Genomic DNA, 46,814 nt, shown 5'->3' on the forward strand with positions numbered 1-46,814 from the left:
CACCATCCACGCCTTCCATACCGAAGGCGCCGGCGGTGGTCATGCGCCAGACATCATCAAGATCGCCGGCTTGAAGAACGTGCTGCCGTCGTCGACCAATCCGACCCGGCCGTTCACCCGCAACACCATCGACGAGCATCTCGACATGCTGATGGTGTGCCATCACCTCGATCCGTCGATCGCCGAAGACCTCGCCTTCGCCGAGAGCCGGATCCGCAAGGAGACCATCGCCGCCGAAGACATCCTGCACGATCTCGGCGCGCTCTCGATGATGTCGTCGGACTCGCAAGCGATGGGCCGGCTCGGCGAAGTCATCATCCGCACCTGGCAGACCGCCGACAAGATGAAGAAGCAGCGTGGGGCTTTGCCGCAGGACAAGGGCAGCGACAACGACAATTTCCGCGTCAAGCGCTACATCGCCAAATACACCATCAACCCCGCGATCGCGCACGGCGTCTCGAAGCTGATCGGCTCGGTCGAGAAGGGCAAGATGGCCGACCTCGTGTTGTGGTCGCCGGCATTCTTCGGCGTCAAGCCGGACTGCATCATCAAGGCCGGCTCGATCGTGGCGGCCCCGATGGGCGATCCGAACGCCTCGATCCCGACGCCGCAGCCGGTGCATTACCAGCCGATGTTCGCCGCGTTCGGCAAGTCGCTCGCCGCCTCCTCGGTGGTGTTCACCTCGAAGGCCGCAGTGACCGGCGGCCTCGCCCGCAAGCTCGGCATCAGCAAGAAGCTCTACGCGGTGCAGAACACCCGCGGCAAGATCTCCAAGAAGAGCATGATCCACAACGACGCGACGCCCGAGATCGAGGTCGATCCCGAGACCTATGAGGTACGCGCAGACGGCGAGCTCCTGACCTGCGCGCCGGCCGAGGTGCTACCCATGGCACAGCGCTACTTTATGTTCTAAAACCACCCCCGGTAACTTACCTAGAAAAGAAAACCGGGAGGAATTTCCGTGATTTACGTCGTTGCTACGCTGACCATCAAGCCCGAGACCCGCGCCGAATTCATCGCCGCGGCGACGGCCTGCATCAAGGAAACCCGCAAGGAGCCCGGCAACATCGCCTACGATCTGCATGAGAGCGTCACCGACCACAGCAAGATGGTGTTCGTCGAGCAGTGGGAGAACGCCGACGCGCTGGTGCCGCACCGTACCGCCGAGCACATGAAGACGTTCGGCCGGGTCGCGGTGAAGTGCATGGCCGCGCCGCCGAAGATCGAGGTGATCACGCCCGAGAAGGTCGACGTCCGCTAAAACAAGAACAAGAACGGAGCAACATCATGATCTATGTCATCGCGACCACCCCGATGAAGCCGGAAAATAAGGACGACTTCATCAGGGGGCACAAGGCGTGCATCGCCGAGACCCACAAGGAGAAGGGCTGCCTCTCCTATGAGGGCCATGTCAGCGTCAACGATCCCAATCTGTATGTGGTGGTGGAGCGCTGGGAAACCCGCGACGACCTGACCGCGCACAGCAAGGCGCCGCACATGAAGGTGTGGCGCGAATATTCCGCCGACATGAAGACCGGCCCGACGGTGATCGAGATCATCAGCGACGGCAAGGTTCAGAAGCTCTGAGGCATCGATGATCCGCGCAACCAAGGTCCTGGGACAGCATCGCTTCAAGGAAGCGGCGGCCGACACCGTCGTGCTCGATTTCGACGACCGGCACCGGCGGCGGATGGCGATGACCGGGACGCGCGGGCTCGAATTCCTGCTCGACCTCGAAAACGCTATCGCGTTGCGCGGTGGCGATGCGCTGGTGCTGGAGGACGGCCGCTTGGTCGAGGTGGTCGCAGCTCCCGAGCCGCTCGCTGAAATCCGCGGCAGCGATCCGCACCACCTGATCCGGGTCGCCTGGCATCTCGGCAACCGTCATCTGCCGACGCAGATCATGCCGAAGGGCCTGCGCATCCGCAGGGATCACGTGATCGAGGCGATGGTGAAGGGGCTAGGGGCCCGCGTCATCGAGATCGAGGCGCCGTTCGATCCCGAGGGGGGCGCCTATGCCGAGCATGCGCACGCCGACGCGCGCGCGCATGGTCACACCGGGCACGATCATGCCCACAGCCATGCGCATGACCATGGTCATCACCACGGCCATGATCATGATCGCGGGCATGAGCACGATCACCATCATGATGAGCATTGCGAGCACGCTCATCATCACCACGACCACTCCCATGCTCATGACCACAAATGAGCCCGATCCCGCCGCGATGCGCGGCGGGATGGCGGAGGACGAGGCGGCGGCGCTGTACCGGCTGTTGACGTGGCTGTCGCCGTCCTTTCCGGTCGGTGCGTTCGCCTACTCCAGCGGCATCGAATGGGCGGTCGAGGCCGGCGACATCACCGATGCCGCCTCGCTGCGCGACTGGCTCGCCGCGATGCTCAGCGACGGCAGCGGATTTTGCGACGCCGTGTTTCTCGCGCAAAGTTTTCGCGCGGCGACGGAGCGAGACTACGCCGGGCTGAAGGAGATCGCCGAGCTCGCCGCGGCCTTCGTGCCCTCGCGCGAGCGGCAGCTCGAGACCACGACGCAGGGGCGCGCCTTCATCGAGATCGCCCGTGCCGCCTGGAATTCGCCCGGGCTCGACGCCATGATTGCGGCCTGCGACGGGCCGATCGTCTATCCCATCGCGGTCGGAATCGTCAGCGCTGCACATGGCATCCGGCTGGCGCCGTCGCTGCATGCCTTCCTGCATGGCCTGGTCTCGAACTGGATCTCGGCAGGCAGCCGGCTGATCCCGCTCGGGCAGACCGACAGCCAGCGCGTGCTGGCCGATCTCGAGCCGGTCGTCGCCGCGACTGCGGCGCGGGCCGATGCGGCCTCGTTCGACGATCTCGGCAGCGCGACCTTTCGGGCCGATCTCGCCAGCCTGCGTCACGAGACCCAGTACACGAGGCTGTTCCGGTCATGATCTGCTACACCATCCACGCGTCGTCCCCGCGAAAGCGGGGACCCATAACCACAGGCCTTTGTGGTTATGCATGGCTGTGGCCCCAGCGTGTCGCAACAGTTGAATTCGGTGGTTATGGGTCCCTGCTTCCGCAGGGACGACGATAGCGGAGGCACTGACATGCCCACTTCTCACGGCCCACTCCGCGTCGGCGTCGGCGGTCCGGTCGGCTCCGGCAAGACCGCGCTGATGGACCTGCTCTGCAAATCGATGCGCGAACGCTACGACATCGCTGCGATCACCAACGACATCTACACCAAATGGGATGCCGAGTTTCTGGTGCGCTCCGGCTCGCTGACGCCGGATCGCATCGCCGGCGTCGAGACCGGCGGTTGCCCGCACACCGCGATCCGCGAGGACGCCTCGATGAACCTCGCCGCGGTCGCCGACATGCGCGCAAAATTCCCCGACCTCGATCTGGTCCTGATCGAATCCGGCGGTGACAATCTGGCGGCGACCTTCTCGCCGGAATTGGCCGATCTCACGATCTACGTCATCGACGTCGCCGCCGGCGACAAGATCCCCTCCAAGGGCGGTCCCGGCATCACGCGATCCGACCTCCTCGTGATCAACAAGATCGACCTCGCGCCCCATGTCGGTGCGTCGCTCGAGAAGATGGACACCGACGCCCGACGGATGCGCGGCGAGCGGCCCTTCGTGATGACCAACCTGAAGAAGAGCGACGGCCTCGATCGCATCATCAGCTTCATCGAGACCAAGGGCGGCCTTCGGTCGCAGGGCACCGGCAAGGCGGCCAAGAAGAGGTAGCGCGTTAATCATTGTGGCGCCCCCCAAGTGCCGGTCCCGTCATCCTGAGGTGTGAGCCTCTTTGGCGAGCCTCGAAGGATGAATCGGCCGCCAGCCGGGCCGTTCTTCCTTCGAGACGCCGCTTCGCGGCTCCTCAGGATGACGGGATAGCCGCTTGCAGGATCGCGGCCGCCGCAAAAAAGCTGCGCAATCGCCGGAACAAATTCCAACTTTGACGATTAGCAACCTTTGGCGCCGCCAAAGACCGCCGGGTGGCGTCGTCGTTAATGTTGCCGACCGGCTCCTGTTGCGTACCGATGATCGCCATTCCATATTGCTTTGCGGCTGGCGTTCATCGCTCCCTGATTTGTCGCCGCCCCCGCAGAAGCCAGATGCCTACCGTCCCCTTTCGCCACCCCCTGATTGCCGAGTAAGCGTGTGGTTCGACTGGGCTTCATCGTTGCGCTGATTGCACTGATCGGAGTTCTGCTCTCCGGTCTTGCCGCCTATCGGGTGCACGATCAGGAGCTTGCGATCGACGGCATCGCGCTGGCGCGGGCGATCGACGTCCATGCCAGCCTGGTGCAGGACCGCCTGACCGAGCGCGAGCTGCTGGCCCGGGTGGCCTCGGGGTTGTTCCGGACGCCGTCGATGGTCAAAGCCAACATGCTGCAGCCGCTGCGCTCGGCGATCTATGCCTTCAAGACCGATTTCGTCGTCGCCGCCTGGATCGCGCGGCTCAAGCCGAGTGAGCTCGCCGCAGCGGAGGCCGAGCTGAAGGCCAACGGCTTCACCAATCCGACGATCCGGGATTTCGACGACCAGGCGCTCGACCTCAAGGCGCTCGACAAGCCGATCAACGTGCTGATGGACGTCGAGCCGCGCAATCCGGAGACCCTGAGCATCCCGGGCCGGGCCTTCGACCGTCACTCGGTGGTTGGTCCGATGCTGGCGCGGGCGATGGCGAGCGGCAAGCCGGTGGCCTCGGACCCGGTGCCGCTGCTGCGCCAGAACGGCCCGGTCGGCGTCGTGCTCGCCGCGCCGGTGTTCCAGGAGGGCGCATCAGAGCCGGCCGGCTTCATCACCTTCTCGTATGAATTGTCGGCGCTGATGCTGACCAACGACGATTCCTCTCTGTTCGCGGTGGCGTTGAAGGACCCGCGCGATTCCAACGACGAGTTCACCGCCAACGAGCAGGGCATCGTCACTTCGCGCGCGGTGCGCCAGGATGGCCCGATGCCGTCGATGGTTCGCACGGTGACGTTCGGCGGCCGTGACTGGTCGCTCGACTATTACGCCAAGAGCAATGCGACGGTGCGTGCACAGCAGACCGCGACCATCGTCGCGGCGATCGGGCTCGCGCTGACCGGCATCGTCTGCGGCCTGTTCGGCTATGTCGCGTACAACAATCTGCGGCTCAGCCGCGAGATCGAGGTCCGGATCGGCTTCGAGCGCCGGCTGACTGCGGTCATCGACGAGCTCAATCACCGGGTCAAGAACATCCTCGCGGTGATCCAGTCGATTGTCACCCGCACGCTGCGGCACGGCGCCGACATCGACGTCGCGCGCGAACTCCTGATCGGGCGCATCCACGCGATGTCGAATGTCGTCACGCTGCTCAGCGAGAGTCAGTGGCAGGGCGTCAAGCTGAAAGGCCTGTTCGAAGCCCGCGCGATTCCGCATGCCGACCGGATCGCGGTGAACGGTCCCGACATCACCGTCAGCGCCCGCGCCGCGCAATCGCTGTCGCTGCTGTTCTTCGAACTCGCCTCGCACTCCGACGAGGGGCTGTCGCTGGTCGGCAAGCATCCGCACATCGTCGCCAATTGGGAGGTGGTCGGCGAGGATGCCGACGCGGTCTTCCATTTCCGCTGGGAAGAGTTCAACACCAGCCAGGCGACGCGGCGCGCCGACAGCGATTTCGGCCTGATCCTGCTCGACCGTGTCGCACCCGAGGCGCTCGGTGGCACCGCAAAGCGCTACTTCACCGACGTCTCCTATGTCTACGAACTCACCGCGCCGATGGACACTGTGGTCGACATGACCGAGCGCGACCGCACCGAGCAATTCTCCGCGCCGGTCCGTCCGGCGAAAAAATAGCGCCGCCGCAGCCGCCACAGGTTGTGCCGATCGATCGCTGCGCGGATAGATCGACATCAGGCGTGCGGCACGACGCCAGCCTCATCTGTGACAACGTCGCACATCCGTAGTTGCCCGCAACCGAGCGTTAAAACTTCGTTGAACATGCTTGGGCATATACCGAGCAGGATACCGTCTGAGGACCCCGATGAGGCTTTGGGTCAGCCTGACCTTGCTCGCGGCAGTTTTGCCGGTGGGGCTGTCGCTTGCGTTGACCCCGGCGACGGCGCCGCGCGACCCTGCCGTTGTCCGGGCCAGCTATCGTCGGCCGGACGTCGTGCCGTTCCCGAGCAGCAATCCCTATTCCGAGGCGAAGTCCGCGCTCGGCCAGATGCTGTTCTTCGATCCGCTGCTGTCGCGGTCCAAGACGCATGCCTGCGCGAGTTGTCACAAGCCGAGCCTGTCATGGGCCGACGGCCTTCCGCGCGCCATCGGCGAGGATCCGAAGGGCCTGCCGATCCGCTCGCCGACGCTGATCGACGTGGCCTTCTTCGAGCCGCTCGGATGGGACGGCAAGTTCAAGGATCTCGAATCCGTTGCGTTCGGGCCGATCCTCAGTCCGATGAACCTGAACATGACCGAGGCGGAGTTGATCGCGCGGCTTTCGGCAATACCGGGCTATGTCGATGCATTCGCCCACGCGTTCGGCGACGGCGCGATCACGCGGCCGCGGATCGAGCAGTCGCTGGCGACCTTCGAGCGCTCCATCGTTGCCGGCGAGGCGCCGTTCGACCGCTGGATCAAGGGTGACGAGAGCGCGATCAGCGCATCGGCCAAGCAGGGCTTCGCGCTCTTCAACGGCAAGGGACGCTGCTCGTCCTGCCACAGCGGCCCGTCCTTCTCCGACGGATCGTTTCAGGATATCGGCACCGCCAAGGGCCATGACATCGGGCGCGGCCGCTTCTTTCCGACCTCGGCGAAGCTGAAATACGCGTTCAAGACCCCGACGCTGCGCGACGTCGCGCGCCGTGCGCCCTACATGCACGACGGGTCGGTCGCGACGCTGGAAGATGTCATCGAGCTGTACAACAAGGGCGGGATCGAGCGGCCGAGCCGGTCGCCCGACATCAAGCCGTTGTCTCTGACGGCAGGCGAGAAGAAGGACCTGATCGCCTTCCTGCAAACCTTGACCGCCACCGCCCCGCCGGTAGCCGGGGTTCCCAAGCTGCCGCGCTGACCGCCGCAGAGGGTTTGGAACCGGCTGGTCAGGCCAGGTGCGGCAGTGCGGCCCCGAGAAGGCCGAGCCCGACGATCAGGAGCGCGCCCGCGCAGGTCTCCAGCGTCGCCGCGCGCGCGGCGGATGGCTTTGTCAGGTAGGCGAGGGCCGACCCCACCCCGATACTCACGACACTCAACGCTCCGAACATGTAACCGGCCTCCCGATCCGATCTGTCCGGGTTTCACTACGACAGTTGAATTGAGCCCCCGTGCCGGAATTAGCTAAAATTCGATGGAACCGGCCGGAAAACCCGGCACTGAGGGACGGGCTGGGGCCTGCCTGCCGCAATTAACCACAATGCAACCAGCGGCTGTCATGGGCAGGCGCAAAGCCTAAAATTTGATATAAGTTAAACAAGTCCTTAAGTGTGTGGGCGGTTGATTCAATGTTTAGTGGGCAGGAGCGAAATGCCGGCTCGGCTGTGCGCTCCTATTTCGCCACGTGCTTTGCAGCGGTTGTATTTTGCGTCACAGCCGCGCGCAGTGCCGAGGCACATGTCAAATGGTTCTGTGCCTACGATGTTGCCGGTCAGCCCCGGGGACTCGAGAATGTTCTTTGCCTCGACTTTGAACTGCTGCTCGGCATCGCCGTCTTCTGGCTGTTCGCGGGCTGCGTGATCGAGCCCACCTCGCTGGGTGATGCGACGATCCGGGTGCTGGACCGCGTCACCGAGCAACTGCGGCTGCGCACCGAGTTGATGATGCGCGCGGTTGCCGGGTTCTTCTTCATCTCGATCTGGGCGGTCGGCGGCATCCTGCTGACGCCCGAGTTGAAGACGACGTCACCCTATGTGGCGCGTTGCAGCTCGGCATCGCCGCCGGCATGCTGTCGCGGCGCACGCTGCCATTGTCGGCCGCGGGGATGGCGATCCTGTTCGGGATCGGTGTCCGCGACTACGGCATTTTCCATCTCGCCGACTACCCGATTTTTCTCGGCGTTGCCGCCTATTTTGCGCTGATCGGGTTGAACAAGGACCTGTTCGGCATCCGGCCGATCGACGTGATGCGGTACGCCGCGGCCATCACGTTGATGTGGGCCTCGATCGAGAAATGGGCCTATCCGGAGTGGAGCTTCCCGCTCCTGATCGAGCATGCCTCGATGACCCTCGGCTTCGACAATGAGTTCTACATGCGCGCCGCCGGCATGGTGGAATTCACGCTCGCCTTCGCCCTGATCTGGACGCCGCTGATCCGGCGCTGTGCTGCGGCCGTGCTGACGGGGATGTTCATCAGCGCCTGCTTCGAGTTCGGCAAGATCGACACGATCGGACACTCGGCGATCATCGCCGTGCTGATTGCGATCCTCGCCGACAACAAGGTGCTGCCGCGCGATCATCGCGCGGCATGGTTGGCCCCGGTCGCGTTGTGCGCCGCGCTGTCGCTGACCTTGTTCGTCTATTATTTCGGCCACGCCGCGCTGTTCAAGACTTCGGTCCTGTAGAGCGTCGTTGGGCTATTTGGCGACGTGGACGGCGAGCTTCATCTTCGGGTGAATGCCGCACAGCACGGTGTAGTCGCCGGGCACGGAAAAAGTGACGTCGAACTTGCTGCCCGGCTGCTGGTCGCCGGAGTCGAAACTGAACGCGTCGGTGCTCAAATAAGCGTGATGCAGCAGCTCGCCATCATCGTTAATGAACCGTAAAATCTCGCCGCGCTTGATCGAGATCTCGGCAGGCTTGAATTCACGATCTTTCTGCGAAATGACATAAGGACTTGCGCCCAAAGCTGCTCCGGCCAGCGCTCCGGTGACGATCGCAGCCGCAAATGGCACGCGGCCGAACCGGCCCAGGCGCACAGCGCGCAACAAGCCTGACTGCATGAGACCCCCGCTTGAACCTCGAATGCCCGACATCGGCACCCCCAGCGTGCAAGTGATGCCCCAGGAATACCTGTAACGGTGATTATCGCCGGCTGATCTTAACGATTTCAGCATCAGTTCCAGTCACTACTAAGGCAATTTTGAGCAGACAGTCATTTTTCCGCAGCGCTGCGCGTTTCTGCGTAGCTTGAACATCGAGCACTACGGCGAAACGCGGGTATGGATAGCCTATTAGGCAACCTCAGGACGAAGACCGGTGCAGCCATTCGGTTCGCGACCGGCCGCCTGTCGCGTCTTGCCCTGACCAAGGGTTCGATCCGCACCCAGATCCTGATCTTCTGTCTGGCGATGAGCGCCGTTGCCGTCGCGCTCGGCGGATATTCCATCCTCGGCATCCGCCACGCCGGCGATCTCGTGGCCAAGACGTTCGACGAATCCCTGATGTCGATCAATTACGCCCGCGCCGCCGGTGCGGACTTCGCCTCGATGCGGGTCGCGTCGTCGCAGCGCCTCTTGACCACCGATCCGGAGATCCGCGCCAGCCTCGACAGCCAGATCGAGAAGCTCGCGAAGACGCTCTCGGAGGATCTGACGATCGCAGCCGACCGCTCGCAGTCCACGCGGGCTGCGCAAGCCGCGGCAAAGGTTCAGGAAGCCGCCGACGCCTGGATGGCGCTGCATCGCCGCGCGATCGGAACGTCGCCCGATGGACAGCCCGCGGCCGATCCGCAGGCATCGGGGACGACGGTCGGTGATGTCGATCGCTATTCCAAGATCGTCAGCCAGCAGGTCGAACTGCTGGTCAACTACACGGCGGGCGACGGCTTTCTGTTCCGGCAAAAGGCGCTGTCGACGATCAAGCGCGACCTGCAGCTCAATGTCGCCGGGCTCACGGTTGCGCTGTTCCTGTCGGCGCTGTTTTCGTGGCTCCTGGCGCGCCGCATCATCGGCCCGGTCGCGATTGCCTCGCGGGCCGCGCGCAGCATCGCCGGCGGCGACCTCGACGCGACCGTTCCCAAGGGCGGCACCGACGAACTGGGCACGCTGCTGACCGCCATGGAAACCATGCGCGACAACATCAGGCGGATGGTCGATCAGGAGGTGTCGCAACGCCGCTCCGCGCAGGCGCGGCTGTCCGATGCGCTCGAGACGTCGCGCGAGGGCGTCGTGCTGCTCGATGCGGACGGCGAGATCGCGCTGGCCAATTCGCGCGCCAGCGAATTCATCCGTCTCTCGCCGCAGCTTCTGCAGTCGGATCGGATCGATGCTCCGAGCCTTGCGCCGGCCGACGGCGGCATCGATGGTTTTGCCAGCGAAGCGCAGCTATCGGACGGACGCTGGCTGCGCGTCAGCCGCAGCGAGACCCAGGAGGGCGGTGTCGTCCTGGTCTACAGCGACATCTCCGCGCTGAAGCAGCAGAAGGCGGAGCTGCATGAGACCAATCTGCGGCTCGATGCGGCGCTCACCCACATGTCGCAGGGGCTGTGCCTCTACAACAGCGAGGCGCGGCTGCAGGTCGCCAACCGCCGGTTCTGCGAGATCTTCGATATTTCGCCGGAGCTGGTCGTTCCCGGAATGACCATGGAGGACGTGCTCGGCCTCAGCGTCGCCGCCGGCAATCATGGCGAGCGGACCGTCGCCGACCTGCTGACCGAACGCGAGCGATCGATGGCCCAGCACGAGGGCAACTATCTGCAGCATCTCAGCGATGGGCGGATCATCGCCATCGCGCAGCGGCCGACGTCCGACGGCGGCTGGCTGGTCACCTGCGAGGATGTCACCGAACAGCAGCGGGCCGAGTCGCAGATCGCGTTCATGGCGCGGCACGATGCCCTGACCAAGTTGCCGAACCGGACCTTGCTGGCGGAGCGGATCGAGCTCGCGGTCGCGCAGGTCGGCCGCGGATCCGGCTTTGCGGTGTTCTGCCTCGACCTCGACAATTTCAAGCAGGTCAACGATACGCTCGGACATCCGGTCGGCGATGAACTGCTGTGCGCAGTCGCGGACCGGCTCAACGCCTGCGTCCGCGAGGTCGACACCGTTGCCCGTTTGGGCGGCGACGAGTTCGCGGTCATCCAGTGCGGTGTCCAGGGTGGCGAGGAGGCCGAGCGTCTGGCCCGCCGCATCGTGGAATGCGTCGGCGCGCCCTATGAACTGAACGGGCATCGCGTCGTGGTCGGTTGCAGCGTCGGCATCTCGATGTCGCCGGGCGACGGCACCACCGGCGAGAAGCTGCTGAAGAACGCCGACGTCGCCCTGTATCGCGCCAAGATGGAAGGCCGCGGCACCTGGCGCTTCTTCGAGCCTGCGATGGACGCCAGCCTGCAACGGCGCCGGGCGATCGAGCTCGACCTTCGCGAGGCGATGGTCAAGGACGAGTTCTCGTTGTTCTACCAGCCGCTCTACGATCTCCATCTCGACCGCATCTGCGGCTTCGAGGCGCTGCTGCGCTGGCATCATCCGAAGCGCGGATTGGTGCCGCCCGACCAGTTCATCCCGATCGCGGAAGAGATCGGCCTGATCGGTCCGCTGGGCGAATGGGTGCTCGACCGCGCCTGCGAGCAGGCCGTCACCTGGCCGAGCGAGATGAAGCTCGCGGTCAACGTCTCCGCGGTGCAGTTCCGTGATCCCGACTTTACCGACGTCGTCGTCGACGCGCTCGCGGCGTCGAAATTGTCGCCGCGCCGGCTGGAGCTCGAGATCACCGAATCCGTCTTCCTCGCGAACAGCAGCGAGACGCTCGCAACGTTGCACAAGCTGAAGGCGCAGGGCGTGCGCATCGCGCTCGACGATTTCGGCACCGGCTACTCGTCGCTGAGCTATCTGCGCAGTTTCCCGTTCGACAAGCTCAAGATCGACAAATCCTTCGTGCGCGACGCGACCGCGACGCATGGATCGAAATCGATCGTGCGCGCGGTCATTAGCCTGGGCAGGAGCCTCGGCATGACCACGATCGCCGAAGGCATCGAGACCGTCGAGCAGCTGGACCACATGCGGGCCGAAGGCTGCAACGAGGCCCAGGGCTTCCTGTTCAGTCATCCGGTCCCGGTGACCGAGATCGCCGCCAAGATCCTCGAATTGAGGAACGGCTTCAAGCCGACCGCCGTCAAGAAGGCGATGGCGGGCTAGACCCAAGCATCAAAGCGGTGCGGGCGTAGATCGGTCGCTTCGGGCGCGACCTGCTTTTCCATGCAAAAAGGGCGGCCATCCGAGGGCCGCCCTTTCGCGTTCAGTGATGGCTTCGCCTATCCGCCATTGCCGCCGATCACGGCGCGCACGGTGTTGTCGGGGCCGAAATCCTCGGCGCTGTCGACATAGAGCAGCGCGGAGAGCTTCGACCGCGCGCGGTTGACGCGGCTCTTGATGGTGCCGACCGCGCAGCCGCAGATCGCCGCGGCATCCTCGTAGGAGAAGCCGGAGGCACCCACCAGGATCAGCGCCTCGCGCTGGTCCTGCGGCAGCTTTTCGAGCGCCGTGCGGAATTCCTCGAACTCCAGATGCGCGGCCTGCGACGGCTGGCTCTTCAGCGTCTTGGCATAGTTGCCCTCGGCGTCCTCGACCTCGCGCCGCCGCTTCCGGTAGTCGGAGCGAAACAGGTTGCGCAGGATGGTGAACAGCCACGCGGGAAGGTTGGAGCCGGGCTGGAACGAGTCGATGTTGGCGATCGCCCGCAGCAGGGTCTCCTGCACCAGATCGTCGGCGCGGTCACCATTACCGGACAGCGAGATCGCGAACGCGCGCAGGCTCGGGACCGACGCAAGGATGTCGTCGCGAAGTTCATTCGTGAGAGGCATTAGTCCCCTCCATTGTTCTTGTCGGTATCGCCCCCGGCCACGGCCGCCGCGGCAGCCTCGGGCCCGTCGAGTTTGCGGATCAGCTCCGCAAAGCGGTCGGGCACCCCCTGCCGCACCACATCGTCGTACATGGCGCGCAGCTGGTGGCCGATTCTCGATTGAATCTCGGCGTTGAGACCGCCCTGCTTCTTTACTTCCTTCATGATCTGATCCACGCTTCCCCGGGAGTTAAGTCTCTGATTTCCAAGATGTTTCCTCGAAAAAAGAGGCTGGCCGCGTTGCCTCGTCGGTCAGGAGCTAATGCAAAGTTGCGCAGAAAGTTCCGGAAGGCTGGAACTATTTCGTGGAACTTTTTCGGCTTTCGCGCGTAATCGGGCATGCAGGGGAACCGGGGTCGCCCCAGAAACTGGACTCTCGGAGCCGGATTCTGTCGTCCCCAGAGACGGGTTTCAGGCCGCAGGGCCAACAACCCAGGCCTAAGAACAAGGATGGAGTGGGAATGTCCCGATCGCAGATCGTTGCCGAACATCTTCCGTTGCTGCGCCGCTACGCTCGCGCACTGACCGGAAACCAGGCGTCGGGGGACGCCTATGTCGGGGCCATGCTCGAGGCCCTGTTGCAGGACGGATCATTGCTGGACCAGACGCACGGCCCGCGCGCCGGCCTGTTCCGGCTATTCACCCAGATCTGGAATTCGGTGTCGGTGAACAACAACGACAATGCCGACGTGGCGACGCTGTCGCTGCCGCCGGAGCGCCGACTCTCCAACATCACGCCGCTGCCGCGGCAGGCCTTCCTGCTGCTGTCGCTGGAAGGCTTCTCGGAGGAGGAGGTCGGCTACATTCTCGGCACCGATATCGCCGAGACGCGCAAGCTGACCGATGCCGCCGGCCGCGAGATGGCTGCCGAGATCGCCACCGACGTCCTGATCATCGAGGACGAAACCTTCATCGCCATGGATCTCGAGAGCCTGGTGAAGAATCTCGGCCATAACGTCATCGGTGTCGCGCGCACGCATTCCGACGCGGTGGCGCTCGCCAAGAACAAGAAGCCCGGCCTGATCCTCGCCGACATCCAGCTCGCCGACGGCTCGTCGGGCCTCGATGCGGTGAACGAGCTGCTGCGGACCTTCGAGGTGCCGGTGGTGTTCATCACCGCCTATCCCGAGCGCTTCCTGACCGGCGAGCGGCCGGAGCCGGCGTTCCTGATCTCGAAGCCGTTCCAGCCGGCGATGGTATCGGCGGTGGCGAGCCAGGCGTTGTTCTTCCAGCGCAACTCGCGCAACCGCACGCCGCGCGCGGCGTCGGCATGACCTGAGTTTACGCAAGCGGGCAAAATGCAGACCGGCGTACCGAAAGGTACGCCGGTTTTTTTGGCGAGCCGATGCTCGGGACGAACAGCGCGTCCGCCTAGGAACCGGCATTGTCAGACCGAGTTTATTTTTCATTGTTCGGGCTTGGCGGGAGCCGTTGTGTCGAGATTGCAAACTCAGGCGACATTGCGTGGCGAGGCCACCGAACGTCTTTTCATCGGCAGCAGCGAGCTTGCCGGACTCAGCAAGGACCTTGACTGGACTGCGACCTCGATCGGTCCACCCGAGGCGTGGCCGGACAGCCTGAAGACCGCGGTTCGCATCATGCTGACCTCGCAACAGCCGATCTGGATCGGCTGGGGTGACGATCTGACCTTCCTCTACAACGATCCCTACAAGTCGATCATCGGCGGCAAGCATCCGCATGCGCTCGGGCAGCCGACCCGCGTGGTCTGGCGCGAGATCTGGAATGACATCGCGCCGCTGCTCACCAAGGCGATGAGCGGCAGCGAGGGCACCTATGTCGAGGCCCAGCTCCTGATCATGGAGCGCAACGGCTTTCCCGAGGAGACCTACTACACATTCTCCTACAGCCCGATCCCGGACGCCGATGGTTTGCCTGCGGGGATCTTCTGTGCCAATACCGATGACACACAGCGCGTGATCAGCGAGCGGCAGTTGTCGCTGCTGCGGGAGCTTGCCAGTCGCGCGGCTGATGCGCGAAGCGTGAGCGAGGCTTGCGAACGCAGCGCTGCGGCGCTGGCGACCGACCCACAGGACCTGCCATTTGCGATGATCTATCTGATCGAGCCGCAAGAGCAGGCGGCGCGATTGGCCGCGGTGAGCGGCATCGATCGGCACCATGTCGGGGTGAAGCCATCGCTCACGCTCGATGGCGGCGAGGTATGGCCGATTGCCGAAGCGCAGGCGAGCCGCGACGGCGTTCTGATCAAAGACCTGAAGAGCCTGTTTGGCCTCGATTTTCCGTCCGGCGGCTGGCGCCAGGCGCCGGAGCAGGGGGTTGTGCTCCCGATTCTCGCTGCCGGCGACACGCTCGCGGGTTTCCTGATCGCAGGCCTCAATCCTTTCCGCCTTTACGACGAGCGCTATGCAAGTTTTCTCGGTCTTGCGTCGGCGCAGATCGCGGCCGCGATCGGCAATGCTCAGGCCTACGAGGAGGAACGCCGGCGGGCCGAAGCGCTGGCCGAGATCGATCGCGCCAAGACCACCTTCTTCTCCAATGTCAGCCACGAATTTCGCACGCCGCTCACCTTGATGCTGAGCCCGCTCGAGGAGGTCCTGTCCCAGGCAGACGACCATCTTCCGCCGCAGCAGCGCTCGCTGCTCGATATCGCGCATCGGAACGGTCAACGCCTGTTGAAGCTGGTCAACACGCTGCTCGATTTCGCGCGGATCGAGGCGGGCCGGGTAACAGCCACCTACGAACCGCTCGACCTCGTCGCGCTGACGTCCGACCTCGCGTCGAGTTTCCGTTCAACCGTCGAGAAAGCCGGCTTGGGTTTGACGATCGAGACCGAGCCGCTGCCACAGCAGGTCCATGTCGATCGCGACATGTGGGAGAAGATCGTCCTCAACCTGCTCTCCAACGCATTCAAGTTCACGTTCGACGGTGGGATTGCTGTCTCCATCAAGGCCTCGTGCGACGGCGCTGCGGCCGAGATTGCGGTGCGTGACACGGGGACCGGCATTCCGCCGTCCGCGCTGTCGCACATCTTCGACCGGTTTCAGCGGGTCGAGGGCGCGCGGGGCCGCTCGTTCGAGGGAAGCGGTATCGGCCTCGCGCTGGTGCGCGAGCTCGTGAAGCAGCATGGCGGGCAGATTCGGGTCGACAGCGAGGTCGATCGCGGGACCACCTTCACGATCACCCTGCCGTTTGGAACGGAGCATCTCCCCGCCGACCAGATCAGCGCGGGCAGCTTGGCCGCACAGAGCAGTGTTCGCGCACAAGCCTATCTCGACGAGGCGATGGGATGGCTGGAGGGCGGCGACGCCGACGACCGGCCGGATCCCTCGTCGTCGGAGGACCTCGGCTTCGCGGCGCAGGAGATCGCGGGACGGCGGCAACGCATCCTGCTTGCCGACGACAATGCAGACATGCGCGAATATGTGCGTCGCCTGCTTGCGCCGCTGTACGACGTCGAGGCGGTTGAAGACGGCCAGGCCGCGCTGGAGGCGGCGTGGCGGCGTCGGCCCGATCTGGTGTTGAGCGACATCATGATGCCGCGCCTCGATGGCATCAGCCTTCTCAATGCACTCCGTTCCGACGAGGCCCTGAAAGGCCTGCCCGTGATCTTCCTGTCGCGCGCGCCGGCGAAGAGGCGAAGGTCGAAGGCTTGCAGATCGGCGCCGACGATTATCTCGTCAAGCCGTTCAGCGCGCGGGAGCTGCTCGCGCGCGTCGCGGCCAACCTTGAACTGTCGGCCACCCGCTCGGAGCGCGCCGTGCGGCTCGAGGAAGAGGCCCACGTCCTCGAACTGCTCAACAAGGTCGGCAGCGCAGTCGCGGGCGAGCTCAATCTTGATCGCGCCGTTCAGATCGTTACCGATGCCGCGACCGAACTGACCGGCGCTGCGTTCGGTTCGTTCTTCTACAACGTGATCAACGACAAGGGCGAGAGCTACATGCTCTACACCCTGTCCGGCGCGCCGCGCGAGGCGTTCTCGCGATTCCCGATGCCGCGCAATACCGCGGTGTTCGCGCCGACCTTCAACGGCGACGGGATCGTGCGGTCCGACGATATCCTGAAGGATCCGCGCTACGGCAAGAGCGATCCGCATTACGGGATGCCGAAAGGACATCTGCCGGTGCGCAGCTATCTGGCGGCGCCCGTGGTGTCGCGCTCCGGCGAAGTGCTGGGTGGTCTGTTCTTCGGTCACCCGGATCCCGGCATATTCGGCGACCGCGCAGAGCGGCTGATCGCCGGCATCGCCGCGCAGGCGGCGACCGCGATCGATACCGCGCGGCTGTTCCAGGCCGCGGAGCGTGAGGTCGCCGAGCGGCGCCGCGCCGAAGCCGCCTTGCAGGTCCTCAACACGACGCTGGAGCAGCGCGTCGTGGAAGAGGTCCAGGAGCGTACCAAGGCGGAGGAGCAACTGCGGCAGATCCAGAAGATGGAGGCCGTTGGCCAGCTGACCGGCGGCATCGCTCACGACTTCAACAACATGCTGGCGGTAATCATCGCCGGCCTCAATCTGATCCAGCGCAAGCTCGCCAAGGGAGAAAGCGACGTAGAGCGCTTTGTCGAGGCCGCGGTCGACGGCGCGCAGCGTGCCGCGGGCCTCACCCAGCGTCTGCTCGCCTTCTCCCGCCAGCAGCCGCTCGCGCCGGTCACGCTCGACGGCAACAAGATGATATCAGGTATGGCCGAGCTGCTCGCGCGCACGCTTGGCGAGACCATCAGCCTCGAAACCGTGCTGGCCGCGGGACTGTGGCGGGTGCGTGCCGATTCCGGACAGCTCGAGAATGCCATTCTCAACCTCTGCGTCAACGGCCGCGACGCGATGCCGGGCGGCGGCAAGCTTACGCTGGAGACCGCCAACAGCTATGTCGATGAGGCCGCGGCGAGGGTATACTCAATTCCGTCAGGTCAATACGTGATGATCGCGGTGGCCGATAACGGCTCCGGCATGAGCGAAGACGTCATCGCCAAGGCGTTCGATCCCTTCTTCACCACCAAGGGCGTCGGCAAGGGCACCGGCCTTGGCCTCAGCCAGGTCTATGGCTTCGTACGCCAGTCGGGCGGCCATGTGAAAATCTATTCGGAGGTTGGCGTCGGCACGACCGTCAAGATCTATCTGCCGCGGCACCTTGGCGAGGCCGGTCCGGACGTGGTCAGGCGTGTGCCGATCGCCTCTTATCGCGGGCGGAAGAACGAGGTCATCCTGGTGGTCGAGGATGAGGATCGCGTGCGCGGCGTTTCGGTCGAGGCGCTGCGAGAGCTCGGCTACACCGTGGTCAGTGCCGCCAGTCCCCGCGAAGCGCTGCAACTGCTCGATGGCGGGGTCTCGGTGGCGTTGCTGTTCACCGACGTGGTGATGCCCAGCATGTCCGGTCGCGAGCTCGCCGTGCAGGCTCGCGAGCGCATCCCGGGGCTCAAAGTGCTCTACACCACCGGTTACACCCGCAACGCCATCGTCCACAACGGCATCCTCGACCCCGGCACCAACCTGCTGCCGAAGCCGTTTTCGATCGACGAGCTGGCGACCAAGGTCCGCGAGGTGCTGGACGGGATCTAGCGATTGATCCCGTTCCTCCGCAATTACTTCGGCGTGACGTGGATCTGCATGGTGCTGAGTGCCCGCAGCCCCGAGCTGTCGCGGAAGGTGACCGGGCCTGCAATCTCGAACTGCTTCACGCGGCCAGCGAGCGCTGCGATCACGGCCTCGGCCTCCAGCCGCGCCACCATCTGTCCGACGCAGCCGTGGATGCCGACGCCGAAGCCCATATGCCCGGACAGCCGCCGCCTGATGTCGAACTGGTCGGCATGCTCCCAGCGCGTCTCGTCGCGGTTGGCGGAGGCGAGCAGCAGCAGCACCTTCTCATGCTTGCCGATCGCAACGCCCGCGATCTCGGTCTCATGCGGCGTGGTGCGGAAGACGAACGGCGCCGGCGAATCGAACCGCAACGTCTCGTCGAACGCCGCGCGCGACAGCGACGGATCGGCGGCGAGCAACCCCCATTGCTCGGGGTGCCGCGCCAGCGTGTACAGTGCCATGCCGATGGCGCTGATCGTGGTGTCGAGCCCGGCCGAGAGCAGCGAGCGCACCAAGAGCTGCGCTTCCTCGGCGCTGATCTCGCCGGTCTCGGCCGCCTCGAAGACCTCTGCGCCAAAGCTGCCCGGGCGCAGCGCCTCGCGCTGACAACGTGCCGCGACCCAGGGCAGCACCCGCGGTGCCTCCTGCATCAGGTTGCGGAAATAATCGTTCTCGGGTCCGAACCCGGCGAACACCATCGCGCCATAGGTCAGGAAGTTCTCGCGGCCCTCCTGGTCGATGCCGAGCGCGTCGGGGAATACGCTGACCGGAAACACCTCGGCGATGTCCTTGATGGCGTCGAATGATCCGCGTTCGATTAGGCCGTCAATCAGCGTTGCAGCCTTTGCCTTGAAGTCATCGGCGAGCCGCCGCATCGCGCCGGGCGACAGGATCCGCGCCAGCACCGCACGGGTCCGGGTGTGCAGCGGCGGATCGGCTTCCAGCACGATGCTCGGCGGCCGCCACGGCTTTTCCTTGAAGTGGTTCGCAAGCCCGGCGCCGCCGGCGTTGCTGAAATTGAAATGGTCTCCGAAGATCGTCTTGACCTCGGCAAAGCGCGGCACGGCCCAGATATCGTAGCGCGTCAGGCGAACGACCGGCGCGGCGGCACGCAGCTCCGCGTAGGCGCCATACGGATCGGCCCGCGTCGCCGGGCTGAATGGATCGAAGTCACTGCGGACAATGTCGCCGGCAAGGGGGCTCGCATGCGCGCTCATCGCATCCTCCCGTCTTATGATCATTTAATTGACCATAGTCAATTAACTGGAGTATGGCAAGGGGCAGGTTGCCATCCAGGCAGGCACACGGCATGGAGGCACCAAGGGAGACGGCCATGTCGATCGAGGAGCGGCCCGGCAAGGGTGCGCGGCGCTTTCAGCGCAGGGCGCGCCAGGAGGCGGACAAGGAGGCGCTGAAGGCGCTGATCCTGGAGACCGCGCGCAAGGAGTTCGCCGCCGGCACGCTCGAGACCGTCTCGATCCAGAAGATCGCCGACGCGATCGGCTATTCGAAGGGCACCGTCCTCAAATATTATCCGACCAAGCTGCTGCTGCTGCTTGCGGTGAAGCAGCAGAATCTCGAGGCGGTTGCCGCAGCGCTCGAACGGGTTCGCGCGCAGACCGCCGACAGCGATCTGCGGCTGCGGCGGGTGATGGAAACCTATCTCGACTACTGGGCCGACAATCCCGATCACTTCCGGTCGCTGTTCTCGATGTCCGGCTCGGTCGAGGACCGCCGGTTTCCGGACGGCGTCTATTTCGGCGAGACCGAGATCGCGCGCCGTAGCTACGAGCTGTTCGTGGTCTCGGTGCGGGAATTTCTCGCCGCACATGGCGCCGAGCCGGGGCCGGGCCTGCCGCAGCGGCTGGCGACCGCGCTGCTCGCGGCAACCCATGGCGTGGTCGCGCTGACGCTGGGCACGCCGACCATGAAACTGCCCGACATGCGCGGCACCGGCCGTCTCCTGATCGCAAGCCTGATCGATGCCTGGACCAGCAAGCTTGCCGCGGCGCGGAAAAGCGAGGGCTGGCCGCGGATTTCGACCGGCACCTTTGCCTGACAGGGCGATACGGCATGCGCGATGCGATGTGGAATCGTGGGTGTCCGCCTGCTAAGCGCGGCCGATGGACACGACGCAACGCGATCGAACAATCGGTTTCCTCTGCCTGGTGGTGACGGCGTTCGGCTGGGCGCTGAACTGGCCGCTGATGAAGCTGCTGCTGCAGCAATGGCCGCCGTTGTTCGCGCGCGGGCTCGCCGGCACCTGCGCGGCGGTGATCCTGGGCACGCTGGCGCTGGCCCGCGGCCAGTCGCTCGCGGTGCCGCGCGAGGCGATCCCGCGGCTGTTGTTCGCCTCCTTCACCAACGTCTTTGCCTGGATGGGCTTCGGCACCATCGCGATGAAGTTCGTCACGGTCGGCGAGGGCGCGCTGCTCGCCTACAGCATGCCGATCTGGGCGATGCTGTTCGCCTGGCCGGTGCTGCACAGCCGCCCGACCTTGCGGGATCTGGCCGCGCTGGTGCTCGGCGTCGCCGGCGTTGCCCTCTTGCTCGGCGGAGGCGGCCTTGCGTTCAGCGCCGGCAAGCTCACCGGCATCGCGCTGGCGCTCGCCTGCGCCATCCTGTTCGCGCTGGGCAATGTGCTGAACCGCAAGCCACTGCCGATGCCGCCGCTCGCCGTGGTCGCTTGGCAGGTCGGCATCGGCTGCCTCGTCATGCTGCTGCTCGGCGTTTGCTTCGAGCATCCGAATTACACGGCGATCACCCCGCTCGGCCTCGGCTGCTTCGCCTACATGACGCTGATGCCGATGGGCATCTGCTATCTCACCTGGTTCGAGACGCTGCGCCGCCTGCCGCCGACCTCGGCGTCGACGGGGATGCTGCTGGTGCCTGTCATCGGCGTGGTGTCGGCCGCGATCATCCTCGGCGAGCCGCTGGGCCTGCGCGAGATCGGCGCCATGGCGCTGACGCTCGGCGGCGTGACGCTGGCGCTGCAACGAGCCTGAGGCCTTGGATGCCGTCCTGGTTATGACACTCGCTTCGGGGGATCAGGATACTCACCCCAATCAGGAAGAAGCGGCAATTCGTGATCGGCGTGTTTGCGATTGAACACATCGGGTCACGCCTGGCAGCATAGGAAGCAATTGACCCCGGCGCTTTCCAGCTCGGGGTCTTTTCTTTGGTGCTCTCGGGAAATCCCTGCAAAAATTCGAGCGCGATTCACACATGTGATTTCTGGAACAGGCGCCCATCGCGAATCATCCCGGTCACTGGGCAGGGCTATTTCATTAAGATCAAAATACGAGCCCAGAAAGGGCCGTCAATTTTCGGCAAGCGGCGGTTCGGCGTGAGAATGGGACTACAGAACGGCCTCAGCTAGCGCCTGCTAGCTGGGGCCGTTTTTCATTTAGGAACGGGCGCGGCGCGCGCCGAGTTGTTCTTGCGTCCGGGTGCTGCACCTGCCGGGCAGTGTCAGGACGATCAAAGTGCAACTGCGCGGCCTCAGCTTGTGCCCCCTCGCTGGGGCCGTCTCTTTGCGGGGCTCGGAGCTATTGCTTCGTCTCTTGCAAGGGGCCGACCCTGCCGAAGCTTTGATGAAATCAAAGTGGCTGTCGAGCACGCCGACTAGCAAGGGCACGCGCGGGTTTTCGGGAAGCCGGCGTCCGGTCGGGTACGGAGGCCGAAGGAACGGACATCGGCACATCGCGTTCTTCTGAAAAGGGAGCTTGGCCATGCGCAAGGCGATCGCGCGGCTTGATGCGGAGCAGAAGGCGCAGCTGCTCTATCTCGCGGATCTCGGTACGGCGATGTTCACCGCGGCGCTCGTGGTTTGCACGCTGAAGGCCGTCGTGGACCTCCTCGCCGGCGGTTGAACCGCCCCGTGACTGCGCGCCGTCACTTGTCGTTTGGCGCGTCCTCTCCCTGCGTGTGGCCTTCGGGCCCTCGATCGAACACCCCGTAATCGCTGGACTTCACCCCCGCCGCGGCATCGGTGCCGACGCTGGCCAGACCGAGCTTGAGCAGCTCGCGAACCGCCGCGGCACGGGTCGGCATGCGGTGCTTGAAGCGGAAATCATCGAGGGCAGCCAATTCCTCAGGCGACAACATCACTTGCAATCGTTCGGCACGCAGCTCGTTCATCGCAAAACACCCAAACTTAGCTGAATGAGTAATTTGCTAAACGAACCAATTTGTGTCCGGTTCCACCGGTTGAGACAAAAACGTCGATTGAGTAATTTTATCAAGCAAAATCAATAGCTTATTTAAAAATATGGGAACGATCCGGCGGCCTGTTTCGTTATGTTGCGGGAGTGATGCCATGACCAACAACGTCAAGCTTCCCCGCAAGCTATCCGAGGAGCCGAGCGCGCCGGAACCGCGGCGTCCGAGCCACGCTCGGGTCATCGATCAACTCGACCGCTGGGCCAATAGTCCCGGTCTGCAACCGCCAAGGATGGACGATGGAGAGGACGATTCGACGACGGAAGCGATCTGAGCCCCACACGTTCGAGCAGCGCCTCGAGGAACACCGCGTACGGCTTGAAAACCTGCTCGCTCAGTTGCCGCGCGGCGCCGAGCGCGAGCAGATCGCCGCGCGGATCGAGCAGCTGAAGACGGCGGTGGAGCTCAATGCGATGCTCTCGACGACCGCATAGACGGATAGCGGCCACGCCGTCCGGCGGGCCGCTTAGCATCCTCGGCAGATCGAATTCAGCTTTGCCTTGAGGGCGGGACTGTCCCAGGGTGCGAGGGAATCGAAGGTAATCGGCAAGATAAACTGGAAGTCCTCGCCCGCCGTGTCCGCAGGGAATGGCGGGAACGGTTGGGCGCGCTCAACGATTGCCAATGCCTCTGCGTCTATCGCCGGGATGCCGGTGGCCTCGACCAGCCAACTCGACATGAGATGACCTGCGCGATCGATCCTGAAGCCGACTTTGGCGGTGCCTCGCTGCCCGGACGCCAGCGGAGGGGAACGCCGGGCCTGGAGCACACGGTTCGAAAAATCCTGTCTCCATGCGGCGGCTGAAGGGGAGAGTTTTGGGGCTGCGCTGTTCTTGGCGAGGGCGGGAGCTGTGGCAGCAAAGAGCAGCGCAATACAGACAACGAGCCATGGCAACATCGGGGAAGTCAGTCCACTTCGACAATCTGCAATCATTGTATTCGCGTATCGGTTGATTGCAAAGCGCGTCGCTCGTCATGCGGCGAAGCTCCGTCGGGCAGTTGCCCGCGAAAACGGCTTGCCCGTATTTGCCGCGCACCGTACCATCGCGCACGTTGATGGGGATGGAGTCCCCCGATAACCGCCGCAAGGCTGATGACTCCTACCGGGCGCGACAGCGTCGGTAGGAGCATGCGCAACTGCCGACCCGCCGCGCCCCCCGCGAATGAGATGGGGGCAAGAGCATGACGGGTCTTCCTGGTTCACTCTCAATCGCATTGTCGCTGGTCGGGGCCATCTGGCTCGTCGGTGTCGTCGCCCTGCTGGTCGGCGCGCCGGGCGGGCTGGTCGCCGCGACTTTCGCTGTTGGGCTTGTGACAGGCATCGTCGAGTGGCGGGCCGGAAGGGTGAGAAATTGAACGCACAATTGTTGGCGGCGGTCGCGATCGGCGGTTCGCTGGGATCGGTCGCGCGCTATCTGGTGGCGATCGGCGCCGGGCGCCTGGTCGGCACGGAATTTCCCTGGGGCACGCTGGTGATCAATATCGCGGGCTCGTTCCTGATCGGCGCGTTCGCGGAGTCCTTCGCGCTGAGCTGGAATGTCAGCCAGGCGGTGCGGGTGTTTCTCACCGTCGGCATCTGCGGCGGCTTCACCACCTTCTCGACCTTCTCGCTCGACGCGATCGTGCTGATGCAGCGGGGCGAGCTGTGGGTGGCCGGGGCCTATATCGCAGCCTCGGTCGCGCTCTCGATCCTGGCGCTGTTCGGCGGCCTGCTGCTGGTGCGGACCTTCGCGGCTTGATGGCCGACCATCATCCCCGCGCCCCGGCTGCTTTGCATGGGGTTGTTTTCGATATTTTGGCAGCACGCCCCTGCGCCGGCCCCCATGACTTCATCTCGCTCTCGCTAGTCGGTGGGATGCCGGCCGGTGCGCGGATTGATCGGCGACGTCGGCCGCCGACGCAGCGCTTCGGGCAGGAACGGCTCGCCGCTCCTGGGCGAGGCGTCGGCGCGGACGTCGGCGGCCCATTGCGCGCGTTCGTGGGGCGTCTGGTTGTCGTCGAAAGTCCGCTTCACGTCGACCCCGCTGACCGGGTCATTGACGCCGTTCCGGCTCGCGGGATGGTCGACGCCGTTGTGGATGTCACTGGAGTTACCCATCGCGGCCTCCGGGTTCGGTTTGTCGGGACCAACATTGCCCGCGCGGGCGCCGTTCCAAAAAAGTGAAGGGCCGGAGGTATCCTCTGCCGCGGGAATCCTTGGCGCATGCAGGGCCAGCCGGTAGGATGGAACCTGGGACGACCAAGAGAAAGACCGAGGGAATGAAGCATGTCGACGTCGCGGTGATTGCTGCCACGCTGTGGCTGCTGGCGTCGATGGTGCTGGACATCCTGACGCCGAAGTCGATCACCGCGCTGATGATTGCCGCAGCCCTTGCCCCGCCGTTCCTGATCGGGATCGGCATCCATTTCGCGCGCGAATATTTCAAGGCCAAGCGGCGCAGCTACCGGCCGCCGCAACTGGACGAACACTTCAAGAACTAGAACGGGGCGGCGAGCTGGTCAGGGCTGCGTCAGCTGCATTGAACCGCGCCCATGGCTTGCTAAGCTTGGGGCATGACCGAACATCTCCCCGACACGATCAGCCGCCTCTACACCGACCCCGGCGAATATGTCGACAGCGACCATCCCGCAGTCGAGGCGTTCGCCCGCGCCGCCGTCACGCCCGGCGCCAGCACCCGCGAGATCGCGAGCCGGCTCTACACCGCGGTGCGCGACGGCATCCGCTACAACCCCTATGTCAGCATGCGCTCGGCGGAGAGCTACCGGGCTTCCAGCGTGCTCGCCGCCGGCAACGGATATTGCGTCGGCAAGGCGGCGCTCTATGCGGCGGCCTGCCGGGTCCACGGCATCCCGGCCCGGGTCGGCTTCGCCGATGTCCGCAACCATCTCACCACCGAGAAGCTGCGCCAGAGCATGGGCTCGGACCTGTTCACCTGGCACGGCTTCACCGAAGTGTTCGTCGACGGCGCCTGGCGCAAGGCGACCCCGACCTTCAACGACACGCTGTGTGCCAAGCTCGGCGTTGCGCCGCTCGATTTCGACGGCCATTCCGATGCGCTGCTGCATCCGTTCGACGGCGCCGGGCGCGCCTACATGCAATACGTCAACGACCACGGCAGCTATCACGACGTCCCCGCCAAGTTCCTGATGCGCGAGATGGCGCGCGAATACGCCAACATGCAGGGCGAGGACATGACCGGCCGCGACATGGAGCGCGAGGCGGCCGAGCAGTAGCGGGCAGCGACGGCACAAGCCGTCCTCGTCAATTGCGCACCGACTGAGGGGGCGGTGTCATGGATGCGGAGTTGCCGAAAGCGCCAATCGGCCGCCCGGCGATGGGCTGGGAGGATGCGGTCGCGCTGACCGGCTTCATCCTGGTCGCGGTCGGGCAGGCCTCCAACCAGGTTCTGGCGCGCGGCCTTGCCGGCTCGGTGCCGCCGTTTTCGCTGGCGTTCTTCCGCTGGAGCATCATCGCCGTCGGCCTGGCGCCGTTTGCGATCACGGCGATCCGCGACGGCAAGATCCCGCTGGCGCAGAACCTCTGGCCGATCCTCGCCGCGGGCTTCCTCGGCATGTTCCTCTGCGGCGGCCCGGTCTACATCGCCGGCATCACCACCACGGCGATCCATATCGCGCTGATCTTCGCGCTGTCGCCGATCATGGTGCTGCTGATCTCGGCCGCGCTCGGCATCGAGCATATCGGCCCGCTGCAATGGCTCGGCACGGCGCTGGCGCTTGCCGGCGCGCTCCTGATCGTCTCCGGGGGCCATCTGGAAACGCTGACCCAGTCGAGCGCGGCCTGGGGCGATCTGCTGGTGGTGGGTGCGATGCTCGGCTGGTCGGGCTACACTCTGGTGCAGTCGCGGGTCGCGCCGCGCGCCTCGCTGCTGGCGCGGGTCAGCCTGTTCTCTGCGGCCGGCGCGCTGTGCTCGCTGCCGCCGGCGCTGCAGGAAATGTGGGCGACGCCGGCCGCGGTGTTCACGCGCGGGCGTTCGAGGCCTATGTCTTCGCCGGCCTCGTGCCCGGTCTGATCGCCTATGCCGGCTTCGCCTGGCTCGGCGCGCGGTTCGGCTCGGTGCGGACGTCGCTCGTGCTCTATGTCGCGCCGATCGCGAGCGCGCTGTTGTCCTGGATCATCCTCGGCGAGCCGCCGAAGCTGATCCATCTGGTCGGCGGCTTGCTGATCCTCGGCGGCGTCTGGGCCAGCCTGCGCAAATAGGCCGGCTCCCCTCCAGTGCAACTTTTCCCGGCCTCGTGCGTTGAATCCAGCGTTGATTCAAGAACTTAGTTGGAGGCCGCATGAATCTGACTCCCCAGCAACGGAAAGAGCGTGATGCGCAGCGTCAGCAAGAGGCGTCGCAGGCGATGAAGGAGCACCGCGCCAACGAGAAGGCCTTCTACGACAATTTCCAGCGCCTCAAGGCCGAGCGCCAGGCGCGCGAAGCCGCGGAGTCAGGAGTGGGGGCGCAATCCGCTTCAAAGTAACAGCCGGGAGCACACCCACCATCCGGATTGCCCGGGTCTGACAGATCGAGAAGGAGCAGGACAAGGGGGCGAGCTCGACGCAAGCGGGCTCGCCCCGATGACGAGATGAAATCTCCAGGCTTATGGAGGACGTCAGATGTATTTTGCCGATAAGAAAACGGTCACCTGCAAATGCGGTGAACCCCTCAGCGAGTTGATGCTCGTCGACGACCAGACGACCGGGATCAAGTTTCATGTTGGTCGTTGCCCGTCGTGCCGTGAAGTGACGGTTGTTCGATCCCAGGACACGCCATCGAGCGACGATGCCTGAAGCCAGATTCCTCTTGCCGGCGGCAGGACGGTGCTTCGCGACGGACTTCGAATGCGACGCCTGCGTGACAGGTCGGCTGACATATCGTTCGCCGGCATGGCGCGAAAGACGAAGCTCCAAAAGAGCAGGGCGCGACCGGCATCACCACGGTCGCGCCCTACGTCGCCGGTCAATGGGGCAGGGGGAATAACCGGCTCTTGCAATGACTCGCAAACCCCCGGACTCGTTCCGAGAGAATCGAAATTTTTTCGTACACGGTTAAGTGATGGCCGGGCGCGAGAACCGCACAGGTTTCGTTCGCGTTGTGTCCGTGATCGCCAACGGGAATTTCCATGGGGCGAGGGACATCACCATGTCAAAGATTCAAAAGGGAATTTTCGCTGCGTTGGCGGTCGGACTGACGCTTGGCGCGGTCCAGCTGGCATCCGGCCACGATCTGATCGGCGGCCAGCAGGTCACCACCGCACTGGCTCCGGAGAGCGCGGTCAATCGCGCCGCGAAGACCGACCGCGCCGCGGTTCCGATGAGCGGCCTGCCGAGCCGGACCGTGGCGCTGAAGGTCGACCGGCTGCCCGATACGTCGGTCCTGGTCCGCGTTCCCGTGGCGCGGGAAGAGGCCCGCAATCACCCCGCAGCGCCCGCCCGCGCGCGGCCCGGCGACACCCGCAAGGTGGCCTGTGAACCGGTGGTCAGCGTCCTGACCGAAGTGGCCAAGCTGCTGCAGCCCGGCCGCTGCGTGACCTGAGAACCAACTATCTCACCGTCATTCCCTGGTGTGCAATTGCACACCTGAGGGCGCGCCACGTGGTGCGAGCATCCATTGCACCACGAGATGTGCGGCACGATTCCGGGCTCTCGCTTCGCGAGCCCCGGAATGACGGCGATGAAGAGGTTACTCCTCCTCCGGCTCGCTGCTGTTGCTCGCAGCGCCGCGGCTGGCCATCAGGCCGAGCGCCAAGCCGCCGACCAGCAGGATCGGGACCAGCCGCTTGACGCCGACGGCGCGGACGATCTGCAGTCCGGTGGCGATCAAGGCCGGATCGGCGAACATGGTTGCGGCAGCCGATTTCGCGGCCTTGGCCGCCTTCTCTGCGCGCCGCTGCATCTCGCGCTTGTGCGCCATGTACACGGCGACGACGATCAAGGTGACGACCAGGAACAGCGCGGCGCCGGCGAGGCACGCCTCCACCGGCCCGTAATGCTGCAGCACATAGACGAAGGCGGCCGCACACAGGAAGGCGAGGGTGATGAACAGCAGGATCGCGGCGGCCGCGGCCAGCGACGTCAGCCGCAGCGCGCTGCCGGTGGATTGCTTGACGTCATCGATCAGCCGCTGAAGCATTGACCAGCCTTGTTTTCGACCTTGCCGTGAAAAGCGCATCGACAAACGAGGCGGCGGCGCGCCAGCGCTGCCATCTCGTCCAGAACGGTGGTTTGCGCATGACCGCCATCGCAGGCTTCATCCGCCGGGGTTGAGCAGCGCCTAGCGCCGCCAGGTGACGCCGATCAAAAAGCCGAGGCCGAGCGCCAGGCCGACGGTCGCCAGCGGCCGTTGCGTGATCACCTCTTCCAGCGACTCCTCGATCGAGGATGCGGCCTCCTGCGCCGCGCCCATCATCGCGCTGCCGCGCTCCGACATGTCGTCGAGCGCATCTTCCGCGTTGGCGCGCGCATCCTTGTAGCGGCGGCGAGCCTGCTTGCCGGCGTTGTTGGCAAACGAGTTGAGCGCGTCGGTGATCTGTTCGGTGAGGGCTGCAATGTCATTCTTCACGGCGGTGACATCCTTTTCCAGGCGTTCGTAGGTCGCTTTGTCGGTCATGTTCTTGATCCCAAATACGCTGTCCGTGTTCGACATCGGAGCTCCCGCATCATTCGCGTGTCGCGTGTTGCATGAAAAACGCCTCGCATCTCGCAAGGTTCCAGATGCGAAACTGTAGCTTTTTGTTCGACGCGTTTTATCCACGCGAACCGGTGTCCACTTCGCTTGAAAACGCTTTGCTACCCTTCGGGCAGCTGCGGCGAATTGACCGGCATCAAATGTTCCTTCACGATCAATGCCACGATCAGCAGCGGCGACGACAGGAAGGCGCCCATCGGGCCCCACAACCAGGTCCAGAACGCGAGCGCGAGAAAGACCGCGAGCGCGTTCAGCGACAGCCTGCGGCCGACGATCGTCGGCGTCACGAAATGCCCTTCCACGAAGGTCACGACGGCAAAGCAGGCCGGCGCGATCAGCCCGGCGCCGATGGTCGGCGCAGAGATGATGCCGACCACGACCAGCGTCACAAACATCGCGACCGGGCCGATGATCGGAACGAAGTTCAGCGTCGCGGCGAGCGCACCGAGCCCGGCCGGATTGGGCATGTTCGTCGCGGCGCAGATCACACCGGTGACGATGCCGACGCCGACATTGATCATCGTCACCGTCAGCAGATAATTGCCGAGATGGATCTCGATCTCGTTGAGCATACGAAGCGTGCGCAGCCGCGCCGCACGTTCGCTGAAGGTCATGACCAGCGCGCGGCGCAGATCCTTCCAGCTCGCGATGAACAGGATCAGGGTGGCGACGAACAGCAGGAATTCGGCGAAAGTCGGCGACAGGAATTCCAGCGTCGGCTGCACCCACTCGAATTTCGGCATCTGGAAGCTGGCGAGGGTGTCGGAGCCGCCGACCATGCTCTGCAGCTCCTGCCACAGTGCGAGCGGCCGGTCGAACACGTGCAGCTTCTGCCTCAGGATCGCGCCGAGCTCGGGCAGCCGCGAACTCCATTCCATGACAGGCGAGGCGATCAGCCCGACCATGAAGGCGACGGCGGCGCCGACCGCGATCACGATCAGCACGGCGCCGAGCGCGCGGGGAATCCGGTAGCGCTCGAGCTGGCCCGCCGCCGGCGACAGCATGGTCCCGACAATGAAAGCCATGGTGATCGGCAGGAAGAAGGCGCGCGCCAGATAGAGCACCCCGACGATGACAATGATCAGCAGGGCGACCAGCGTGAAGGCGACGACCTCGGCGCGGCTGATCAGCGGCGCAGTTCAGCCTTGCTGTCGGGGAGGGGCGTGCCTTCGGGGGCGTTGCCAAGCAGACGTTCACCCGGAAAGGCGCGCACCAGTTTCCTCCCGCACGAGGACAAATGAATTTCGTGTCAAATTGCGCGTGACAACGGCGCGTCGCGGCAAAGGTTCCATCGCGGGTTCGTGAGACCTGGCGGGTTGACAATCGCGACTTCGAGACGATTCGCTCCGGAACTCTCTGGCCGCCACGCGCGTTGGCTTGGCATCGCATCACCACGATGCGCATCCCGTCCAGGGGCAGCACATGACACATCCGTCTCTCTCCAGCCGCCGGCTTGCGTCGCGCGTTGCGCGCACCCATGCCCGCACTCTCGCCTTCGCCAGCGTCCTGTTTGTGACGCCATTCATTGTCACCACTTCGGCAAACGCGCAGGCGCTCGGCTATGCGTCGACGCAGCCGGGCGCATTCCCGTCCGACGAGGCGATGACCGATCCCTCGACCGAGGCCACCGAGGACGGCGCGCTGCCGGAGCGGCTGCGCCGCACCACCGTCGCGCTCAACACGTCCGAGGCACCCGGCACCATCATCATCGATACGGGCAATACCGCGCTCTATTACGTGCTCGGCGGCGGGCGGGCGATCCGCTACGGCGTCGGCGTCGGCCGCGAGGGCTTCACCTGGGCCGGTACCCAGACCATCAGCCGCAAGGCGGAGTGGCCGGATTGGCATCCGCCGGCCGAGATGATCAAGCGCCAGCCCTATCTGCCGCGCTTCATGGCCGGCGGCCCGGGCAACCCGCTCGGTGCGCGCGCCATGTATCTCGGCTCCAGCGAGTACCGCATCCACGGCACCAACGATCCGTCGACGATCGGCAAGTTCGTCTCGTCGGGCTGCATCCGGCTGACCAATGAAGACGTCTCCGACCTGTTCAGCCGGGTCGATGTCGGCACCAAGGTCGTGGTGCTGCCGAAGAACGCGCCCCATCTCGCCGCGCGTGAGCTCGGTCCGAGCACGACGCAGATCTCGGTCCGGCCGGCGCCGCTGCAGCCGCGCCCCGCGGTGATGACGCTGCCTTCCGGCCGGCAGGCGATGAACATCCCGGCGGGTTCTTCGTTGTACTGAGCATCGGCGTTGGACCGGGGATCGGTATGATGAAGTTCAATTCCAGGCGGTGGGTGTACGGGACGGCGGCATTGCTCGGCCTGTCCCTTGCGCCCGCGGCGCAAGCCCAGGATTTCTTCTCGCAATTGTTCGGCGGCTTCATGCAGGGCCGTCCGCCGGTGATCCGGGTGCCGTTCGACGACGGTCCGGCGCCTGTGCCGCGGGCCGAGCGACGTGCGCGCTATGACGGCGGGCAGGCCTATTGCGTGCGCACCTGCGACGGCCGCTATTTCCCGCTGGCTGCGACCGGCAACCAGAGCAAGGCGGAGAGCTGCAACAGCTTCTGCCCGGCGAGCGCGACCGAAGTGGTCTATGGCGGCAACATCGACAACGCCGCGACGGAAGACGGCAAGCCGTACTCCGAGCTGCCGAACGCATTCCGCTATCGCGACGAGATCGTCTCCGGCTGCACCTGCAACGGCAAGGATCCCGTCGGGCTCGCTGCAGTGAAGATCGAGGACGATCCGACCTTGCGCAAGGGCGACATTGTCGCCGGCAAGGACGGGCTGATGTCGGTCAGCCGCCCCGACCGTCGCGGAGCCTCTCTCAACTTCACGCCAGCGCCGGAGCGCATCCGCGCCAAATATGAGCGCACGCCGGTGCTGGCGCGCGAATAGCGTCGCCCGGATGAGTCCAGCCAGATCCGGTTCCGGCGTCAGGAACCGGCCTCCCTCTCGCACGTTAGTTCAATGCGAACAGCACATTCACCGATGCCATCAGGGGGCCCCGCATGCTCGTCGGCGTACTCGTCACTTTCCTTGTCATTATTCTCGTTCTTTATCTGATCAACATGCTGCCGCTCGACGGCCGCGCCAAGCAGATCGCGCGCGTCGTCGTCATCATCATCGGCATCGTCTCGCTGCTGAAATATCTCGCGGTGTTCTAGCCTCGTCATTGCGAGGAGCGAAGCGACGAAGCAATCCATCCGTCCGCTATGCTGAAGCATGGATTGCTTAGCTCCGCTCGCAATGACGGCGCGTCTAGATCTGACCTCAACAAAAAAGCCCCGGCTCATCGCCGGGGCTTTTACTTGTCGTCGCGATCCCGAGATCAGCCGGCGGCCTTGGCCTCGCGGCGACGCGCGGTGAGGATGTATTCGGTGTAGCCGTTCGGCTGGGTGCGGCCCTCGAAGATCAGGTCGCAGGCCGCCTTGAAGGCGACACCGTCGAACGACGGCGCCATCGGCTTGTAGAGGCTGTCGCCGGCGTTTTGCTTGTCGACCACGACGGCCATGCGCTTCAGCGATTCCATCACCTGATCCCGGGTGATGACGCCCTGATGCAGCCAGTTGGCCAGATGCTGGCTCGAGATGCGCAGCGTGGCGCGGTCTTCCATCAGGCCGACATCGTGGATGTCGGGCACCTTGGAGCAGCCGACGCCCTGGTCGATCCAGCGCACGACGTAGCCGAGGATGCCCTGGCAGTTGTTGTCGATCTCCTGCTTCACATCGTCGGGCGCCCAGTTCGACTGCGACACCGGAATGGTGAGGATGTCGGAGAGCTTTGCGCGCGGTCCGCCCTTGGCGAGTTCCTGCTGGCGGGCGGTCACGTTGACCTGGTGATAGTGCAGCGCGTGCAGCGTCGCGGCGGTCGGCGACGGCACCCAGGCGGTGGTGGCGCCGGCCTGCGGATGGCCGATCTTCTGCGCCAGCATGTCGGCCATCTTGTCGGGCGCGGCCCACATGCCCTTGCCGATCTGGGCATGGCCGGGCAGGCCGTCGATCAGGCCGTTGTCGACGTTCCAGTCCTCATAGGCCTTGATCCACGGCTGGGCCTTCATGTCGTTCTTGCGGATCATCGGACCCGCTTCCATCGAGGTGTGGATCTCGTCGCCGGTGCGGTCGAGGAAGCCGGTGTTGATGAACATGATGCGCTTGGAGGCGCGCTGGATGCAGGCCTTGAGGTTGACCGTGGTGCGGCGTTCCTCGTCCATGATGCCGACCTTCAGCGTGTTCTCCGGCAGCGAGAGCATCTTCTCGACCTCGGCGAACAGGTCGCAGGTCAGCGTCACCTCGTCGGGGCCGTGCATCTTCGGCTTGACGATGTAGGCCGAGCCGGTGCGGCTGTTCTTGACCTTCGAATTTCCCTTGAGGTCGTGGATCGCGAGCAGGCCGGCGACCGCGGCATCGAGCAGACCTTCGGGGATTTCCTCGCCCTTGGCGTCGAGCACCGCGTCGGTGAACATGTGGTGACCGACATTGCGCATCAGCAGCAGGCTGCGGCCGTGCAGCTTCAGCTCGCTGCCGTCGGGCTTCTTGTAGACGCGGTCGGCATTGAGCGAGCGGGTCAGCGTCTTGCCGCCCTTGTCGAAATCGGCCGACAGCGTGCCGTTCATCAGGCCGAGCGTGTTGCGATAGACCAGCACCTTGTCTTCGGCGTCGACGGCGGCGACCGAGTCTTCCATGTCGAGAATGGTGGAGACCGCCGATTCCAGGATCATGTCGGCGACGCCGGCCGGATCGTCCTTGCCGATGACGTTGCTGCGGTCGATCTTGACCTCGACATGCATGCCGTTGTTGACGAGCAGGATCGCGGTCGGCTGGGCGGCGTCGCCAAGATAGCCGGCGAACTGGGCGCCGTTCTTCAGCGCGGTCGAGTTGCCGCTCTTCAGCTTGACCGAGAGCTGGCCCGCGATCACGGCGTAGGACGTCACGTCGGTGTGGCTTCCGGTCGCGAGCGGCACGGCGGCGTCGAGGAACGCCTTGGCCTTCGCAATCACCTTGTCGCCCCGGGCCTTGTTGTAACCCTTGCCGCTCTCGCTCGGATCATGCGGGATCGCGTCGGTGCCGTAGAAGGCGTCGTACAGCGAACCCCAGCGCGCATTGGCGGCGTTCAGCGCATAGCGGGCGTTGGTGAGCGGCACCACGAGCTGCGGGCCGCAGATCTTGCCGATTTCCTCGTCGACATTCGCGGTCTCGACCTTGTGGGTCGCGGGCTCCGGCAGCAGATAGCCGATCTCCTTGAGGAACGCGGTGTAGGCGTTGATGTCGAACGCCTTGCCCTTGTGGGCGCGATGCCAGTCGTCGATCTTGGCCTGCAAGGTGTCGCGGACCGCGAGCAGTTCGCGGTTCTTCGGGCCGAGCTTCTGGATGATGGCGGCGAGTCCTGCCCAGAACGCGTCCGGCGCGATCCCGGTTTTCGGTGTCGCCTCCTTGGCGATGAAATCGAACAGGACAGGGGCGATCTTCAATCCATGGGCATCGACACGAGTCATGATGGGCTTTCTCAACGAAATGGGGCGTTTAGGGGCTGTTTTCCCAAGAAATCAGCAAAAAACGCGCCAAAGGGCCGCGTTCACGGCCCTTTTAGCCCTAAAGCTACGGCTCTGAGAAGGCCCCCTGCCGCCACGCCCTCTGGTGTCATGCCCCGCTTGAAGCGGGGCATCCAGTACGCCGCGGCCCATCGGCTCAATAATTGCTGTCTCTGGAATGCTGGATCGCCCGGTCAAGCCGGACGATGACAGGTGAGCAAGATCAGATATTCGCCGCGAGGTCGGTCAGTTCGTCGAACAGGATGCCGGTGGTGGCCAGCATCCGCTCGATCTCGTCGGTGGCATCGCTGACCGAGCGGTTCGAGGTGTCGATGGTCAGTTCGTTGCCGGCCGGCGCCTGGTAGTCGTTGGTGATGCCGGTAAACGACGGCAATCCGCCGGCGCGTGCCTTGGCGTAGTGGCCCTTGGGATCGCGGGTCTCGCAGACCTCGGCCGGGGTGGCGACATAGATCTCGCGGAACGCGCTGTCGGCGATGCGGCGCGCGGCCGCGCGGTCGGCTGTCGACGGCGACACCGCGGCGACGATCGCGATATGGCCGTTGCGCGCCAGGTGGGTCGCGACCTCGGCGAGGCGGCGGATGTTCTCGGTGCGATCCTGCGGCGAGAAGCCGAGGTCGCTGTTGAGCCCGGCGCGGAAGGTGTCGCCATCGAGCAGGATCGGCGAGCCGCCGTTGCTGAACAGGCGCCGCTCCAGCGCCCGCGCCAGCGTCGACTTGCCCGAGCCGGGCAGGCCGGTCAGCCAGATCACCGCGCCATTGTGGTGGTAGCGCGCCGAGCGCTCGTCGGGCCGCAGCGCTGACTCCACCGGCACGATGTCGATCGGCACCGCAGGGCGGCCGGCGTCGACCGACAGCACGAGGCCGCCGCCGGCGATGCGGCCGTTGACCTCGATCACCAGGCGGCCGGTGCGCGGATTGTCGGTGTAGGGATCGGTCGCAACCGGCTGCGCCAGCGAGATGTCGATCTCGCCGACATGGTTGCGCGCGATCGCTGAGTTCTCTTCGTTAGACAGCGCGCCCGGATCGATCGCCTTTTCGATCGCGACCACGGTGGCGCGGCTTTCCTTGGTGCCGAGCCGGATCAGGATCTGCTCGCCCTTGGTCAGCGGCTTGTCGTGCAGCCAGAATATCCGGGCGCGGATGCGCCGGGTGTCGCGCGGGCTCTGCCCGGAATGCCCGATGATGTCGCCGCGCTCGAGGAACAATTCGCGGTCGAGCGTGATGCCGACCGAGCGTCCGGCGCCCTGCGGGCCGCCAACCGGCGTCACCGGCCAGCTCTCCACCGTCTTGATCTTCGCGATCTTGCCGGTCGGCATGATGACGATCTCGTCGCCGGCCTTCAGGCTGCCGGACTCGACGCGGCCCGCCACGATGCGGCGGTCGTCGAACTTGTAGATCGCCTGCACTGGCAGCCGCAGCGGCAGCTCAGCCAGCGGCTTTGCCGGCTCGAGCGCGTCGAGCGCCTCGACCACGGTCGGTCCCTTGTACCAGTCGATCCGCGGGGTGTGCTCGGCGACGCCGTCGCCATCGCGCGCCGAGATCGGCACCACCGCGGTCGGCGTCACGCCGAGGCCGATCAGATGCGCCGAAATTTCCGCGCTGATCTCGTTGAAGCGCGCCGCGCTGAAATCGACCCGGTCCATCTTGTTGACGACCACCGCGACCTGCTTCACGCCGAGCAGGTGCAAGAGATAGCCGTGTCGCCGCGTCTGCGAGCGGACGCCTTCGAGCGCGTCGATGATCAGCACTGCGCCGTCGGCCTGCGAGGCGCCGGTGATCATGTTGCGCAAGAACTCCGCGTGGCCGGGCGCGTCGATCAGCACGACGTCGCGCGAGCGGGTGCGGAAGCGGATCTGGGTGGTGTCGATGGTAATGCCCTGGTCGCGCTCGGTCTGCAGCGCGTCGAGCAGGAACGACCATTCGAACGGCATGCCGCGCCGTGCGCTGACCGCCTTCAGCATCTCCAGCTTGCCGTCCGGCAGGCTGCCGGTCTCATGCAGCAAGCGGCCCACTAGAGTGGACTTGCCGTGGTCGACATGGCCGACGATGACGATGCGCACCTGGGGACGGGTGGTGCCGTTGGGGGTCGCCGAGATCGAGGCGGTGGGAAGGATCATGTTCATCAGAGTGCTCACGCCAAACTGGGATCAGAGATAGCCGGCGACACGCAGCCGCTCGAACGCATCCTCGGTCTCGTGATCGAGCGCGCGGCCGGCGCGCTCCGGGATCTTGGTGGCGTCGAGCTCGGCGAGGATCTCGTCGATGTTGGATGCGGTCGAGGCCACCGGGTTGGTGATGTCCTGATCCCCCAGCGAGCGATAGCGCTTGCCGTCCTTTGCGAGATAGAGCGGGATGATCGGAATGCCTTCGCGCTTGGTGTAGGCCCAGATGTCGGCCTCGGTCCAATGCAGGATCGGATGGATGCGCAAATGCGCGCCCTGCGGCGGCGAGGCATTGAAGTGATCCCAGAATTCCGGCGGCTGGTCGCGCACGTCCCATTCGCCCTCGAGGCCGCGCGGCGAGAACACGCGCTCCTTGGCGCGGGTCGCTTCTTCGTCGCGCCGGATGCCGGCGATCAATCCGTCAAAGCCGTATTTGTTCAGCGCCCATTTAAGCCCCTCCGTCTTGCGCGCAGCGGAGCGCGCCGCCGGCGGCAGGGTGGGGTCGACGGCGTCGATCGGCGGGCAGGGCTCGACGCGCAGGTCGAGATCCCATTCCTTGCCGAAGCGATCGCGGAACGCATACATCTCCGGAAACTTCTTGCCGGTGTCGACATGCAGCGCCGGGAACGGGACGCGGCCGAAGAACGCCTTGCGCGCCAGCCAGATCATCACGTTGGAATCTTTGCCGAGCGACCACAGCAGCGCGAGCTTCTTCAGCCGGGCGAACGCCTCGCGCAAAATGTAGATGCTCTGCGCCTCCAACTCGTCGAGATGATCCATCGACGGCGGCAGAGCCGCCGGAATTCCCGGCACGGAAGATGCTTGTGCAAGGGCTGCGGACCGCGTCCTGGCGGCGGCGGATTCGTTGTCGAGAAGATGCATCTCTTGGCCTTGGCCTGTGGAGTTGAAAATTCTAAAGTTGCGCTGCAATAGAGAAGAAATAATTTTCTCTTTGCTGGGCTTGATCGAGAGATAAATAGAAAATAATTTCAGTCAACCCCCAAATTGGGGAAGCGAGTGTCTGATGCGATATCTGCCGGTGTTTCTGGATCTGCAAAGCGGCAAGGTGCTGCTCGTTGGAGCGGGCGAGCTCGTGCGCGCCAAGTTGCGGCTGCTCGCAGCCGCCGGCGCCGCGGTTCGCTGGTACGCGACCGACGGCGACCATGAGCTCGCAGGAATCGCGGCCGAGGACGCCGCGCGCATCGAGCGCGCCGATGGCGATCCGCTTGCAGCCGATCTCTCCGATGTCATCGCCGTGCTCTGTGCCGGCGCAGGCGAGGTTGGTGTTGCGATGTCGGTGCGCGCCAAGGCGATTGGGCTGCCGGTCAACGTGATGGACGACCTCGTGCACTCCACCTTCATCATGCCGGCGATCGTCGATCGCGGCGATGTCGTGGTCGCGGTCGGCACCGGCGGCACGTCGCCGGTGGTGGCGCGCCGCATCCGCGAGAAGATCGAGGCGGTGTTGCCTGCACGGATCGGCGATCTCGCCGGCTTCATCGGCCGCTTCCGCAAATCGATGCATGCCCGCATCGAGGAATTTCCGCTGCGCCGCCGCTTCTGGGAGCGCATCATCGACGGCCCGATCGGCGCGCTGGTGCTGGCCGGCCGCACGGACCAAGCCGAGCAGGCGCTGAATGCGATCGAAGATCCCGCTGCATTCGCCGGCGCCGATACCGAAGGCAAGGCTGTCGGTCATGTGACGCTGGTCGGCGCGGGTCCCGGCGATCCGGATCTGCTCACCGTGAAGGCGCTGCGCGCGCTGCAGGATGCCGACGTCGTGTTCTATGACGAATTGGTGTCGCCCGAAATTCTCGACCGCATCCGGCGCGATGCCGCGCGGATTCCGGTCGGCCGCCGCGTCGGCAAGCCCGGCATCGGCCAGGACGCCACCAACCGCCTGATGATCGAGGCGGCGCAGTCGGGCCAGCGCGCGGTGCGGCTGAAGGGCGGCGATCCCTTCATCTTCGGTCGCGGCGGCGAGGAGATCGAGATGCTGCGCGACGCCGGTGTGGCGTACTCCATCATTCCCGGCGTCTCTGCCGGTCTCGGCGCGGCCGCGCAATTCGAGGTGCCGCTGACCTTCCGGCACGAGGCGCTGCGCATCACCTTCCTGACCGCGCACAAGGCGCGCGATGCCGAGGTCGTCGACTGGTCGGTGCTGACCGACACCAAGATGACCGTCGTGGTCTACATGGGCATGACCGCCGCGCCGTCGATCCGTGAAGGCCTGCTCGCTGCGGGCCGCTCGCCGGAGACGCCGGTCGGCGTGTTTGCGCGCGTGACGCGACCCGACGCCAAGGCCGCGGTCGGCACGCTGGCGCGGCTGCCCGAACTGGTCAAACAGGTCGACGGCGGTCCCGCTGTTCTCATCATCGGCGACGTGGTCGCGCATTCCGCGCCGTGGAGCCGATCCAACGTCACCCAACTGTTCTCCAACCAGATGTTCTCCGAACTGCTGAAAGCTGCCGAATGACCTCTCCGCTTGAACAGAAGAAAATCAGGATCACGGGCCCCTCGATGGTCACCGCCAACCGGACCTGGGACGGTGCCGTGGTGTACCGAACCGCCAGGCAAGGCTGGTCCACCGAACTCGCCGACTCGGCGATCGTGACCACGTCCGACGAGGCCCGCGCGCTGCTGGCGGAAGCCACCGCCGACGACGTCGGGGCGGTCGGCCCCTACATCGCGCCGGTCGAGCTCAAGGACGGCGGCAAGGTCAAGCCCGGCAATCTGCGCGAACATATCCGCGCCAAGGGCGTCACCATCGATCTCCAGGTTCCCGCGTAAGGCGCCGACGGCGTAAGGCTCACCGAACATGTATGCTTATGACGAACTCGACCGCACGCTGATCAACGAGCGTGTTTCGGAATTCCGCGACCAGGTGAAGCGCCGCCTCTCCGGCGAACTCACCGAGGACGAATTCAAGATCCTGCGCCTGCAGAACGGCGTGTATTTGCAGCTGCACGCCTACATGTTCCGCGTCGCGATCCCCTACGGCACGCTGTCGTCCAAGCAGCTGCGCCGGCTCGCCCATGTCGCGCGCCGCTACGATCGCGGCTACGGCCATTTCACCACCCGGCAGAACATCCAGTTCAACTGGATCAAGCTCGCCGAGCTGCCCGACGCGCTGGCCGATCTCGCCGAGGTCGGCATCCATGCGATGCAGACCTCAGGCAATAACATGCGCAACGTCACCTCGGACCAGTGGGCCGGGGTCGCGCCGGGCGAGATCGAGGATCCGCGGATCTGGTCGGAGCTGATCCGCCAGCACACCACGCTGCATCCGGAATTCTCGTTCCTGCCGCGCAAGTTCAAGATCGCGATCACCGCAGCCGAGCACGACCGCGCCGCGATCAAGATCCACGACATCGGGCTTAGGCTGCACAAGAACGCCGACGGCGAGACCGGCTTCGAGGTGCTGGTCGGCGGCGGCCTCGGCCGCACGCCGTTCATCGCCAAGACCATCAAGCCGTTCGTCTCCGGCCGCGATATCCTGAGCTACATCGAGGCGATCCTGCGCGTTTACAACCAGTACGGCCGCCGCGACAACATCTACAAGGCGCGCATCAAGATCCTGGTGCACGAGCTCGGCATCGAGAAGTTCGCCAAGGAAGTCGAGGAGGAGTGGAAGGCGATGGGCGATGTCGGCCTGACGCTCGACCACGCCGCCATCGAGGAGGTCCGCTCGCGCTTCTCCTATCCGGCCTACGAAAAGCTGCCCCACATGCCGGACGAGCTGAAGCAGGCCGCGCACGATCCGCTGTTCGAGCGCTGGCGCAAGAACTCGGTGTCGGCGCACAAGGTGCAGGGCTATTCGATCGTGACGCTGTCGCTGAAGCCGGTCGGTGGCCCTCCGGGTGATGCCACCGCCGAGCAGATGGATGCGGTCGCCGACCTCGCCGACAAATATTCGTTCGGCGAGATCCGCGTCGGCCATGAGCAAAACCTGGCGCTGCCGCACGTCGCCAAGCGCGATCTGCCGCAACTGTTCAAGGCGCTCGATCGCCTCGGCCTTGCGACGCCGAACGTCAACCTGGTCACCGACATCATCGCCTGCCCGGGGCTGGACTACTGCTCGCTGGCCAATGCGCGTTCGATCCCGATCGCGCAGGAGCTGACGCGGCGCTTCGCCAACCACGACACCGCCGACCTGATCGGCCGGCTGCATATCAACATCTCCGGCTGCATCAATGCCTGCGGCCATCACCATGTCGGCCACATCGGCATTCTCGGCGTCGAGAAGAACGGTGAGGAATTCTACCAGATCACGATCGGCGGCCGCGCCGATGAGAACGCGCAGTTGGGCACCTTGATCGGCCCAGCCGTTCCCTACGCGGAAGTCGCCGACGTGATCGAAGACATTGTCGAAGCCTATCTCGCGCTGCGCGACCGTCCCGAGGAATTGTTCGTCGATACGGTGAAGCGTCTGGGCGTCGAGCCGATCAGGGAGCGCGTTTATGCCACTCGTTAAGCAGGGAAGACTAACGACCGATTTGTTCGTGCATGTCGCCGACGGCGCCGAGCTGCCCGGCGATGGCGCGGTGCTGGTGACGGCCGAGCGTTTTCTCGCCGATCCCGAGGCGCTGCTGCGCCGCGCAGGCAAGGTCGGCGTGATCTGGCCGAACAACCGTAACCTCGACGAATTGGTGCCGCATCTCGATCGCCTCGCCACGGTAGCGCTGGTGTTCCCGACCTTCCGCGACGGCCGCGCCTACAGTCAGGCGCGTCTGCTGCGCGAGCGCTATGGCTATGACGGCGAGCTGCGCGCCACCGGGCAGATTCTGCGCGACCAGTTCGTGTTCATGACGCGCGCCGGCTTCGACGCCTTCGAGGTGAAGAAGGATGCCGACGCCGACGCGTTCGCCCAGACCATGAAGCGCTATTCGGTGTTCTACCAGCCGACCGGCGACGGCCGCGTCACCGCGCTCAACCGCCGTATGCAGCTGCGCCATTCGGAGAGCGCCGGCCAGTGAGCACGCACGTACGACAGCTCCCGGCGGCGCCGGTCGCGTTGCCCGCGGCCGATGAACTCGATCGCGCGCTGCGCACCGCATCGCCCGCCGAGGTGATCGCGGCCGCATTGCAGACGGTCGGCCGCGAGAAATTGGCGCTGGTGTCGTCGTTCGGCACCGAGTCCGCCGCGCTGCTCAAGGTGATGGCGGATGTCGATCCGGCGATTCCGGTGGTGTTCCTCGACACCGGCTGGCTGTTCGAGGAGACGCTCGCCTATCGCGATACGCTGATCAAGACGCTCGGCCTGACCGATGTGCGCTCGATCAAGCCGGATGAGGACGCGCTGTCGCGCCAGGATCCGGACCGCGAGCTGTGGTTCACCGATCCCGATGCCTGCTGCCGCATCCGCAAGGTCGAGCCGCTAGCGCGGGCGCTGAAGCCGTTCGCCGGCTGGATCAACGGCCGCAAGCGGTTCCAGGGCAACGCCCGTGCCGACATCCCCGTCGTCGAGCACGACGGTGCCAGGCTGAAATTCAACCCGTTCGCCCATGTCTCGCGCGAGGAGATCGAGGCGATCTACGCGCTCGGCAAGCTGCCGCCGCATCCTCTTGTCGCATCGGGATATCAGTCGGTCGGGTGTATGCCTTGCTCGAGCCGGTCCGCAACCGGCGAGGATGCACGCGACGGCCGCTGGCGTGGCCGCGCGAAGACCGAGTGCGGCATCCACACGATGAAGATGTCGTGAGCATGATCCGGACCCGGAGGGCCGCGTTAGCGCAAAGTGCGAAGTGGTTTTCCCTGCGACAAGCGCGAAGCGTTTGCGCGGAGATCATGCTCAGATAACGCGCCAGACCGCGATGACCCTTCGTCGAGGTTTGGCGACGTGACAAAGCCTTCGCGGTGCGGCGGCTTCGTAGCACAGGCGCGCTGCACGGCCGCAAACAAAGAAAACCGGTTTCGTTGACTTCAGGCCACTTCACCGTGAGTTATGTCTGACGTGTTCCCTGACATTCTCAGGTTGAATGGAGACCGAAATGATCCGTCGTGTGCTGCCGCTGGTCGCGGGACTGTTGTGGGCGAGCTCGGCCTTCGCGGCCGACTATTCGCTGCTCAACGTGTCCTACGATCCGACGCGCGAGCTCTATGTCGACTTCAACAAGGCGTTCGCGGCAGCCTATCAGAAGGACACCGGCAAGAGCGTCGAGATCAAGCAGTCGCATGGCGGTTCGGGCTCGCAGGCGCGCTCGGTGATCGACGGATTGCAGGCCGATGTCGTTACGCTGGCGCTCGCCTATGACATCGACGCGATCGCCGGCAAGGGTCTCATCGCCGCGGACTGGCAGAAGCGCCTTGCGCTCAACGCTTCGCCCTATACCTCGACCATCGTGTTCCTGGTCCGCAAGGGCAATCCCAAGGGCATCAAGGATTGGGACGATTTGATCAAGCCCGGCGTTGCCGTGATCACGCCGAACCCGAAGACCTCGGGCGGCGCGCGCTGGAACTATCTCGCCGCCTGGGGCTATGCGCAGAAGAAGTTCGGCTCAGCCGACAAGGCGAAGAAGTTCGTCGCCGACCTCTACCAGAACGTCCCGGTGCTCGACACCGGCGCGCGCGGCTCGACGGTCACGTTCGTCGAGCGCGGCGTCGGCGACGTGCTGCTGGCGTGGGAGAACGAGGCGTTCCTGGCGCTGCGCGAATTCGGCGCGGACAAGTTCGAGATCGTGGCGCCGCCGCAGTCGATCCTCGCTGAGCCGCCGGTCGCCATCGTCGACAAGGTTGCTGACCAGAAGGGCACCCGCGCCGTCGCCGAGGCCTATCTGAAGTACTGGTACACCAAGGAAGGTCAGGAGATCGCCGCGCGCAACTCCTACCGGCCGCGCGATCCCGAGATCGCCAAGGAGTACGAAAAATCCTTCGCCAAGGTTGAGCTCTTCACGATCGACGACGTTTTCGGCGGTTGGACCAAGGCGCAGAAGGAGCACTTCGCCGAGGGCGGCATCTTCGATCAGATCTACAAGAACTGATTGACAAGGGGGGATGGTGAGCACAGCGGTCGCACGACGCAGTACGCTGCCGGGGTTCGGTCTCACCATGGGACTGACCCTGACATGGCTCTCCGTCATCATCCTGATCCCGCTGGGCGCGCTGTTCCTCAAGACATCAGAGCTCAGCCTCGATCAGTTCTGGAACATCGTCACCAGCCGCCGCACCCTGAATGCGCTGAAGATTTCGTTCGGGCTGTCGTTTGCGGCCGCCTGCGTAAATCTGGTGATGGGCACCATCATCGTCTGGGCGCTGGTGCGCTACCGCTTTCCGGGCCGGCGGCTGTTCGACGCCATCGTCGATATTCCCTTTGCTTTGCCGACGGCGGTCGCCGGCGTCGCGTTGACGCAGCTGTTCGCCCAGAAAGGCTGGCTCGGCGCGCCGCTCGCCGAACTCGGCATCAAGGTCGCGTTCACGCCGATCGGCATCTTCATCGCGATGGTCTTCATCGGCATTCCCTTCGTGGTGCGGACGGTGCAGCCGGTGCTGATCGATCTTGATCCCGAGATCGAGGAGGCGGCCGCGAGCCTTGGCGCCAATCGCTGGCACACCGTGTTTCGCGTCATCCTGCCGAGCCTGATCCCGGCACTGCTCACCGGCTTTGCGCTCGCCTTCGCCCGCGCCATCGGTGAATACGGCTCGGTGATCTTCATCGCCGGCAACCTGCCCAATGTCTCCGAGATCGCGCCGCTGCTGATCGTGATCCGGCTGTCCGAATTCCGCTACGCCGATGCCACCGCGATCGCGGTCGTGATGCTGGTGGCCTCGTTCCTGATCATCTTCCTGATCAACCGGCTGCAGCGCTGGGCGCAGGCCCGCATTCCCGTGCATTGAGGTCCGAGATGTCGATGCAGACGGGATTGGCGACCTCGACCACGCAGCTGCGGAGCTACGCGCCCGCGACCGATGTCAGCGTGGCAGCGCCGGCGCCGCGACTCGAGATCGTGCGCGCCGAGCCGGTCGCCGCGCGGCAAAACCCGCGCACCGAGCCGGGTCCGATCCGCCTCATCATCATCGCGCTGGCGATCACCTTCCTCAGCGTGTTCGTCGTGCTGCCGCTCGTCGTCGTGTTCGCCTCGGCGTTCTCGAAAGGCGTCGTCGCCTATTTCGCGGCGCTGGCGGAGCCCGAGGCGCTCGCCGCGATCAAGCTGACGCTCCTGATCGCCGCGATCTCGGTCACGCTCAACCTGGTGTTCGGCGTGGTCGCGGCCTGGGCGATCTCGAAGTTCGAGTTCGCCGGCAAGACCTTCCTGATCACGCTGATCGACCTGCCATTCTCGGTCTCGCCCGTGATCTCGGGCCTGGTCTTCGTGCTGCTGTTCGGCGCGCAGGGCTATTTCGGGTCATGGCTGCAGGCGCACAACGTCCACATCCTGTTCGCGGTGCCCGGCATCGCGCTGGCGACCATCTTCGTCACCTTTCCCTTCGTGGCGCGCGCGCTGATCCCGCTGATGCAGGAGCAAGGCACCCAGGAGGAAGAGGCCGCGATCTCGCTCGGCGCCTCCGGCCTGCAGACCTTCTTCCGCGTCACCCTGCCCAATATCAAATGGGGCCTGCTCTACGGCGTCCTGCTCTGCAATGCGCGCGCGATGGGTGAGTTCGGCGCGGTGTCGGTGGTGTCAGGCCACATCCGCGGCGAGACCAACACGATGCCGCTGCTGGTCGAGATTCTTTACAACGAATACCAGTTCGTCGCGTCGTTCGCGATCGCATCGCTGCTCGCGATGCTGGCGCTGATCACGCTGGTGGCGAAGACCGTGCTCGAGCGGCGGCTCGACGAGGCAGAGGTGCCCGATGGCGATTGAAGTCAGGAATATCGTGAAGAAGTTCGGCAGCTTTGCCGCGCTCGACAATGTCGATCTCAAGGTCGCCGACGGCGAGCTCTTGGCGCTGCTCGGGCCCTCCGGCTCCGGCAAGACGACGCTGCTGCGGATCATCGCGGGTCTCGACTGGCCCGACTCGGGCGAGGTCGCGATCGACGGCGAGAATGCGCTGTCGCGCGGCGCCAGCGAGCGCCAGGTCGGCTTCGTGTTCCAGCACTACGCGCTGTTCCGCCACATGACGGTGTTCGAGAACGTCGCCTTCGGCCTGCGCGTGCAGCCACGCGCGATCCGCAAGGACGAGGCGACGATCCGCGCCCGTGTCAAGAATTTGCTCGATCTGGTGCAGCTCGACTGGCTCGCCAACCGCTATCCGAGCCAGCTGTCCGGCGGCCAGCGGCAGCGTATCGCGCTGGCGCGCGCGCTCGCGATCGAGCCGCGCATCCTGCTGCTCGACGAGCCGTTCGGCGCGCTCGATGCCAAGGTGCGCAAGGAGCTCAGGCAATGGTTGCGCTCGCTGCACAACGAGATCCACGTCACCTCGATCTTCGTCACCCACGACCAGGAGGAGGCGCTCGAGGTCGCCAACCGCGTCGTGGTGATGGACAAGGGCAGGATCGAGCAGATCGGTTCGCCCGGCGAGGTCTATGACAATCCGGCGACCGCGTTCGTGCACGGCTTCATCGGCGAATCCATCGTGCTCCCGGTCGATGTGGCGGGCGATGCGGTGCGGCTCGACGGCCGTCCCCTCAACATTCCGGCGCAGGGCGCGGCGTCCGGCGCGGCCAAGCTGTTCGTCCGCCGCCACGACATGGCGGTCGGCCCAGCGGGAGCCGGCGCCCTGGAAGGCGCCATCCGGCATGTCCGTTCGTTCGGCCCGATCCAGCGCGCCGAGGTCGCCTTGTCGGGAAGCGAAGGCCGGACCGTGATCGAGATCGACGCCCCGCGCGACCGCGAATTGCAGGCCGGCGAAATCGTCTCGCTGCAACCCCGCCGCTACCGGATCTTCGCCGCGCAAGAGTAGGGCTGACCGCCGCATCAAACCTCCCCTCCAAGAAGGGGAGGGTCGCCTTGCTCGTGAGAGCAAAGCGGGTGGGGA

General features: G+C 65.1%; 51 protein-coding genes, 3 pseudogenes and 1 riboswitch (1 of these 55 running past the window's edge). Of the genes and pseudogenes, 39 read left to right on the forward strand and 15 right to left on the reverse strand.

Features of this window, described 5'->3' with window-relative positions:
* The 6 genes from ureC to ureG form a co-directional block, all read left to right on the forward strand.
* Window positions 1-913 carry the 3' portion of an urease subunit alpha gene (ureC, locus tag ALC15_RS17365; protein WP_050628286.1) on the forward strand. 803 nt of this gene lie to the left of the window's left edge, so 913 of the gene's 1,716 nt are visible here — the last part of the coding sequence; its start codon lies beyond the left edge, outside the window; the stop codon is at window positions 911-913.
* Between the two features lie 48 nt (window positions 914-961).
* Entirely contained in the window at window positions 962-1,261 is a 300-nt protein-coding gene (locus ALC15_RS17370; protein WP_016847277.1) for a putative quinol monooxygenase, read from the forward strand.
* A 26-nt stretch (window positions 1,262-1,287) separates the two neighbouring features.
* Window positions 1,288-1,587 (forward strand): putative quinol monooxygenase, encoded by a 300-nt coding sequence (locus tag ALC15_RS17375; RefSeq protein WP_050628287.1) that lies wholly within the window; start codon window positions 1,288-1,290, stop codon window positions 1,585-1,587.
* A 7-nt stretch (window positions 1,588-1,594) separates the two neighbouring features.
* Window positions 1,595-2,212 (forward strand): urease accessory protein UreE, encoded by a 618-nt coding sequence (locus ALC15_RS17380; RefSeq protein WP_050628288.1) that lies wholly within the window; start codon window positions 1,595-1,597, stop codon window positions 2,210-2,212.
* Window positions 2,193-2,930, forward strand: coding sequence for an urease accessory protein UreF (locus ALC15_RS17385; RefSeq protein WP_050628289.1), 738 nt, complete (start codon window positions 2,193-2,195; stop codon window positions 2,928-2,930). The genes ALC15_RS17380 and ALC15_RS17385 overlap by 20 nt, the downstream gene beginning before the upstream one ends.
* Window positions 2,931-3,089: 159 nt before the next feature.
* Complete coding sequence (ureG, locus tag ALC15_RS17390) at window positions 3,090-3,737, forward strand: urease accessory protein UreG (RefSeq protein WP_050628290.1); 648 nt, start codon at window positions 3,090-3,092, stop codon at window positions 3,735-3,737.
* Between the two features lie 133 nt (window positions 3,738-3,870).
* Here the strand turns inward: ureG and ALC15_RS44155 are convergent, their stop codons facing one another.
* Entirely contained in the window at window positions 3,871-4,044 is a 174-nt protein-coding gene (locus ALC15_RS44155) for a hypothetical protein (RefSeq protein WP_157860911.1), read from the reverse strand.
* A 110-nt stretch (window positions 4,045-4,154) separates the two neighbouring features.
* Here ALC15_RS44155 and ALC15_RS17395 point away from each other — a divergent pair, with 110 nt between their 5' ends.
* Both ALC15_RS17395 and ALC15_RS17400 read left to right on the forward strand, forming a co-directional pair.
* Window positions 4,155-5,816, forward strand: coding sequence for a CHASE domain-containing protein (locus ALC15_RS17395; RefSeq protein ID WP_050628291.1), 1,662 nt, complete (start codon window positions 4,155-4,157; stop codon window positions 5,814-5,816).
* Between the two features lie 187 nt (window positions 5,817-6,003).
* Window positions 6,004-7,032 (forward strand): cytochrome-c peroxidase, encoded by a 1,029-nt coding sequence (locus tag ALC15_RS17400; protein WP_050628292.1) that lies wholly within the window; start codon window positions 6,004-6,006, stop codon window positions 7,030-7,032.
* 28 nt (window positions 7,033-7,060) lie between these two features.
* On the opposite strand, the gene ALC15_RS44160 is transcribed toward ALC15_RS17400, so the two are convergent.
* Entirely contained in the window at window positions 7,061-7,222 is a 162-nt protein-coding gene (locus ALC15_RS44160) for a hypothetical protein (protein WP_157860912.1), read from the reverse strand.
* A gap of 237 nt (window positions 7,223-7,459) precedes the next feature.
* Here ALC15_RS44160 and ALC15_RS17405 point away from each other — a divergent pair.
* Window positions 7,460-8,514 (forward strand): annotated as a pseudogene (locus ALC15_RS17405) (hypothetical protein).
* 12 nt (window positions 8,515-8,526) lie between these two features.
* Here the strand turns inward: ALC15_RS17405 and ALC15_RS17410 are convergent.
* Window positions 8,527-8,892 carry a methylamine utilization protein gene (locus ALC15_RS17410; protein ID WP_094193937.1) on the reverse strand — a complete coding sequence of 122 codons (366 nt, stop codon included), beginning with the start codon at window positions 8,890-8,892 and terminating at the stop codon, window positions 8,527-8,529.
* Window positions 8,893-9,111: 219 nt separating this feature from the next.
* On the opposite strand from ALC15_RS17410, the gene ALC15_RS17415 reads away from it, so the two are divergent.
* The gene (locus ALC15_RS17415) at window positions 9,112-12,021 is read left to right on the forward strand and encodes an EAL domain-containing protein (RefSeq protein WP_050628293.1); all 2,910 of its coding nucleotides are present in this window, start codon (window positions 9,112-9,114) and stop codon (window positions 12,019-12,021) included.
* A gap of 116 nt (window positions 12,022-12,137) precedes the next feature.
* Here ALC15_RS17415 and ALC15_RS17420 read toward each other — a convergent pair whose 3' ends face one another.
* A complete protein-coding gene (locus ALC15_RS17420; protein WP_024581885.1) occupies window positions 12,138-12,686 on the reverse strand; it encodes a sigma-70 family RNA polymerase sigma factor in 549 nt (182 codons plus the stop codon).
* Complete coding sequence (locus tag ALC15_RS17425) at window positions 12,686-12,889, reverse strand: NepR family anti-sigma factor (RefSeq protein ID WP_018269610.1); 204 nt, start codon at window positions 12,887-12,889, stop codon at window positions 12,686-12,688. Before ALC15_RS17425 ends, ALC15_RS17420 begins: the two co-directional genes overlap by 1 nt.
* Window positions 12,890-13,185: 296 nt before the next feature.
* Here ALC15_RS17425 and ALC15_RS17430 point away from each other — a divergent pair, with 296 nt between their 5' ends.
* Window positions 13,186-13,998, forward strand: a complete 813-nt coding sequence (locus ALC15_RS17430) for a response regulator (RefSeq protein WP_016847263.1) — start codon at window positions 13,186-13,188, stop codon at window positions 13,996-13,998.
* Window positions 13,999-14,157: 159 nt separating this feature from the next.
* Window positions 14,158-18,254, forward strand: a pseudogene (locus ALC15_RS46265) (ATP-binding protein).
* A 23-nt stretch (window positions 18,255-18,277) separates the two neighbouring features.
* Here ALC15_RS46265 and ALC15_RS17445 read toward each other — a convergent pair.
* Window positions 18,278-19,489: a cytochrome P450 gene (locus ALC15_RS17445; RefSeq protein ID WP_050628295.1), complete on the reverse strand. Its 1,212-nt coding sequence runs from the start codon at window positions 19,487-19,489 to the stop codon at window positions 18,278-18,280.
* Between the two features lie 116 nt (window positions 19,490-19,605).
* Here ALC15_RS17445 and ALC15_RS17450 point away from each other — a divergent pair, with 116 nt between their 5' ends.
* The 3 genes from ALC15_RS17450 to ALC15_RS17460 all read left to right on the forward strand — a co-directional run bounded on the left by ALC15_RS17450 (window position 19,606) and on the right by ALC15_RS17460 (window position 22,144).
* A complete protein-coding gene (locus ALC15_RS17450) occupies window positions 19,606-20,331 on the forward strand; it encodes a TetR/AcrR family transcriptional regulator (protein WP_050628296.1) in 726 nt (241 codons plus the stop codon).
* Window positions 20,332-20,395: 64 nt separating this feature from the next.
* Window positions 20,396-21,277 (forward strand): DMT family transporter, encoded by an 882-nt coding sequence (locus ALC15_RS17455; protein WP_050628297.1) that lies wholly within the window; start codon window positions 20,396-20,398, stop codon window positions 21,275-21,277.
* A 726-nt stretch (window positions 21,278-22,003) separates the two neighbouring features.
* On the forward strand, window positions 22,004-22,144 hold the full coding sequence (locus ALC15_RS17460) for a hypothetical protein (RefSeq protein WP_244486122.1): 141 nt from the start codon (window positions 22,004-22,006) through the stop codon (window positions 22,142-22,144).
* A 22-nt stretch (window positions 22,145-22,166) separates the two neighbouring features.
* On the opposite strand, the gene ALC15_RS17465 is transcribed toward ALC15_RS17460, so the two are convergent.
* Window positions 22,167-22,412: a hypothetical protein gene (locus ALC15_RS17465; protein WP_050628298.1), complete on the reverse strand. Its 246-nt coding sequence runs from the start codon at window positions 22,410-22,412 to the stop codon at window positions 22,167-22,169.
* Between the two features lie 178 nt (window positions 22,413-22,590).
* Here ALC15_RS17465 and ALC15_RS44830 point away from each other — a divergent pair, with 178 nt between their 5' ends.
* Complete coding sequence (locus ALC15_RS44830; protein ID WP_167350151.1) at window positions 22,591-22,767, forward strand: hypothetical protein; 177 nt, start codon at window positions 22,591-22,593, stop codon at window positions 22,765-22,767.
* A complete protein-coding gene (locus ALC15_RS43355) occupies window positions 22,733-22,927 on the forward strand; it encodes a hypothetical protein (RefSeq protein WP_128089531.1) in 195 nt (64 codons plus the stop codon). Before ALC15_RS44830 ends, ALC15_RS43355 begins: the two co-directional genes overlap by 35 nt.
* Window positions 22,928-22,959: 32 nt before the next feature.
* On the opposite strand, the gene ALC15_RS17470 is transcribed toward ALC15_RS43355, so the two are convergent.
* Complete coding sequence (locus tag ALC15_RS17470) at window positions 22,960-23,391, reverse strand: energy transducer TonB family protein (protein WP_050628299.1); 432 nt, start codon at window positions 23,389-23,391, stop codon at window positions 22,960-22,962.
* Between the two features lie 151 nt (window positions 23,392-23,542).
* A riboswitch (Fluoride riboswitch) is annotated at window positions 23,543-23,603 on the forward strand.
* Between the two features lie 72 nt (window positions 23,604-23,675).
* On the opposite strand from ALC15_RS17470, the gene ALC15_RS45470 reads away from it, so the two are divergent.
* Both ALC15_RS45470 and crcB read left to right on the forward strand, forming a co-directional pair.
* Window positions 23,676-23,849 (forward strand): hypothetical protein, encoded by a 174-nt coding sequence (locus ALC15_RS45470; protein WP_210168593.1) that lies wholly within the window; start codon window positions 23,676-23,678, stop codon window positions 23,847-23,849.
* Complete coding sequence (gene crcB, locus ALC15_RS17475; protein ID WP_050628300.1) at window positions 23,846-24,232, forward strand: fluoride efflux transporter CrcB; 387 nt, start codon at window positions 23,846-23,848, stop codon at window positions 24,230-24,232. Before ALC15_RS45470 ends, crcB begins: the two co-directional genes overlap by 4 nt.
* Window positions 24,233-24,336: 104 nt before the next feature.
* Here crcB and ALC15_RS17480 read toward each other — a convergent pair whose 3' ends face one another.
* Window positions 24,337-24,591: a hypothetical protein gene (locus tag ALC15_RS17480; protein WP_050628301.1), complete on the reverse strand. Its 255-nt coding sequence runs from the start codon at window positions 24,589-24,591 to the stop codon at window positions 24,337-24,339.
* 161 nt (window positions 24,592-24,752) lie between these two features.
* On the opposite strand from ALC15_RS17480, the gene ALC15_RS17485 reads away from it, so the two are divergent.
* The 7 genes from ALC15_RS17485 to ALC15_RS17505 all read left to right on the forward strand — a co-directional run bounded on the left by ALC15_RS17485 (window position 24,753) and on the right by ALC15_RS17505 (window position 28,033).
* A complete protein-coding gene (locus ALC15_RS17485) occupies window positions 24,753-24,974 on the forward strand; it encodes a hypothetical protein (protein WP_050628302.1) in 222 nt (73 codons plus the stop codon).
* Window positions 24,975-25,046: 72 nt separating this feature from the next.
* Complete coding sequence (locus ALC15_RS17490) at window positions 25,047-25,727, forward strand: transglutaminase-like domain-containing protein (protein WP_050628303.1); 681 nt, start codon at window positions 25,047-25,049, stop codon at window positions 25,725-25,727.
* A 71-nt stretch (window positions 25,728-25,798) separates the two neighbouring features.
* Window positions 25,799-26,524, forward strand: coding sequence for a DMT family transporter (locus ALC15_RS17495; protein ID WP_244486123.1), 726 nt, complete (start codon window positions 25,799-25,801; stop codon window positions 26,522-26,524).
* Window positions 26,512-26,712 (forward strand): EamA family transporter, encoded by a 201-nt coding sequence (locus ALC15_RS46270; RefSeq protein ID WP_244486124.1) that lies wholly within the window; start codon window positions 26,512-26,514, stop codon window positions 26,710-26,712. Before ALC15_RS17495 ends, ALC15_RS46270 begins: the two co-directional genes overlap by 13 nt.
* Before the next feature lie 80 nt (window positions 26,713-26,792).
* Window positions 26,793-26,978, forward strand: coding sequence for a hypothetical protein (locus ALC15_RS17500; protein WP_050628304.1), 186 nt, complete (start codon window positions 26,793-26,795; stop codon window positions 26,976-26,978).
* 136 nt (window positions 26,979-27,114) lie between these two features.
* Window positions 27,115-27,288: a hypothetical protein gene (locus ALC15_RS44835; protein WP_167350152.1), complete on the forward strand. Its 174-nt coding sequence runs from the start codon at window positions 27,115-27,117 to the stop codon at window positions 27,286-27,288.
* Window positions 27,289-27,640: 352 nt separating this feature from the next.
* On the forward strand, window positions 27,641-28,033 hold the full coding sequence (locus ALC15_RS17505) for a hypothetical protein (RefSeq protein WP_050628330.1): 393 nt from the start codon (window positions 27,641-27,643) through the stop codon (window positions 28,031-28,033).
* A gap of 147 nt (window positions 28,034-28,180) precedes the next feature.
* Here ALC15_RS17505 and ALC15_RS17510 read toward each other — a convergent pair whose 3' ends face one another.
* Window positions 28,181-28,630: a hypothetical protein gene (locus ALC15_RS17510; protein WP_050628305.1), complete on the reverse strand. Its 450-nt coding sequence runs from the start codon at window positions 28,628-28,630 to the stop codon at window positions 28,181-28,183.
* On the opposite strand from ALC15_RS17510, the gene ALC15_RS47205 reads away from it, so the two are divergent.
* The gene (locus ALC15_RS47205; protein WP_283806274.1) at window positions 28,630-28,764 is read left to right on the forward strand and encodes a hypothetical protein; all 135 of its coding nucleotides are present in this window, start codon (window positions 28,630-28,632) and stop codon (window positions 28,762-28,764) included. The two genes, ALC15_RS17510 and ALC15_RS47205, sit on opposite strands and share 1 nt — an antisense overlap.
* A gap of 7 nt (window positions 28,765-28,771) precedes the next feature.
* On the opposite strand, the gene ALC15_RS17515 is transcribed toward ALC15_RS47205, so the two are convergent.
* Together ALC15_RS17515 and ALC15_RS17520 are read right to left on the reverse strand one after the other, a co-directional pair.
* Window positions 28,772-29,143, reverse strand: a complete 372-nt coding sequence (locus tag ALC15_RS17515) for an ElaB/YgaM/YqjD family protein (RefSeq protein WP_050628306.1) — start codon at window positions 29,141-29,143, stop codon at window positions 28,772-28,774.
* Window positions 29,144-29,286: 143 nt separating this feature from the next.
* Window positions 29,287-30,398, reverse strand: a pseudogene (locus ALC15_RS17520) (AI-2E family transporter).
* 209 nt (window positions 30,399-30,607) lie between these two features.
* Between ALC15_RS17520 and ALC15_RS17525 the strand changes: the two are divergent.
* From ALC15_RS17525 to ALC15_RS44840, 3 genes are all read left to right on the forward strand, one after another.
* A complete protein-coding gene (locus tag ALC15_RS17525) occupies window positions 30,608-31,426 on the forward strand; it encodes a L,D-transpeptidase (protein WP_050628307.1) in 819 nt (272 codons plus the stop codon).
* Window positions 31,427-31,452: 26 nt separating this feature from the next.
* Window positions 31,453-32,082, forward strand: a complete 630-nt coding sequence (locus ALC15_RS17530) for a DUF2865 domain-containing protein (protein ID WP_050628308.1) — start codon at window positions 31,453-31,455, stop codon at window positions 32,080-32,082.
* A gap of 113 nt (window positions 32,083-32,195) precedes the next feature.
* Window positions 32,196-32,351 (forward strand): Thivi_2564 family membrane protein, encoded by a 156-nt coding sequence (locus tag ALC15_RS44840; protein ID WP_021076357.1) that lies wholly within the window; start codon window positions 32,196-32,198, stop codon window positions 32,349-32,351.
* Window positions 32,352-32,515: 164 nt separating this feature from the next.
* Here the strand turns inward: ALC15_RS44840 and ALC15_RS17535 are convergent, their stop codons facing one another.
* The 3 genes from ALC15_RS17535 to cysD all read right to left on the reverse strand — a co-directional run bounded on the left by ALC15_RS17535 (window position 32,516) and on the right by cysD (window position 37,676).
* Window positions 32,516-34,678 (reverse strand): malate synthase G, encoded by a 2,163-nt coding sequence (locus tag ALC15_RS17535; RefSeq protein WP_050628309.1) that lies wholly within the window; start codon window positions 34,676-34,678, stop codon window positions 32,516-32,518.
* 259 nt (window positions 34,679-34,937) lie between these two features.
* Window positions 34,938-36,857 (reverse strand): adenylyl-sulfate kinase, encoded by a 1,920-nt coding sequence (gene cysC / locus ALC15_RS17540; protein WP_050628310.1) that lies wholly within the window; start codon window positions 36,855-36,857, stop codon window positions 34,938-34,940.
* Window positions 36,858-36,881: 24 nt separating this feature from the next.
* Window positions 36,882-37,676 carry a sulfate adenylyltransferase subunit CysD gene (gene cysD, locus ALC15_RS17545; protein ID WP_050425832.1) on the reverse strand — a complete coding sequence of 265 codons (795 nt, stop codon included), beginning with the start codon at window positions 37,674-37,676 and terminating at the stop codon, window positions 36,882-36,884.
* 244 nt (window positions 37,677-37,920) lie between these two features.
* On the opposite strand from cysD, the gene cysG reads away from it, so the two are divergent.
* The 9 genes from cysG to ALC15_RS17590 all read left to right on the forward strand — a co-directional run bounded on the left by cysG (window position 37,921) and on the right by ALC15_RS17590 (window position 46,739).
* Window positions 37,921-39,372: a siroheme synthase CysG gene (gene cysG, locus ALC15_RS17550; RefSeq protein ID WP_050628311.1), complete on the forward strand. Its 1,452-nt coding sequence runs from the start codon at window positions 37,921-37,923 to the stop codon at window positions 39,370-39,372.
* On the forward strand, window positions 39,369-39,686 hold the full coding sequence (locus ALC15_RS17555; protein WP_050628312.1) for a DUF2849 domain-containing protein: 318 nt from the start codon (window positions 39,369-39,371) through the stop codon (window positions 39,684-39,686). The genes cysG and ALC15_RS17555 overlap by 4 nt, the downstream gene beginning before the upstream one ends.
* A 28-nt stretch (window positions 39,687-39,714) precedes the next feature.
* A complete protein-coding gene (locus ALC15_RS17560; RefSeq protein ID WP_050628313.1) occupies window positions 39,715-41,370 on the forward strand; it encodes a nitrite/sulfite reductase in 1,656 nt (551 codons plus the stop codon).
* Window positions 41,357-41,872: a DUF934 domain-containing protein gene (locus ALC15_RS17565; protein WP_050628314.1), complete on the forward strand. Its 516-nt coding sequence runs from the start codon at window positions 41,357-41,359 to the stop codon at window positions 41,870-41,872. Before ALC15_RS17560 ends, ALC15_RS17565 begins: the two co-directional genes overlap by 14 nt.
* Entirely contained in the window at window positions 41,869-42,597 is a 729-nt protein-coding gene (locus tag ALC15_RS17570; RefSeq protein WP_050628315.1) for a phosphoadenylyl-sulfate reductase, read from the forward strand. The genes ALC15_RS17565 and ALC15_RS17570 overlap by 4 nt, the downstream gene beginning before the upstream one ends.
* Window positions 42,598-42,886: 289 nt before the next feature.
* On the forward strand, window positions 42,887-43,876 hold the full coding sequence (locus tag ALC15_RS17575) for a sulfate ABC transporter substrate-binding protein (RefSeq protein ID WP_050628331.1): 990 nt from the start codon (window positions 42,887-42,889) through the stop codon (window positions 43,874-43,876).
* Window positions 43,877-43,922: 46 nt separating this feature from the next.
* On the forward strand, window positions 43,923-44,729 hold the full coding sequence (gene cysT, locus ALC15_RS17580) for a sulfate ABC transporter permease subunit CysT (RefSeq protein WP_283806275.1): 807 nt from the start codon (window positions 43,923-43,925) through the stop codon (window positions 44,727-44,729).
* A gap of 8 nt (window positions 44,730-44,737) precedes the next feature.
* Window positions 44,738-45,700: a sulfate ABC transporter permease subunit CysW gene (cysW, locus tag ALC15_RS17585; protein ID WP_094193940.1), complete on the forward strand. Its 963-nt coding sequence runs from the start codon at window positions 44,738-44,740 to the stop codon at window positions 45,698-45,700.
* A complete protein-coding gene (locus ALC15_RS17590) occupies window positions 45,690-46,739 on the forward strand; it encodes a sulfate/molybdate ABC transporter ATP-binding protein (protein WP_050628317.1) in 1,050 nt (349 codons plus the stop codon). Before cysW ends, ALC15_RS17590 begins: the two co-directional genes overlap by 11 nt.
* Window positions 46,740-46,814 lie beyond the last annotated feature (75 nt).

The sequence above is a fragment of the Bradyrhizobium viridifuturi genome (assembly GCF_001238275.1).
Classification (GTDB): domain Bacteria; phylum Pseudomonadota; class Alphaproteobacteria; order Rhizobiales; family Xanthobacteraceae; genus Bradyrhizobium; species Bradyrhizobium viridifuturi.

Excerpts from the sequence above, each read along its gene's own strand:
- ALC15_RS17455 (WP_050628297.1), top strand. The coding sequence starts at position 20,396 with ATGGACACGACGCAACGCGATCGAACAATCGGTTTCCTCTGCCTGGTG.
- ALC15_RS17485 (WP_050628302.1), top strand. The coding sequence starts at position 24,753 with ATGAAGCATGTCGACGTCGCGGTGATTGCTGCCACGCTGTGGCTGCTG.
- ALC15_RS17525 (WP_050628307.1), top strand. The coding sequence starts at position 30,608 with ATGACACATCCGTCTCTCTCCAGCCGCCGGCTTGCGTCGCGCGTTGCG.
- ALC15_RS17400 (WP_050628292.1), top strand. The coding sequence starts at position 6,004 with ATGAGGCTTTGGGTCAGCCTGACCTTGCTCGCGGCAGTTTTGCCGGTG.
- ALC15_RS17505 (WP_050628330.1), top strand. The coding sequence starts at position 27,641 with ATGTCAAAGATTCAAAAGGGAATTTTCGCTGCGTTGGCGGTCGGACTG.
- ALC15_RS17465 (WP_050628298.1), bottom strand. The coding sequence starts at position 22,412 with ATGAACGAGCTGCGTGCCGAACGATTGCAAGTGATGTTGTCGCCTGAG.
- ALC15_RS45470 (WP_210168593.1), top strand. The coding sequence starts at position 23,676 with ATGACGGGTCTTCCTGGTTCACTCTCAATCGCATTGTCGCTGGTCGGG.
- ALC15_RS17560 (WP_050628313.1), top strand. The coding sequence starts at position 39,715 with ATGTATGCTTATGACGAACTCGACCGCACGCTGATCAACGAGCGTGTT.
- ALC15_RS17565 (WP_050628314.1), top strand. The coding sequence starts at position 41,357 with ATGCCACTCGTTAAGCAGGGAAGACTAACGACCGATTTGTTCGTGCAT.
- cysW (WP_094193940.1), top strand. The coding sequence starts at position 44,738 with ATGTCGATGCAGACGGGATTGGCGACCTCGACCACGCAGCTGCGGAGC.
- ALC15_RS17410 (WP_094193937.1), bottom strand. The coding sequence starts at position 8,892 with ATGCAGTCAGGCTTGTTGCGCGCTGTGCGCCTGGGCCGGTTCGGCCGC.
- ALC15_RS44830 (WP_167350151.1), top strand. The coding sequence starts at position 22,591 with ATGACCAACAACGTCAAGCTTCCCCGCAAGCTATCCGAGGAGCCGAGC.
- ALC15_RS17430 (WP_016847263.1), top strand. The coding sequence starts at position 13,186 with ATGTCCCGATCGCAGATCGTTGCCGAACATCTTCCGTTGCTGCGCCGC.
- ALC15_RS44835 (WP_167350152.1), top strand. The coding sequence starts at position 27,115 with ATGTATTTTGCCGATAAGAAAACGGTCACCTGCAAATGCGGTGAACCC.
- ALC15_RS17480 (WP_050628301.1), bottom strand. The coding sequence starts at position 24,591 with ATGGGTAACTCCAGTGACATCCACAACGGCGTCGACCATCCCGCGAGC.
- ALC15_RS44155 (WP_157860911.1), bottom strand. The coding sequence starts at position 4,044 with ATGGCGATCATCGGTACGCAACAGGAGCCGGTCGGCAACATTAACGAC.
- ureG (WP_050628290.1), top strand. The coding sequence starts at position 3,090 with ATGCCCACTTCTCACGGCCCACTCCGCGTCGGCGTCGGCGGTCCGGTC.
- ALC15_RS17375 (WP_050628287.1), top strand. The coding sequence starts at position 1,288 with ATGATCTATGTCATCGCGACCACCCCGATGAAGCCGGAAAATAAGGAC.
- ALC15_RS17415 (WP_050628293.1), top strand. The coding sequence starts at position 9,112 with ATGGATAGCCTATTAGGCAACCTCAGGACGAAGACCGGTGCAGCCATT.
- ALC15_RS17510 (WP_050628305.1), bottom strand. The coding sequence starts at position 28,630 with ATGCTTCAGCGGCTGATCGATGACGTCAAGCAATCCACCGGCAGCGCG.
- ALC15_RS17515 (WP_050628306.1), bottom strand. The coding sequence starts at position 29,143 with ATGTCGAACACGGACAGCGTATTTGGGATCAAGAACATGACCGACAAA.
- ALC15_RS17460 (WP_244486122.1), top strand. The coding sequence starts at position 22,004 with ATGCGCAAGGCGATCGCGCGGCTTGATGCGGAGCAGAAGGCGCAGCTG.
- ALC15_RS17445 (WP_050628295.1), bottom strand. The coding sequence starts at position 19,489 with ATGAGCGCGCATGCGAGCCCCCTTGCCGGCGACATTGTCCGCAGTGAC.
- ALC15_RS44840 (WP_021076357.1), top strand. The coding sequence starts at position 32,196 with ATGCTCGTCGGCGTACTCGTCACTTTCCTTGTCATTATTCTCGTTCTT.
- ALC15_RS17555 (WP_050628312.1), top strand. The coding sequence starts at position 39,369 with ATGACCTCTCCGCTTGAACAGAAGAAAATCAGGATCACGGGCCCCTCG.
- ALC15_RS17470 (WP_050628299.1), bottom strand. The coding sequence starts at position 23,391 with ATGTTGCCATGGCTCGTTGTCTGTATTGCGCTGCTCTTTGCTGCCACA.
- ALC15_RS17450 (WP_050628296.1), top strand. The coding sequence starts at position 19,606 with ATGTCGATCGAGGAGCGGCCCGGCAAGGGTGCGCGGCGCTTTCAGCGC.
- ALC15_RS17575 (WP_050628331.1), top strand. The coding sequence starts at position 42,887 with ATGATCCGTCGTGTGCTGCCGCTGGTCGCGGGACTGTTGTGGGCGAGC.
- cysD (WP_050425832.1), bottom strand. The coding sequence starts at position 37,676 with ATGGATCATCTCGACGAGTTGGAGGCGCAGAGCATCTACATTTTGCGC.
- cysC (WP_050628310.1), bottom strand. The coding sequence starts at position 36,857 with ATGAACATGATCCTTCCCACCGCCTCGATCTCGGCGACCCCCAACGGC.
- ALC15_RS17500 (WP_050628304.1), top strand. The coding sequence starts at position 26,793 with ATGAATCTGACTCCCCAGCAACGGAAAGAGCGTGATGCGCAGCGTCAG.
- ALC15_RS17380 (WP_050628288.1), top strand. The coding sequence starts at position 1,595 with ATGATCCGCGCAACCAAGGTCCTGGGACAGCATCGCTTCAAGGAAGCG.
- ALC15_RS43355 (WP_128089531.1), top strand. The coding sequence starts at position 22,733 with ATGGAGAGGACGATTCGACGACGGAAGCGATCTGAGCCCCACACGTTC.
- ALC15_RS17590 (WP_050628317.1), top strand. The coding sequence starts at position 45,690 with ATGGCGATTGAAGTCAGGAATATCGTGAAGAAGTTCGGCAGCTTTGCC.
- ALC15_RS17385 (WP_050628289.1), top strand. The coding sequence starts at position 2,193 with ATGCTCATGACCACAAATGAGCCCGATCCCGCCGCGATGCGCGGCGGG.
- ALC15_RS17490 (WP_050628303.1), top strand. The coding sequence starts at position 25,047 with ATGACCGAACATCTCCCCGACACGATCAGCCGCCTCTACACCGACCCC.
- ALC15_RS17530 (WP_050628308.1), top strand. The coding sequence starts at position 31,453 with ATGATGAAGTTCAATTCCAGGCGGTGGGTGTACGGGACGGCGGCATTG.
- ALC15_RS17425 (WP_018269610.1), bottom strand. The coding sequence starts at position 12,889 with ATGAAGGAAGTAAAGAAGCAGGGCGGTCTCAACGCCGAGATTCAATCG.
- ALC15_RS17420 (WP_024581885.1), bottom strand. The coding sequence starts at position 12,686 with ATGCCTCTCACGAATGAACTTCGCGACGACATCCTTGCGTCGGTCCCG.
- ALC15_RS44160 (WP_157860912.1), bottom strand. The coding sequence starts at position 7,222 with ATGTTCGGAGCGTTGAGTGTCGTGAGTATCGGGGTGGGGTCGGCCCTC.
- ALC15_RS17535 (WP_050628309.1), bottom strand. The coding sequence starts at position 34,678 with ATGACTCGTGTCGATGCCCATGGATTGAAGATCGCCCCTGTCCTGTTC.
- cysG (WP_050628311.1), top strand. The coding sequence starts at position 37,921 with ATGCGATATCTGCCGGTGTTTCTGGATCTGCAAAGCGGCAAGGTGCTG.